Below are 57671 nucleotides of genomic sequence, written 5' to 3'. Positions count from 1 at the left end.
TTTATTCCTGTAGCTGTTTCCGGTAAATACAGATTCTCTGGAGCTCCTATCTTTGTAGGATTAGACCTGGGATATGGTATCTCTACAAAAGATGGAGTGGATGGTGGTTTCTATGCACAGCCTAAATTTGGATATCAAATGTCTAAAGGAGAGTTGTACATCGGATATCAGTCAATCAGTAACAGACGTGACTATGGTTGGTACAGAGATAGCTGGAATGTAGGAGCTGTTAACATTGGTTATAATTTCTTTTTGAAATAAGAAAGCAATTGCATATTAAAAACTCCGGCCGAAGGCCGGAGTTTTTTTGATATAATATAAGCAGACTTACAGACCTTTTATCAGAAATTTTTGAAATAATGGCCCTACAGCGATTAGGAAAGATAAAAACAACTTCATATTATAAACAAATGTTTAATTTTTAAGAGTTAATAACTTAAAAGTTAATATTTTAGGTTAACTTATTTTGGCATTTTTCCAGAATTCATGGGGTTTTAGAAAAAAAACGAAAATTTAAAAAAGTAAACATATTCACCTCTCGTTAGTAAAATGGAGTTTTTTTATTCATAATATTGTGAAAAACTCAATAACTTCTCTTAACTATGATTTATTTTTACAATACTCTAAAATTTAACAATGATATTAATCACATTAACAAATTTTAATATTAATGAGGACCACTGTAAATTTGCCCTCAGAAAGTATTAAAATTTTTTAAAATGAAAAAAATATTATTAGCGGGTGCTGTTGCACTTTTTGGTTTATCAAACGCTCAAATTGCTAAAGGAACTACATATTTATCAGGATCTGTTGGTTATTCTCAAGAAGAATCTAACAACGGAAACATTAAAAAAGAAAACTTCAACGTATTACCTACAGTTGGATATTTCGTAAACACTAACTTAGCAGTTGGATTAGGAATTGGTTACCAAACTGAAAAGAACACTGTAACTAATACAGCAACTTTAGGAAACACTACAATTGTAAACGAAAGCATCGTTAAAACTCCAGCTTTTGTTGTTGCTCCATTCGTAAGAAAATACTGGACTTTATCTGACAAGTTATATTTCTTCGGACAATTAGCAGTGCCAATGCAGTTTGGAAAAACTGAAACTGAAACTAACTCTGTAGCTACTTCTGGAAATTCAGTTGTTACAAACTCTACTTCTACTGAAGCTAAATACACTAAAATCGGTGTTACTGTGAAGCCAGGTTTAGATTATTTCTTAAACAAGAACTGGTCTATCGAAGCTACTATCGGTGAGTTCGGTTATAGCAACTACAAGCCAAAAGATGGTGATGCTACAAACAACTATAACTTCGGATTGAATTTATCTTCTGTAACTTTCGGAGTTAAATATGTATTTGCAAAATAATAAACAAAGCATATAGCAAGAAAGCCCTGAGAAATTCTTAGGGCTTTTTTTTATAAAACTAATATAATAATCATGAAAAAAATCGTATTGATGGGCGCTGTTGCGCTTTTTGGTTTATCAAACGCACAGATTGCTAAAGGAACTTCTTATCTTTCAGGACAGGTAGGGTTTTATCACAAGGAAACCAATGAATTTGGTGGGAACAGAAAGGACAATGTAATCAGGATTCTTCCTACAGCAGGTTATTTCGTTAATACAAATTTAGCGGTGGGACTAGGAGTAGGATACAAAAGTGCTGTTACCAAATACAAAGTAAATGCAAGTGAATTCAGTAATCCGGTTGAAATAAAAAATACGGATAACGCATTTGTGGTAGCTCCATTCATAAGAAAATACTGGACTTTATCTGATAAATTATACATTTTCGGACAATTGCAGGTTCCATTGGAGTTTGGCAAGGAAGAGTTGGATTTTAACAGTGATGGTAATGGTGGAGATCCTATACTTTCCGCTCCGTTTATGCAAAAAAATAACTATACTAACATTGGAGTGAATATTAAGCCGGGTCTGGATTATTTCATAACGAAGAACTGGTCAATTGAAGCAACAATAGGAGAGTTCGGGTACAATACTTACAAAAGAGATATTGACGGTGCCAAAAGAGCTGATGACTACAAATTTGGGATCAGTTTAACTTCCGTGACTTTTGGAGTTAAATATGTATTTGCAAAATAATAAATAAAATAGATGAATTAGTCCTGAGATTGCTATCTTAGGACTTCTTTACTATAAAACTATTTAATAATCATGAAAAAAATCTTATTAGCGTCTGCAATCGCTTTATTTGCAGGTTTAAATGCGCAAACCACATTCGGGTTAAAAGCAGGATATGCTTTATCAAAATTGAATACTAATGAAGGTGATTTTGAATTTGGTGGAATTGAAGGCGGCATGAAATCTAAATCCGGATTTTATGTTGGGGGTTTGGTTGAACACAAATTCAATAACAAATTTGCTATTCAGGGAGAGCTTGAATATGCTAATCTTGGAGGAAAAGCAGAAGTTTCATTGCCAGGTATTACAGTAACTGAAAAGATGAACCTTAACAGAATTGTAATTCCTGTGTCTGCAAGATATTATGTAACTCCGGAACTAGGTATTTATGCAGGTCCGTATGTGAGTTTTAAGACCAATAACAAGGTGAAATTTGAGATGAGCGGTCCGAATGCAGGAATGGTAGATCCTTCAGGAATCCGAGAAGGAGAGCGTTATGTAGAAAGGTATCTGAATGATACATTGAAATCCACAGATTTTGGTATTTTCTTAGGAGCTGATTACAACATCCATAAAGGATTATTTGTAGATGCACGCTATAGCTTTGGTCTTACCAATATGATCAAGAACCCTGTAGATGGTGAAACATTAAAAATGAATTTCTTCCAGCTGGGGCTAGGGTATAAATTTAAATAAACCCATATTCAGATAAAATAAAAACTCTCAGAAATTCTGAGAGTTTTTTTATGAATGATTTTGTCTTGTTATTTTCCCATTCCGCCCATTCCCGGCATATTTGGCATCTTGCTCATCATCTGCATCATCTGCTTTCCTTGAGGGCCCTGCATCATCTTCATCATTTTACCCATTTGGTCGAATTGTTTCATCAGTTGATTTACATCTTCGATTTTTCTTCCAGCACCTTTAGCAATTCTTCCTTTTCTCTGAGTATTGATGATAGAAGGTCTTCTTCTTTCCTCAGGAGTCATAGAGTAGATAATCGCTTCAATGTGCTTGAATGCATCATCACTGATTTCTACATCTTTGATCGCTTTTCCAACACCAGGAATCATGCCCATTAAGTCCTTCATGTTACCCATCTTCTTGATCTGATTGATCTGTTTTAGGAAATCATCAAAACCAAACTCGTTTTTAGCGATTTTTTTGTGAAGTTTTTTAGCTTCTTCTTCGTCAAACTGCTCCTGAGCTCTTTCTACCAAGGAAACAACGTCTCCCATTCCCAGGATTCTGTCTGCCATCCTTTCCGGGTAGAAAAGGTCTAAAGCTTCCATTTTTTCTCCTGTAGAAATGAATTTGATTGGTTTTTCAACAACAGAACGAATCGTCAAAGCAGCTCCACCACGGGTGTCACCATCTAATTTAGTTAAAACAACTCCGTCAAAATTCAAAGCATCGTTGAATGCTTTTGCCGTATTCACAGCATCCTGACCTGTCATTGAGTCAACAACGAATAGTGTTTCATCTGGTTTAATGAAGTAATGAACTGACTTAATCTCGTTCATCATCTGTTCATCAATTGCCAAACGACCTGCCGTATCCACGATCACAACATCATGACCGTTTGATTTTGCAAAATTAATTGCGTTTTCAGCAATCGTAGAAGGATTTGTAGAACCTTCTTCTGTGAAAACTGGAACCCCGATTTGTCCACCTAAAACTTTTAGCTGGTCAATCGCAGCAGGACGGTAAACGTCACATGCCACCAATAAAGGTTTTTTATTTCTTTTTGTTTGTAAATAATTAGCAAGCTTTCCTGAGAATGTAGTCTTACCAGAACCCTGAAGACCTGCAATAAGGATTACAGATGGTTTTCCTGAAAGATTGATTCCTTCCTGAGAACCTCCCATAAGGTCTACCAATTCATCATGGACGATTTTCGTCATCAGCTGTCCAGGCGTAAGGGAAGTAAGAACGTTCTCTCCTAATGCTTTATCCTGAACTCTTTTAGTAAGATCTTTTGCAACTTTATAGTTAACGTCGGCATCTACCAATGCTCTACGGATCTCCTTTACGGTTTCCGCTACATTGATTTCGGTAATTTTTCCTCTACCGGAAATATTATGTAATGCCTTGTCTAATTTATCCTGTAAACTATTAAACATATTTATTGTAAATTATAGGTTTGCAAAAATAAGGAATTTTTAGCATATCTAAAGTGTCCGGACGTAATATTATATAGATAAGAAAAAATGATATATATCAAATCTTATCATAATACGATAGAAAAAGTCTATTTTTGCGGTCTATTAAAATTTAGAATGAAAATCAATCCCAATATTCTTGTTGTCATTTTATTCTTTCTGACGTTCCTGGTGCATTTTTCTCTTTGGAAATTTGTTTTTCACCTGGATGAAATTGTGATCATTAAGTTTTATGTTTTCTTGAGCGTCATGTTTATGATGATGATTACTCTTATTATCTTAATCAATAGAGTAGCACCGGAATTTTTAGGATTGTCTGTCATTGGTTTGATTCTTTTAAAATTTGGTTTGATGTACTTAATCAGAAAAAAACTGAACTTTGAAGTGATTCCAGGCTATAAATTCCATTTTATCATCCCTTATTTTGTCCTGACAGCACTGCTTACATACTATGCGATCAAGCTGATTAATCATGATAAAAAACAGTAAAATAATTTATTGAAACTAGAAAAAATATCATATTTTTGCACAACGAAAAAAACCTATCAATGTTTAAGAAATTCGCAGTTTTATTCTACAGTATTTTTGTATTAAACTTAGTGTCTGCACAGCACGGTGAGGCTACTGCCGGGGCAGCTCCTGCTCAAGAGCTTTCAGAGAAAGACAAAGTAAGCAAAGAAAACAAAGAGTTCATCGATCATCACTTGTTGGATGCACATGATTTCACATTGATGGTTGATAAAGACGGTCACCACATCGGTTTCCCTCTTCCTGTTATTGTATATGATAATGGTTTTCACTCTTTCATGAGTAATAAAGAAGGGTTTATGCATGGAGAGCCTACTGAAGTAGACGGTTCTTTTTATGTATTGCACCATGAGAAAATCTATAAGACTGATGCAGCTGGAACTATAACTCTTGATGATCACGGTCACCCAACTAACGTAAAACCATTAGATCTTTCAATTACAAAAAGTGTACTGATCATTTTATTAGTATCAATCTTTATGTTAGTGTTGTTCGGTGGTATGGCTAAGTCTTATAAAAAATCAGTGGTTCCTACCGGTGCTGCAAGATTTTTAGAGCCATTAATTATTTTCGTAAGAGATGAAGTTGCTATTCCAAACATCGGACATAAGTATAAGAGATTTATGGGTTATTTATTAACGGTATTCTTCTTTATTCTTTTCCTTAACGTTTTAGGATTAATGCCTTTCGGAATTAATGTTACAGGTAATATTACAATGACATTCTTCCTTGCAATCCTTACTTATTTGATTACAACATTCTCAGCTAACAAAGATTACTGGAAACACATCTTCTGGATGCCGGGAGTACCAGTTCCAATGAAGCTGATCATGCTTCCTATCGAACTATTAGGAACAATCACTAAACCATTCGCATTGATGATCCGACTTTTTGCAAACATGACTGCAGGTCACATCGTAGTAATGAGTTTGATCGGATTGATCTATGTATTTAAGAATTTTATCGCAGGTGTTGCATTCCCTTTCCTTACATTGGTAATTTATTTACTAGAGGTATTGGTGGCATTCCTACAGGCTTATATCTTTACAATGTTATCAGCTCTGTTTATCGGAATGGCAGTACAAGAGCACGAGCATGAACATCATGCAGCTCACTAATTGAAATTATAAATTAAAGTAAAACAAATTTTTTAAAATTATATATTATGGAAATCCCTAAAATTGTAGGTGCTGGTATCGTAGTACTAGGTGTAGGTATCGGTCTTGGTAAAATCGGAGCTGCTGCTCTTGAAGCTATCGCTAGACAACCTGAGCAATCTGGAAAAATCCAAACAGCTATGCTTATCGCAGCTGCACTTGTAGAAGGTGTTGCGTTTGCTGCTCTATTCGCAGTAAACTAATTGAAATCAGACCATTATCTGTGACGGTTGGTTACAGATAATGGTTCTTTAAAAAAAGTAATAATTATTTATACATTTATATAATGGAATTAATTCATCAGTTTTCGTCAGGATTATTTATTATCCAGTCTGTTATTTTTCTAGCATTATTATTTTTGTTAGGTAAATTCGCTTGGAAACCTATTTTAACGTCTATCAATGACAGAGAAACATCTATTGTTGACGCTCTTAATCAAGCTAAATTAGCTAGAAAAGAAATGGAAACTTTAAAAGAGGATAACGAAAGAATCATTCGTGAAGCTAAAATCGAAAGAGACGCTATCCTTAAAGAAGCTAGAGAAATTAAAGACAGAATCGTAGGGGAAGCTAAAGATGTTGCTAAAACTGAAGGAGACAGAATGATCGAAGCTGCTAAACAAACTATCAATGCTGAGAAAAATGCTGCTATGGCAGACATCAAAACTCAAATTGGTACTTTATCTGTAAACATTGCTGAGTCTATCTTGAAACAAAAATTAGACAACAGCGAAGCTCAAAACGAATTAGTTCAAAATTATTTAAACAAATCAAACCTTAACTAAGAATGCTTACATCTAAAGTAGCTAAAAGATACGCACAAGGTTTACTTGATTTTACAAATGAATCAGGTCAAACGGCTACTGTATTTTCTGAAATGAAAGATGTAGTAAAGATCATGAAAGAGTCTGCGGACTTAAACAAATTCTTCATGACTCCTTATATCGATTCTAAAAAGAAAATAGAAGTAGCAAATGAAATTTTCAAAGGTTTATCTGTCTCTTCTCAAAATCTGATCAGATTGGTGATTAAACACGGACGTGAAACCCAATTGAAAAATATCGCTCAGGAATTCATCAACAAAGTAGAAGACCTTAGCGGTGTACAGAGAGTAACACTTACTACAGCAACTCCGCTTTCAAAAGAGAACCTAGATCAGATTTTAAGATCTACAACTCTTGTAAACGCTGATTCAAACTTTGATCTGAAAGTGAATGTAAAGCCTGAAATTCTTGGAGGATATGTTCTAAGAGTAGGTGATCAGCAGGTAGACGCGTCTGTGAAGACAAAATTGAACCAAGTTAAAAAAGATTTCCAATTAAATTAAGAAAAACAACCATACAATGGCAGAAATAAATCCGGCAGAAGTATCTGCGATCTTAAAACAGCAATTGGCCAACTTCGACACTCAATCAAACGTTGAGGAAGTAGGTACAGTTTTAACCATCGGTGATGGTATTGCTCGTGTATACGGGTTAGAAAACGTACAATACGGAGAGTTGGTGAAATTTTCTAGTGATGTAGAAGGTATTGTACTTAACCTTGAAGAAGACAACGTAGGTGTTGCTTTACTTGGTGAAAGTAAATTAGTAAAAGAAGGTGATACAGTAAGAAGAACAAACAGAATCTCTTCTATTAAAGTAGGAGAAGGTATGTTAGGAAGAGTAGTAGATACTCTTGGTAACCCTATCGATGGTAAAGGTCCTATTACTGGGGATTTATACGAAATGCCATTGGAAAGAAAAGCTCCTGGAGTTATCTTCAGACAGCCGGTAACTGAGCCTTTACAGTCAGGTATCGTTGCAATTGACGCGATGATTCCTGTAGGAAGAGGTCAGAGAGAGCTTATCATTGGTGACAGACAGACAGGTAAAACTACTGTTGCAATTGATACAATCATCAACCAAAGAGAATTTTTTGATGCAGGTAACCCTGTATATTGTATATATGTTGCAATCGGTCAGAAAGCTTCTACTGTTGCACAAATCGTTAAAACTCTTTCTGATAAAGGAGCTTTGGCTTATACTGTAATTGTTGCGGCTAACGCATCAGATCCAGTTCCAATGCAGGTATATTCTGCAATGGCAGGTGCTTCTATTGGTGAGTTCTTCAGAGACACTGGTAGACCAGCACTTATCGTTTATGATGATTTATCTAAACAAGCTGTTGCTTACCGTGAGCTTTCTCTACTATTGAGAAGACCACCGGGCCGTGAAGCTTATCCTGGAGACGTTTTCTATCTTCACTCAAGACTATTGGAAAGAGCGGCAAAAGTAATTGCTGATGATAATATTGCTAAGCAAATGAACGATTTGCCAGAATCTCTTAGACCAATTGTAAAAGGTGGTGGTTCTTTAACGGCACTTCCAATTATTGAAACTCAGGCTGGTGACGTTTCTGCATATATCCCTACCAACGTAATCTCTATTACAGACGGACAGATCTTCTTGGAGTCTGATCTATTCAACTCAGGGGTTCGTCCTGCGATCAACGTAGGTATCTCTGTATCGAGAGTAGGAGGTAATGCTCAGATCAAATCAATGAAAAAAGTTTCTGGTACTCTTAAGTTAGATCAGGCTCAATATAAAGAACTAGAGGCGTTTGCTAAATTCGGTTCTGACCTTGATGCTTCTACTTTGGCAGTTATCTCTAAAGGAGAAAGAAACGTAGAAATCCTTAAGCAGCCGGTAAATGCACCACTTCCTGTAGACAGTCAGGTAGCGATCGTATACGCTGGAACAGAAAACTTAATGAGAAACGTTCCTATCAGAAAAATTAAAGAATTCCAACACGAATATATCGAGTTCCTAAGATCTAAGCACCCTGATACAATGGCTGCTATTAAGGCTGGAAAAATCGATAACGATATTACAAGTGTTCTTAAGCAGGCTGCTAATGATTTAGCTTCTAAATACAACTAAAAAATTCAATGTTTAAGGTTTAAAATATAACGTTTTAAGCCTTAAACTTTAGACCTTAAACTTTGAACCCAAATTAATGGCAAACTTAAAAGAAATACGAGGCAGAATTACGTCAATTTCATCTACGATGCAGATTACCCGTGCTATGAAAATGGTTTCCGCTGCGAAACTTAAAAAAGCACAGGATGCAATTGTAATGCTAAGACCATATTCTGAAAAACTACAGGAACTTATCCAGAATGTAAATTCTAGTTCAGATCCTGATCAGATTTCTGTATATGCTCAGAAAAGAGAGGTTAAAAGAATACTTTTCATCGCTGTTACTTCAAACAGAGGTCTTGCGGGAGCTTTTAACTCTTCAATTGTAAAAGAGCTTAACCTTCAGTTCCAGAACAATTCTCAATATGAGATTGAAGTTCTTCCTGTAGGTAAAAAAGCATTTGATGCTGTAAGAAGAAGCCGTTCAGTATATGCTAATGGAAGTTCTGTTTATGATAATCTGAACTTTGATGCTGTTGCTCATATCACTGAAGGAGTAATGGCAAGCTTCAGAGAAGGTAAATTTGACGAAGTATATGTTATTTATAATAAATTCGTTAATGCAGCAACTCAGGAAGTAACAACAGAACAACTTCTTCCAATCTCAATGCCTGAAAATACAGAATCACAGGTAGAAACAGATTATATCTTTGAACCGAACAGGGCTGAGATTCTGGATAACCTGATTCCTAAGTCTATTAAAACGCAGGTTTTCAAATCAATCCTTGATTCAGTAGCATCTGAGCACGGAGCGAGAATGACAGCAATGCACAAAGCTACAGATAATGCAGAAGCTTTGAGAAATGATCTTAAGATCTTCTACAACAAAGCAAGACAGGCAGCAATTACCAACGAAATCTTGGAAATTGTTTCCGGAGCAGAAGCTTTGAAAAATTCATAAAGAATTATTTTAACATACCATTAAAGCACCGAATTTATCGGTGCTTTTTATTTTTATAAGACTAAAACTGCTATTTACCGTTCAAAAACCGTCTTTTTATATAGAAATGAGAGGATGTATTCAATTATTTTTTTTAATAAAAAATAGCGACATCTTATCGCTTCATATTTTCTTTCAAAAAATCCTCAATCAAAATAATCTATCCCGGATTCAGGTTATTTTTATTTTGCATATCTTTGTACCTAATAAAATTTATACAACCTCTAAATGGACTCGGACATAGTCAGGCTTTTGCTGGCCTTATTTCTTGTTTTACTAAATGGCTTCTTCGTAGCCGCAGAATTTTCAATTGTTAAAGTTCGTTACTCACAAATTCAGTTAAAAGCCGCAGAAGGTAATTCTATGGCTAAACAGGCAGAACATATCATCAAGCATCTTGATGAATATCTTTCCGCTACACAATTAGGAATTACATTGGCATCCCTTGCTCTTGGTTGGGTAGGAGAAAGTGCCTTGCATCATATGGTTGAAAATATCTTCGCATCTCTGAGTATTGATCTTACTCAGACAACGATTACTACAATCTCTGTAGTGACCAGTTTTGTGTTGATTACCATTATGCACATTGTATTTGGTGAGCTTATCCCAAAATCAATTGCGATCAGAAAATCTGAAGCCACTACAATGGCAACAGCTGTTCCGCTAAGGGTTTTTTACACAATTTTTAAACCGTTTATCTGGTTGATGAACTCAATGTCAAATGGTTTCCTTAGATTGGTGAAAATTCACCCGGCTTCCGAACAGGAAATTCACTCTACAGAAGAGCTTCAGCTTTTGGTAAAACAAAGTGCTGACAGCGGAGAGATTGAAGAAGAAAACTATGAGATCATCAAAAATGCATTTGACTTTACTGATCATTCTGCTAAACAGATCATGGTTCCAAGACAGAATATTACTTCCATAGATTTTGAAGAAGATGTTACAGATATCATCAATAAGATTATGGACAGCGGGTATTCACGTATTCCAGTATATATTGACTCTATTGATAATATCATCGGAATTTTCTATACAAAAGAAATCATCAGGGAATTTGTTAAAAGAAAAGGAAATCTGGATCATGAAGACCTTAAAGATTTAATGCGGGATGCTTTTTTCGTTGTGGAAAGTAAAAAAGTTTCAGATTTGCTGAAAACGTTCCAGCTTAAAAAACAACATATCGCTGTTGTTATTGACGAATTTGGTGGGACTGAAGGAATTATTACATTAGAAGATATTCTGGAAGAACTGGTAGGGGAAATTCAGGATGAAGAAGACGATGAAGAAAAAATCGTTGATAAAATATCAGATAATACCTATTGGGTACAGGCTACGCAGCCTTTGGACGAAATCAATGAGTTTCTGCCTAAAAGACTTCCGCTTTCAGAAGAAAGTGAGTACAATTCATTAGCCGGATTCATTCTTTATGAGTTGGAAGATATCCCTGAAGAAAACCAGGAATTTGATCTTGAGGACTACCACTTTAAAATTCTGAAAATGAATAATAAAAGTGTAGAACTTGTAGAACTGGTCTATGAGGAACCTAATGCTATAGATCATTTAGCAGATAAAATTGGAGAAGTTTAAAACAGTTAGAATGAATTTTTATAATATCATAAAAGATTATGAAGATCCAAAGCGCCAGTATGAAGAAGATGTCCTCGTTCTGGATGATACGGATGAAGTTTATAAACTGGTACTGCATAATGACGATATTCATACATTTGATTATGTAATAGACTGTCTTATCGAAATATGCAAACATACCCTGGAGCAAGCAGAACAATGTACGATGCTTGTTCACTACAAAGGCAAATGTACCGTAAAAACAGGCTCAATGGATGTTTTGAAGCCTATGCATGAAAAATTAATTTCGCGCGAATTAACAAGCGAAATCGTATAAAATAAAAACCGGCAATAAATTTGCCGGTTTTTTTATTGAATCCGAAGGGGAAAGTTGAGTAATGGCAATAAATGACAAAGAGTAGAAGGCTTCAGGAAAATCTTTTAATCTTTAAATGCTTTAATCTTTTAATTTCTCAATACTCTTACATTGTCATATTTTATCTAAAATAGTATATTTGTACCAACTATAAAGAAACAAAAAAATAATGCTTGTAATAGGAATTGCCGGTGGTACTGGATCCGGCAAAACTACAGTTGTTGACAAGATACTTCAGCAGCTTGATATTGAGGGAATGAATATCCTTTCTCAGGATAATTATTATCACGACAACCAAGGTCTTACATTGACAGAAAGAGAAGCTCTGAATTATGACCATCCCAAGTCGATAGATTTTGAATTATTGATAAAACATGTGAAAGCTTTAAAGAATAATGAGCCTATTGAACAGCCCATTTACAGCTTTGTCACTCATTCCAGAACAGGAGATCATGTCACTGTAGAACCTAAAAACGTATTGGTAGTAGAAGGAATTTTGGTTCTTACCAACAAAGAATTACTGAAAGAATTTGATTTGAAAGTATTTGTTCATGCAGATTCTGACGAAAGGCTGATCAGGAGGATCAGGAGAGATACCCAGGAAAGAGGAAGAGATCTGAGCGAAGTATTACACCGTTATCAGACTACATTGAAACCAATGCACCAGGAATTCATAGAGCCTTCTAAAAATGATGCCGATCTTATTATCCCAAATATGAAGCAGAATTCCGTAGCGATTGATTTTTTAACTACTGTTATTAAAAACTCGTTGAAAAAACATTAAAAAAATGGAAGAAAACAACCTTATCAAAGACATTCAGCCGAAATCTGAAACATTCAAACTTATACAGAAATATGTTTTGAACAAGTATACCATTACGATCTGTCTGTTTTTGGTATGGATGATTTTTTTCGATAAAACCTCATTTCTTGTAATCAATGAACTGAATGGTGAGATCAGGAAATATGAAGAGCAGCTGGACTTCTACAAAAAAGAATACGAAAAAAATGATGCTTTTTATAAAAAACTGATGAACAACAAGTCTGAGAAGGAAAAATACGCAAGAGAAAATTATTTTATGAAAAAGCCGAATGAAGAAATCTTCATTTTGGTGGTAGACAGCACAAAAGTTGCCAAAAAATAATAAAGTTGAATAGAATTAAGTCAATAATGAAATGTATTTTTAGTTTTTAAAAATTCACTATTGACAATTCACAAATAAAAAAACTAATGTCAAATACAGATATATTTTCAAACTGGGAAAGTTTAGTCAAAAAACAACTTAAAACAGAGGATATTTACCCTATTTTAGAAAAACAAAATTTGGAAGGAATAGAGGTGAAGCCTTTTTACACAGAAGTTCAGAAGCCTTTGGTAAATCTGCCTAGAGTTGAAGAAAGTACCCATTTGGTAGCAAAATATCATGAAAGTTTAGAAGAAGAAGTATTTGCATTTATCCTTGATCATAATGTAGAAAATCTTGATCAGAAAACTCTTTTTGTCAACAACAAAGAACTTGCAGGACACATCAGCCCTAAAGAAGAAGATCAGTATTTTTCATTGATTGACATTTTTAATGAAAAAGAAGGAAATATAGACGATCAGCTGGCTAAAGAATTACTGGCCAAAGACTTTAAGAGAAATATCTGTGTTGATATTTCACTGCATCAGAATGCCGGAGCAGCCATTTATCAGCAGCTTGGTATTGCGCTGGCAAAAACTAAGGAACTGGTAGAAGCTTATGGTGCTGAAATTTTGAATAAGCTAATCTTCAGAATAGCAGTAGGAGGAAATTATTTCTTTGAAATGGCAAAACTGAGAGCCTTTAAAATTGTTTTCAACCAGCTTTCTAAGGAATATGGTATGGATGAAATTCCTTACATCTTTGCGGAGACTTCACTGCGAAATAAAGCCGTTTCTGACAATGAAAACAACCTGATCCGCTCTACATTAGAACTTGCTTCCGCAATGATCGGAGGAGCTGACGCTGTTTTTACCAATAATTATCTTGTAAACAGAAGTACAGATAATTCGGAAGAAATTTCTTTCAAACAGCAGATTGTGCTCGCTTACGAAAGTATCATCAATGTATTTGAAGATGCTGTGAACGGAAGTTATTATATTGAAGATATTACGAAGCAGTTTGCAGAGAAATCATGGGCTTTATTTGTTGAAATCGAGGAGGCTGGAGGGTATCTTGAACTGTTGAAACAGGGAGTTGTTCAGAAAAAGATCTATGATCATGCTGTTGAAGAGCAGCAATGGATTGAAGAAGGAAAAATAAAGCTGATAGGGGTAAATTTATACCCTAAATTAGACGTTAAAAAGTCTATCGGAGATCTGTATAACGAAAAGGAGATAAAAGCGGTTCGCTGGGCTGAAATGTTTGAATAATGAAAGAAAAACTGGTAGACTTATTTGAATACACCTATCATTTCAATGTTGAGATGATTAAAGTTATTTCTGAAAACAGAGAACTTGTTGATGATAAAACCATCAGTCTGATTAATCATACTCTTAATGCACAACAGATCTGGAATGCCCGGATTCTGGGAGAAACTACTTTTGAAGTCTGGCAGATCAATCCTTTTGAATCTCTTGAGGAAATTAACCATAGAAATTTTCTTAAAAGCATTGATATTATAAGAAATTTTGATCTGGACAAAAGAGTAGAATATCAGAATTCAAGAGGAACAAAATTTGAAAACAGTATTTTTGAAATGCTTTTTCATGCAGTCAATCACTCTACCTATCACAGAGGACAAATCAATTCTTTGCTTAAGCAGAATGGAATAACTCCGGTATTGACGGATTATATTTTTTACAAAAGATAATTTTAATATAATAATGTTTTGACTCTGCTTAGCATGATATTTCTAATACTTGTTTTTTGTAGTCGAAGCATTGATAACATATTATCATTTACAATCTGGTAAAATCTGTGGGAAATAAATTAATAAACAAAGAGATTCAAAACTATATCAATGCAAATCTGAATGCAGATTTACATACATTACTGCTGAAAAAATCACCCTTTCCGGAAGTTTCTATGCAGGAAATTGTACAGCAGATCAAAGGAAAACAGGTTGCTGAAAGAAAGTTTCCTTTTCTCTTGAAAGAAGGGATTATTTTTCCGCCACAGCTTAATCTCGAGCAGTCATCATCAGAAAAAACAGCTCTTTATAAATCCAACATCTTGAAAGGGAGTACATTTATTGATCTCACGAGCGGTTTTGGTATTGATGCCTATTATCTGTCTCAAAACTTCGATCATATCACTTTGGTAGAGCAGAATACAGAGCTTTTAGAAATTGTTGAGCATAACTGGAATACTTTAGGACGTCAGGCAAATTTTATCAACAAAAAGCTTGAAGATTTCCTGAACGGGAATCAGGAACATTTTGATGTCATTTATCTTGATCCGGCCAGAAGAGATCAGCAAAAAAACAAGGTTTTTCTTTTAGAAGACCTGTCTCCTGATATTCTCGAAATCCAGGAGAAATTGTTGTCTATTTCCAATCAGGTCGTCATTAAACTCTCTCCACTTATTGATCTTAAGTATCTTGTGTCAATGTTGCCGGGTATTTCAAGGATAGAAATTATTGCCCTGAAAAATGATGTAAAAGAAGTTGTCATTTTTTTATCCAAGGAAAATACGGACGAGATTATCTGCAGCTGTGTGAACCTTGAGAGTGGCGAATCTGCCTTTACTTTCAGATTTGGGGAAGAAGAAAATGCCGAGTCTGAATATTCCGAGCCTGAAAAATACATTTACATTCCCAATAACTCTATTTTGAAAGCAGGAGTTTTTAATTTGATTTCACAGAAATTCGGATTAAAAAAGCTTAATCCTAACAGTCATTTCTATACCTCCAGTGAAAAGAAAGGAGACTTTCCCGGGAGAATTATGGAAGTGGAACTGATTGACTCTAAAAGTATTAAGAAAAAAGAACAGTATAATATCATTTCAAAAAACTATCCTTTAAAACCTGAAGAAATCAAGAAAAAGTATGGTTTGAAAGATGGGGGAGATCATTACCTTATTTTTACACAATCCAAAAAAGGGAAAATAATATTAAAATCAGTATAAAAATGTTGCCGAAAAAAGCAGGATTTCTTACTTTTGGGCAATCAAAAATTTAAACATGAAATCGCCCGCTGTTTGGATAAATCAGAATAGGCTAAAATAGAGCGGTTTCATATGATCTTAAAAAAATAAATTTTACATATGAAAAAATTAGTTATATGTTTAGCAATTGCAACAGTAGCGGTAAGTTGTAAAAAAGTACCAGCTGGTGGAAATAAAGGGACTTTGAAACTGGAAGAAGGAGTAGACAGATATTCTGATGCTGCTCAGGGAGAAGGTCACGGACATGCAGCTGCTGCAGAGCATAAGGAAGAAGTTGCTGTAAAGCCAGAAGCTGCAGCTCCTAAAACAGACAGTACTGCTGCTGCAAAACCTGCTGAAGCTGAAAAGGCTCCAAAAGCTGAACACTAATTGGAAGTACAAAATATACAAATGCCCTGTTTTTGCAGGGCATTTTTTATTAAAAAAGATGGTTATAAGGCTCATTAGCATAAGATTGGTAAAATCCTGTCTTTTTGTTTGTCCCTGCCGGGCATTTTTTTTAATTTTAACAAAATAAATTTTTACAATGCAAGAGACATTAAATTACATTAACGAAAACAAACAGCGTTTCGTGGATGAATTATTTGAGTTATTGAGAATTCCTTCTATTTCTGCAGATCCGGCGTATAAAGATGACGTTTTGAAATGTGCAGATGTAGTGGCAGCGCACCTTAAAAATGCAGGAGCTGATAATGTTGAAGTTTGCCAGACCAAAGGCTATCCAATTGTTTTCGGAGAAAAGATTTTAGATAAAAGTTTACCTACAGTATTGGTATATGGACATTATGATGTTCAGCCGGCAGATCCATTGGAATTATGGACAAAGCCACCTTTTGAGCCTTATATTGAAAAAACTGAACTGCACCCTGAAGGAGCTATTTTTGCAAGAGGTTCTGCGGATGACAAAGGACAGTTTTTCATGCACCTGAAGGCATTCGAAGCAATGATGAAAACCAATGCTCTTCCTTGCAACGTTAAATTTATCTTAGAAGGAGAAGAAGAAGTAGGTTCTGTAAGCTTAGGAGACTGGGTGAATGAAAATAAAGAGAAATTAACTTGCGACTGTATCTTAATTTCTGATACTCATATTTACAGCAACGAACAGCCAACTGTTACAACAGGATTGAGAGGTTTAAGCTATGTAGAAGTAGAAGTGGAGGGTCCAAACAGAGATTTGCACTCAGGTCTTTACGGTGGAGCGGTTCCAAATCCTATTCACGTTCTTTCAAGAATGATCGCTAATCTGATTGATGAAAACGGTCATATTACCATTGACGGGTTCTATGATAACGTAGAAACGGTTTCAGATGCAGACAGAGCTGATATGAACAAATTGAAAGACAATCCTGAAGAATTCAAAAAATCAATCGGATTAAGTAATATAGAAGGAGAAAAAGGATATACAACTTTAGAAAGAACATCTATCCGTCCTACTTTAGACTGCAACGGAATCTGGGGTGGTTATACCGGAGAAGGTGCAAAAACTGTAATTCCTTCTAAAGCTTTTGCTAAAATTTCCATGCGTTTGGTTCCTTACCAGACTCCTCAGGAAATCACGGAAAAATTCACGAAATATTTTGAAAAAATCGCTCCGGATACGGTAAAAATTAAAGTAACTCCTCACCATGGAGGAATGCCTTATGTTTTACCAACCGATACCAAAGAATTTGCGGCTGCAAAACAAGCGATGGAGTCTGCATTCGGAAAAGAAGTTCTTCCCTACAGAGGTGGAGGAAGTATTCCAATTACAGCAATGTTTGAGCAGGTTTTAGGAGCTAAATCTGTATTGATGGGCTTCGGATTGGATTCTGATGCAATCCACTCTCCAAACGAGCACTATGGATTATTTAATTTCTATAAAGGAATTGAAAGTATTCCGTTGTTCTTTGAAAATTATTCAAAGTAATTCAACGAAAATAAGATATAATAAGGTATTTCTGGAAAGAGATACCTTATTTTTTTGCTCTGAATTGAACTGTTTTACCTGTATGGGAAGACGTTTTTAATAGATTTGAAAATTAAATTCACTGAGTATAAAAGCGTTATTTTTTATTTGCAATAAGTTATTTCACCATTCATGGAAAGTTTATATTTTTAATACAAAACTTGATTTCCTATGAAAAAATACTACTCAATTGCAATTTCACTATTGTCAGCATGCGTTTTTGCACAGCAGGCTGTATCCTTTGAATTCAATGAAGGGTTCAACGCTGGAAATATCCATGGCCAGGCGGGATGGATCAGTACTCCCACAGGAGGAGTTCCTGCAAACGTAACCCATCAGACTATCAGCGTAGATAAAGCCAGTGATGGAAGCAGTTCCCTCAAAATTGTCAAAGAAGCAACCTACGGAACCCAATCTGATCCTATTATCGGAGGTTTTTATAACCTACCGGCTCCGCTTGCTTACAACAATTTTTCCGTATCATTTGATATCAATATGTCGCAGCTCAACGGCTCTGATTTTGGTTTTCAGGGAGTAAATAACGTTGATGATCAGTTGGTTGTGAGATTGGATTTTGATAAAACCGGATTGCTCAAAATTCTGAATACCGTATCAGGTACACAGGATTTGATTTCCATATCTTCAGCCTGGCTGCCTAATATCTGGTACAGAGTGAAAGTCGTAGGAACTGCCACAGATGTCAGATATTACGTTAATAATGTTCTTATTTATACAGGTATAGCCGCAAGTTCAATGAATATAGATCAGCTGCGTTTTGTCCATAATAATGCGTCGGGGGCTGCTTATATTGATAATATTAAAATAAATAGTGAACTATTGGTATTGGGGATTAAGGATTCAAAGATTACTGCTAAAGAAGTATCTGTTTACCCTAATCCTGCAACTGATTTTATACAGATTAATTCTCCAGGTACAGTTAAAAGTATTGAGGTCTATGATGAATCAGGAAAGCTGATCAAAACTGAAACAAAGAGTAGCAGAATGGATGTAAAAGGTTTTCCTGCAGGCGTATATATGGTTAATATCAAAACTGAAGGAAGCAATTTTACAGAAAAAGTGATCATCAGATAAATTATTTATTGATTCTGAGAACCTGTGTTCTTTTTAGCGTGCTGTAGGATTTATGGATGATTTTTTGGAAATGATACTTTTATTTAGGTTTAATATCTTTATTTGTTTAGGTTAAAATATATTATGTTAATTTATTTTTATGTTTAAAATATTCGTTGATTTTGCTTTTTTGATTAAAATACCTATATTTGCTCAAAACTAAAAAATATCATGAAGAAACTTTACATTTTCGCAATTTCGTTGATTTCCATAACATCTTTTGCCCAGCAGACTATTTCTTTTGAAGCCAGTGAAGGATTTACAACAGGAAATATTAATGGCCAGCAGGGTTGGATTACTACAAATGATGGAGGTGTACCGCCAGTATATTTGACCACTCAATTGGTTTCAGCTGAAATGGCAACTCAAGGTTCAAATAGTCTTAAAATAACACCAGATTTACCTTATGGACCACAGCAAAGCCCTGTAATGGGTGGTTTCTATACCTTTACTACACCATTAACCTATAATAGCTTTACACAATCATTTGATGTAAGACTTACCCAAAAAAGCACATCAAGTTCGGATTTTGTATTCAGAACAGTAAGTACAACTGGAGCAGGAGGGATTGTTACTTATATTGATTTTTCTTACGACGGTGCAATTTTACTAGCTACAGCTGGTTCAGCTAACTTAGTAAATACCAATCAGACCTGGAATGCCAATACTTGGTACAGAGTGAAAATAGTGTCTACTGCTACAGGAATCCAATATTTCCTGAATGATGCGCTGATCTACACAGGACAACCATTCAGTAACAATAATATTAACAGAATGGATTTTGTGCATGATAATTATGGAGGTTCTGCCTATATTGATAATATTAAAATCAATAATGAAGCATCACTATCTACAAAAGATGCCGTTAAAAACGATGTGAAACTATCCATTTATCCAAACCCTGCTACTGAAGTGATAAAAATTACAACTCCTGGCAAGATAAAACATGTTGAAGTGTATGATATGTCAGGAAAAAGAATAGATGTAACATTGAATGGGGATCAGGTGAATGTAAGCAACCTATCTTCCGGAGCCTATTTACTGAATGTAGAAACGGAAGGAAGAAACTTTACAGAGAAATTTATAAAAAAATAATTCCTGATAAATCTTAGTATCAGTAAAACGCTCCAATTGGAGCGTTTTTGTTATTTTAGAGAATTAAAATTAGGGAATCAATGGCAGAGAATAAAACAGCTTATATAACAGGAGGAACCAAAGGTATTGGTTTCGGAATTGCTAAAATTTTACTTGAAAATGGAATCTCAGTAGCGTTTTCAGGAAGAAAAAAAGAAGATGTCATGAAGGCGGAAGAGGAACTTAAACAATACTCAGAAAATGTTTTGGGAATTGTTTCTGATGTAAGAAGCCTGGAAAGCGAGCAGGAAGCAGTAAAATATACCGTTGAAAAGTTCGGAAGACTGGATTATATCATTGCTAATGCAGGATTGGGGATATTTAAACCCGTAGACGAACTCACAGCAGAAGAATGGAATGATATGATAGAAACCAATCTCACAGGTGTTTTCTATACCTTAAAAGCTTCTGTAGAAGAACTGAAGAAGACAGAAGGTTACTATATTACCATCTCAAGTCTTGCAGGGGCCAACTTCTTTGAAAACGGAACAGGATACAATGCTTCAAAATTCGGAGTGGTAGGTTTTACCCAGGCAGCGATGATTGATTTAAGGAAATATAATATTAAGTCTACGGTTATTATGCCGGGTTCGGTGGCCACTCATTTTAACGGAAATATTCCATCAGAAAAAGACAGTTGGAAGATTCAGCCCGAAGATATGGGGAATCTCATATTGGATATTTTAAAGATGAATCCAAGAGTTTTGCCAAGTAAAATAGAGTTTAGGGCAACAAAACCAGCGAAGTAACTACATCTAATGTATTGAATAATAATTTAATAAGTATTATGCATGCATAATATATTTTTTATTTATATTAGCAAAAATTAATTCAAACAAAATCTCTGCATAAACTGTCATGATTTTATGCGTCAAAGGGAAAAAATAAAATAGTACACATGAAAATATTAGTTTGTATTAGTAGTGTTCCGGATACTACTTCCAAAATTAACTTTACAGCAGATAAATCTGCTTTCGACAAGAACGGAATTCAGTGGGTAATCAATCCGCTAGACGAATTTGCGTTGACAAAAGCGGTTAAACTTCAGGAATCTCAGGGAGCAACAGTAACAGTAATCAACGTAGGAGATGCTGGTACAGAACCTGTGATCAGAAAGGCTTTGGCAATTGGTGCTAATGATGCTGTAAGAGTAAATCTTGATCCTAAAGACAGCTATTCTACAGCAAAAGAAATTGCAGCTGTAGCTCAAAACGGAGGATATGATCTTATCCTTTGCGGAAAAGAATCTATCGACTATAACGGAGGTTCCGTGCCAGGAATGGTGGCTCAGCTATTGAACCAGCCTTTCGTAAACGCTTCAGTAGGATTAGACGTAAACGGAAACGAAGCTACTGCAGTAAGAGAAATTGAAGGAGGAAAAGAAACTATTTCTGTAAAATTACCGGCAATTATTGCAGGTCAGAAAGGATTGGTAGATGAAAAAGACCTTATCATCCCGAATATGAGAGGAATTATGTCTGCAAGAACAAAACCTCTGCAGGTAGTAGAGCCTTCTTCTTCAGAAGTAAAAGTTCAGGGTGTATCTTATGACAGTGTTCCGCCAAGAGCAGCTGTGAAAATGGTTTCTCCTGATAACCTGGATGAATTGGTAAGATTGCTTCACGAAGAAGCTAAAGTAATCTAATAAAGATAACAGGTAAGAGGTGATAGGTAGCAGTTTTTACACATACTTCTCAGACCTAATCCCTATAACCTAAACCCTACAACCTAAAAAATATAAACAATGGCAGTATTCGTATACGCAGAAAATATAAACGGAGTTTACAAAAAGGCGGCTTTTGAAGCAGTTTCTTATGCTAAAGCTGTTGCTGATAAGGCTGGAGAGACCGTTACGGCAATCTCTGTAAACCCAACAGATTCTTCAGATTTATTATACAAATATGGAGCATCAAATGTAATCAATATCAAAGACGAAGGTCTTAAAAACTTCTCAGCAAAAGCATTCGCACAGGCTGTAAGTGAAGTAGCAGACGGAAACATCATCGTTTTCCCTCATACAACTGATGCTTCTTCAATTGCTCCTATGCTTTCTGTAATGAAGAACTATTCTTTAATTACTAACGCTTTAGAAGCTCCTGAAAGCCTTTCTCCTTTCCAGGTAAAGAGAAGAGCATTCTCCGGAAAAGGTTTTATGCATGCAAAAGCTGAAGGAAACGGAGTAATCGTTACGGTTTCTCAAAACGCTTTCGGTGTTAAAGAAAATGCAGTATCAGGTTCAGAAGAAGTGAAAAACTTATCAGTAGCTAATGAAGATACTAAAGTGATTTCTCACGAGCAGAGTTCAGGTAAACTAGACCTTAAAGAAGCTGAAGTTGTTGTTTCTGCTGGTAGAGGGATGAAAGGTCCTGAAAACTGGGGAATGATTGAAGATTTAGCAAACGTGTTAGGAGCAGCTACAGCATGTTCTAAACCGGTTTCTGACATCGGATGGAGACCTCACACAGAGCACGTAGGACAAACAGGTAAGGCAATTTCTCCAAATCTTTACATTGCTGTAGGGATTTCAGGAGCTATTCAGCACCTTGCCGGAGTAAACTCTTCAAAAACTATCGTAGTAATCAACAGCGATCCTGAAGCACCATTCTTCAAGTCTGCTGATTATGGAGTAGTAGGAGATGCTTTCCAGATTATTCCTGCATTAACAGAGAAAATTAAAGCAATAAAAGGATAAGAAAGTGAATAGTCAATTCGCTTTGCTCGTCAATTTTTAATTAAATAATTCACTTGCAAAGCAAAATTCACTATTGACGTTTGACAATCATCAACAATACAGATAAAAGCTCGGCTTTCCGGGCTTTTATTTTTGCGTAAAAAAGTAAAATCACAATAAAAAATTAATCTATATTTGTAGCTATGGATTATAAACAGCTAATTATTCGCGGAATATCGTACAGCCAGACCCAGTCGGGGGCTTACGCATTGTTACTGGAGCATGAAGAAACACACATAAAATTACCTGTTGTTATAGGAAATTTCGAAGCCCAGTCTATCTCTCTCGGATTGGAAAAAGATATCCATCCACCGCGTCCTCTTACTCATGATTTATTCACAAAATTTATAGTCTCTGCCAACTATGAGCTGATCTCTGTTATTATTTATCAGATTGTAGACGGAGTATTCTTTTCAAATATCAACTTTAAAAATAAAGCGAACGACGAAGAATTGATTCTTGATGCCAGAACCTCTGATGCGGTTGCAATGGCGGTAAGATTTGATGCACCTATATTTACAACACAGCAGGTTTTGAATGAAGCAGGGATTTTATTAGAACTGGAAGATGTTGCCAAAGAAGACCAATCTTTCTCAGAAACTGTACAGACGGAAGATAATTTAAAATCTCTTTCTATGGAAGAACTTCAGAAATTACTGGAAGATGCCGTTAAAGAGGAAGATTATGATACTGCTCTTGAAATTCAGGAAGAGATCAAGAGAAGGAAAAAGACAATTGACTAAAGAGATACTTTTTATATAAACTATGAATTTAAAATTACGACTGACCATCCTCAGTTTTCTTCAATTTTTTGTTTGGGGAGCATGGCTGATTACGATGGCAAACTTCTGGTTTGGCACAAAACATTGGGAAGGAACTCAGTTTGGAGCTGTGTTCGGAACCATGGGAATAGCTTCCATCTTTATGCCAACCATTACTGGAATTATCGCTGACCGCTGGATCAATGCGGAACGCATATTTTCAGTACTACACATTCTTTATGGGGTTACTCTTTTCATATTACCTCATTCCACAGATCCAAATTCTTTCTTTTCAGTAATGCTTCTTGCGATGTGTTTTTACATGCCTACGATAGCACTTGCCAACTCAATTTCTTATACGATCCTGAAAAATAACAATCTGGATGTTGTAAAAGACTTCCCGCCGATTCGTGTATGGGGAACTATTGGTTTTATTGTTGCCATGTGGATTACAAATCTTAGCGGAAACAAAGCTACAGAAGGACAGTTTTATATTGGAGGAGCTATCGCAATATTTTTAGGAATTTATGCACTTACCTTACCAAAATGTCCGCCACAAAAGCTGATTGATAAAAATTCGCCGCTATCTGAACAATTAGGATTGAATGCATTCAAACTTTTTGGAAACTATAAAATGGCCTTGTTCTTTTTATTTTCAATGCTTTTGGGAGCTGCACTTCAGCTTACCAATGCATATGGAGATGTTTTCTTAAGTGAATTTGCCCATTTTCCTAAATATGCTGACTCATTTGTAGTACAGAGATCTACCATTATCATGTCAATTTCTCAGGTATCTGAAACCTTGTTTATTTTGGCGATTCCTTTCTTCCTGAAGAAATTCGGAATTAAAAAAGTAATGCTGATGTCTATGCTGGCTTGGGTATTAAGATTCGGATTCTTTGCATATGGCGTTCCGGACGGATTTGGACTTTCTCTGATCATCCTTTCATGTATTGTATATGGAATGGCATTTGATTTCTTTAATATTTCAGGGTCACTTTTCGTAGAAACAACTACAGATAAAAAAATACGTTCTTCAGCTCAGGGGTTATTTATGATGATGACCAACGGTTTCGGAGCTGTTTTTGGAAGTTATATTGCAGGTTGGGCTATTGATAAATTCTTTACCCATAAATTCGCAACCGTTTCAGAATTATCTACTTATCTGGAAACTACACCGGATAATCCTACTTTCCTTGAAATTCTGAAAAATAGTTTCAATGCAGCGGTTAATTCAGACGGAACCCTTTCGTCTGTAGTGATGGTAAAAGACTGGCAGCAGATATGGCTTTCATTTGCTATTTATTCGCTGGTACTGGCTATATTCTTTGCTGTATTGTTTAAACACAAGCACAATCCGGAAGATGTTTCGTCAGTAAAACATTAATTAAAACTAACATTCTTTAGATATTAAATTGCATTTTTGAAAAAAAATGCAATTTTTTTTATTTTCAGGCAACCTTTTGTACAATAAACCGTCTTATAGATAGAAACTGAAACATGAAGAATCTCGAAGAGAATTTTTTATTGGCTAAAAAACAAGACCGGAGAGGGCAGAAAGCTCTTTACGAGATGTTTGCTCCCAAAATGCTGGCCATTGCAAATTCTTATGTCAATAACCTTCATGATGCGGAAGACATCCTCCTGAATGCTTTGATGAAATGCTTTACCAGAATAGATGAATGCAGAGACTGGAAAAGTTTCCCGTTCTGGCTTAGAAAAATTATTGTTAATGATTCTATTACCTTCATCCGGAAGAATAAAAATATTCTCTACGCAGATGTGGAAATTGCCGATGATTATAGTGAAAGCTTTGATGAAGAATATCCGGAAGAAATAAATATTGAAGAAATATTTTCCCAGATGCCAATAGGATATAGATTGATTTTTAATCTCTACGTCTTTGAGGACAAAAAACACAGTGAAATTGCTGAAATTCTTAATATCTCTGAAGGAACAAGCAAAAGCCAGTTGAGCAAAGCAAAAAAATGGCTTGCTGAATTTTTAAAAGCAAAAGAAAATGAAAAAAGAAATACTGAAACAGTTAAAATCTGATTACGAAAAGCTTGAAATAAAGCCTTCTGCAGATCTTTGGGGCAGGATAGAGCAAATAGACCAGAGAGAAGAGAAAAGTGCTGATATAAGCTTTAAAAAGGCTTTTCAGAGGTGGAAATACGCTGCTGTATTAGTTCTGTTGGTTTCTGTAGGAGTATTGCTTTATTTTAATAGAAATCATCCTGCTAATACAGACAATCCAATCGTTCATACAGAACTGCCAAAAAAGGATATAAAGACGCCTTTAACGGGTCAGAAAATAGATGCTGCTCAGAACATCATAACAGAAAACAATACCAGCCAAGAGAAATTAAAAGTAATTCCAGATATTCCTAGAGTGTATCAACAGAAAGAAACTCTGCAGAAAGAAGGATTAAGTATGGGTAAAGAAGAGCAGATTATAGTTGCTGATTATGAGATCAAAGCCCCGGTATTGGATAAAAATATAATTCCTATAGCAGATAAACCTGCTCTTGTAGAGAATAAAAAAACTGAATATATCAATGCTGATGAGCTCCTGCAGGGAAGAGAGTTCCAGAAAAAACGGGAAGAGAACAGAACGGATATCAGAAAATTCGGAGCGCTTGATATGACCAAAATTAAGGTGAAAAGTCCCAATTCTCTTAAGATATTTGGAGTAACTGTCTACACAGACTCACTGGAAAGCAAATAAACAATCATCTTTTGTATTACAGAAACTGCCCCGGAACAGGGACAGCAATCAAATATTGTCTAAAAATTAATAAAATATGAAACCAAAGTTACTATTGATGGCTGCTGTAATAGCTTTTAGCTATGGATTTGGCCAGGAAACTCCGGAGAATAACCTGACTGTCTATTCAAAAAAGATTGACAGCATAGTGATGTCTGAAAAAGGCAAAATGAATGTAGAACTGGATCAGATTGATAAGAGCTTTAAAGAAAAGAAAATTACCACCGATGAAAAGCAAAAACAACGTACAGTAATTGCTTCAAAATACGAGCAGATTATTAATGAAAAAATAGATTCCCAAAAGCAGGATCTTGAAATGGCAACCAAAGAACTCGTTAAAGACGCTGTTTTTAAATCTGAAGATTCTGTAAAAAATGGAAAAAATCAACTTTGGCTGGGACTCAATGGATTTAATATGAAACTCAATGAGAGGAAAAAAAGTAACAACCCGAAAAATTATCTCGAAACCTTAGAACTTTCCGTGAGTATGGGCGGAGCAGGATTAACTTCAAAGAACAAGCCTTTTGATTTTTACAGTAAGAATTCTGATATTAAAAACAGTGTTATCAACTCCTGGCAGCTGACATTATGGTACGGTAATCAGATCGGAAGTTACACCAGCCCTTTTTTCTATCGTTTCGGATTGGGAGTACGATCAGACCAGCTTACACCCAAATATGGGCAGGCATTCAAACAGGATAAATATAACTTATTCGTTGGTGATTTTGACCGTGGAACCCTTAAAAAAAGTATGCTTTATAATACATATATAACTGTTCCTGCAGATCTGAAATTTGTTTTAAATCCAAAATATAAAGACTATGAAGGTGTTAAATACCTGGATAATAATAAGAATCAGCTGTGCATTATTCTGGGTGTTTATGGGGGCATTAAAATAGGGAGTGTGAATTATTCCAAGTATTCCAATGAATTTTCCGATAGAATTGTTGAAAGAGAAAAAGTAATGCATGGAGTCAACGATATTGTTTTCGGAGGAAAATTGGGAATCAGTTATGCCGGATTCAATCTGTTTGTGCAGAAAGACTTTACACCCGCTTTTAATGACAATGCTTTGTTGAAGAAAAAATATGGACTTCAGATCGGGATAGAGATCGCAAATGTTAATTTTTAATTTGATAACAAATAGCTTCCTTCTTTGTGTAATAAACAAAAATATTAAAGCTTTTTTGTAACTAACAAGCGTTCGGGTCATGAAATCCTATTTTTAAAACACACTATTTAAAAGTGTGTTTTTTTTTGTATTTTGGCACTTTAGTAAATATGAAAAATATTCAGTTATTAGGGTTACTGTTAGTCGTAATAGGCAGTTTTTTACCCTTGGTACATGTGCCTGTCATTGGGAACTGGAACTATTGGAAGCTTGATCATTATCTGGCGATCGCATGCTGGATATTGGCTGCATGTGCCGTTTTTGGAATTGTCAATAACAGCGTGAAAATCGTAAGGTTTTTTGGTATTCTGCTTATCCTTTTATTTGCATTTACCTTATTCGCTGTGAAGATGCAGTCTTTGCAATACTTTAGTTTTTTACCATTCAAATCCTGGCAGGAAACTTTTGCCGGAATTGTTAAACTGAAATGGGGCTGGGCTGTAGAATTTTTAGGAGCTTTCCTTTTGGTTTTTGCAGGAGGAAACAAAAAAATAAATAATCGCACACAACTATAAAAATGAACTTCTTAAAAATATTTTCCGCTGGAATTTTGTTGGTGGCAGCCGCACAGGCTAACGCGCAGACAGCAAATCAGAAAAAACCGGATAATCCGGCTAAATGTGCCAATATAAAAGAAGGTAAATTTGTAAGACCCAATTACCCGGAAGGAATATGGCATATGACCATTAAAGATAATGTTCAGACTGAATATTTCAATAATGGAAAAGACTATATCAAATCAACATTGGTTTTTGTGGATGACTGCAATTACAAAGCAATCATTATGGAGAAATCCGATAAAAACAATCCCATACAGATAGGAGATGTCTTCAATAATAAAATTTTAGCAACTCAGGATAACCTTCTGAAAGTTAATACTAAAATTGAAGGATCTCAGTTTGATGTGGTCTATGTAAAAGTAAAATAAATTCAACCTATACAACGGAACTTTTGTTCCGTTTCGTTAAAAATAAAAATTATATACATGAAAGAAGTATTCATCGTTTCCGCAGTAAGAACACCTATGGGGAGTTTTATGGGAAGCTTGTCAACAGTTCCGGCTACAAAACTGGGAGCAGCTGCTGTAAAAGGAGCATTAGATAAAATCGGTTTAGATCCTAATGCTGTTCAGGAAATTTATATGGGGAATGTTCTTCAGGCAGGAGAAGGCCAGGCGCCGGCTCGTCAGGTAGCTTTAGGAGCAGGTCTTTCAATCAATACACCTTCTACTACAGTTAATAAAGTATGTGCTTCAGGAATGAAGGCTGTGACAATGGCTGCTCAGGCGATCAAAGCTGGTGATGCAGAAGTAATTGTTGCAGGAGGTATGGAGAATATGTCTTTAGTTCCTCATTATTACAATGCAAGAGTGGCTACAAAATTAGGCGATATCAAAATGCTTGATGGAATGGTGCTTGACGGTCTTACAGACGTATACAACAAAGTACATATGGGAGTATGTGCAGAAAAATGTGCAGTAGATTATAATATCACAAGAGAAGATCAGGATAACTTCGCTGTAGAATCTTATAAAAGATCTGCTAAAGCTTGGAGCGAAGGGAAGTTCAGTGAAGAAATTGTACCGGTTTCTATTCCTCAGAGAAAAGGAGAGCCTGTAATCTTTGCTGAAGATGAAGAATACAAAGCAGTAAACTTCGACAGAATTTCAACCCTTCCTACCGTATTCAAAAAAGAAGAAGGTACAGTAACTGCAGCTAATGCATCTACTTTGAATGATGGTGCTTCTGCATTGATCCTTGTTTCAAAAGAAAAAATGGAAGAACTGGGATTGAAGCCTCTTGCAAAAATCGTTTCTTATGCTGATGCAGCGCATGAGCCTGAAAACTTTACAACGGCTCCGGCAAAAGCGTTACCTATCGCTCTTAAAAAAGCAGGATTAGAAGTTTCTGATATCGATTTCTTCGAATTCAATGAAGCTTTTTCAGTAGTGGGATTGGCCAACAACAAAATCTTAGGGTTAGATGCTGCTAAAGTAAACGTAAACGGTGGTGCTGTAGCACTGGGACATCCACTGGGAAGTTCTGGTTCAAGAATCATCGTTACTTTGATTAACGTATTGAAGCAAAATAATGCAAAATACGGTGCCGCAGCAATCTGCAACGGTGGTGGAGGTGCTTCCGCTATCGTGATTGAAAATATCTAATATTCTGTTTACGAATACATTACCATTAAGGAATTGATAATTTTTTTAAAAACTTATCCATTTCTTAATGGTTTTTCTATTTTTGTGCTACTAATATATATTTGAAATGTCTGAAACTGAGAATCGACAGCCTAAAAACATAAAGAATAATCCGAAGATTATGAAAGCCTGGGCTGTATATGACTGGGCAAACTCCGTGTATTCCCTGGTTATTACCTCTACTATTTTCCCTATTTATTACTCTATCCTTACCACAGCGTACGAGAAAAAGGAATATATAGCAGAAACCAAAACATGGATTGATGTTCCCGTAAGGCATACGATCAAAATTTTTGGAGAAGGATATCAGCCAGATGCTGTGTATGGATATTCACTTACCATATCATTCTTTATTGTAGTATTGTTGTCTCCATTTTTATCTTCATTAGCAGATACTATCGGAAACAAAAAGTCTTTCCTGCAGTTTTTCTGCTATCTGGGAGCAACATCATGTATGGGATTAGCCATGTTTACAGGGATGCACAACGTATTTCTGGGACTTCTCTTCAGTATTACGGCCAGTGTCGGCTTCTGGGGAAGTTTGGTGTTTTACAACTCCTTTCTTCCGGATATTGCCACACCGGACAGGCAGGATGCGCTTTCTGCAAGAGGATATGTCTACGGATATATTGGCTCTGTAGTTTTAGTCGTACTATGCTTAATTCTTATTCAGGTTTTTGCAAAAGGAGCGGCTCAGCAGTTATTATTTACAAGAATCAGTTTCCTGTTAACGGGAGCATGGTGGTTTGGGTTCTCTCAATATACATTCAAACACCTTCCTCAGTTTGGGGATGTGAAAGATAAGCTTCCTAAAGATCTTGTATTACTGAATTATAAGAATATCTTCAAGAAACATGAAGAACAGGGAGGTTTCTTTGAAGTATTTAAAGATAACCTTAGCTTCTATAAAGATATTGCAAAGGAAAGTTTCCATGAACTGTTTAAAGTAGGAGGGGAACTTTTCAAAGACAAAAATCTTAAATTCTTTCTGTCGAGTTTCTTCTTTTACAGTGTAGGAATGCAGACGATTTTCCTTATGGCAACCCTGTTTGGGAAAAGTGAGATCAACCTTGCTCAGGATAAACTGATCGGAACCCTTTTGGTAATCCAGATTGAAGCGATCATTGGAGCTGTTATTTTCTCAAGGTTATCTAAGAAAATCGGGAACAAAAACGTTATTTCAATTGCGATCATCCTATGGATCGTTGCTTGTCTTTGGGCTTATTTCCTGAACAAAGAAAATCCAACAGTAGAATACCAGTTTTATGGGGTAGCTGCAGTGGTAGGATTGGTGATGGGTGGCCTTCAGGCGATGTCCAGATCTACCTATTCAAAGCTGCTTCCTGAAAACTCGATGGAAAACACAACCTACTTCAGTTTCTATGACGTATTGGAGAAAATTGCGATTATCATCGGGACATTCATCTTTGCAACATTAATTGAGCATTTCAATAATATGCGTATCGCAGCATTATCAATGACCATATTCTTTGCGGCAGGATTAGTTTTAATCAGATTCCTGAAGGTCAAAATGAGAACCGACAGAGAAACTTTATAAAAATTAAAAGACGTTATTTTTAACGTCTTTTTTTATTTTAACGAATAAAAAACATTCATTTAGTTATTTGGTTTAATTTATTTATAGGGTTGCTACAAATATTAGAATGTAGTAGCTATTTTTCACTGTATGTTGATTTTTTTTGTTTATTTGTGAAAATATAAATTATTAAATCATGAAAAAAATTCTATTAATTTGTTTTTTGGGATGTTTTATTTTTGTTTTTTCCCAGAAATTAAAACCAATTTCTCAAAAAGTCTCGGAATATCGTAATGGAAAAATAGACCTTAAAAGTTATGATCTGTTTGAGATCAATAAAAATCCTGATAAACTGGCTGAATACAAAAGGGCAGCAACAGATATTACTGTTATGTCTTTGAAGCCAGCAGAATTGAAAAGATTAATCAGAGAAAAACCTGATTTTCTTGAAGTATCTTTTCCTTTTGACGGTGGGAAGCAGATCACTGTTGAAATGTACAGACATCAGATCTTAACCAACGATTTTAAAGTTGTAACAGAAAAAGGAAAAGCAGTAGAGTATACTCCAGGCGTTTATTATCAGGGAATTGTAAAAGGAGATAATGCCTCTATTGTAGCTTTTAGCTTTTTTAATAACGATATCGTAGGAGTTGCTTCTACTCCCGAATTAGGAAATATAGTACTTGGAAAAGCTAAAAATTCTGAAGATTTTGTAAACTATTCAGATTCTAAGTTAACAGGCCCCAATCCATTTGCCTGTGAGATAGACGGACTAAAAGAAAATCAGACCCAAAGACCTGCTTTTAACCCTAACAATACCCATAATAAAAAAACGGATAATTGCGTAAGAATTTACTACGAAGCAGGCTTTGGTCCTTATACCCAAAATGGAAGCAATACGACTACCACCACCAATTGGGTGACTGCTATGCACAATAATGTTACAACATTGTACGCCAATGAGAATGTTAATGTAGCTTTAAGTGAAGTTTTTGTTTGGACAACCACCGATCCTTATGCAGGCTCACCAAGTGCAATTCTGAACCAGTTTAGAACCACCAGAACCACTTTTAATGGCGATTTGGCACAATTATTAAGAAATCCTGCTACAACAAGTATCGCATACGTAAATTCATTGTGTACCGATTACAGATATTCTTATTGTGGTATGAATTTTAATTATCAAAATGTACCCACTTATTCATGGAATATAGAAGCTATGACGCATGAGCTTGGGCATAATTTAGGTTCACCACATACTCACGCTTGTTTCTGGAACGGTAATAATACAGCTATTGACGGGTGCGGACCTGCTTCAGGAAATAACGAAGGATGTACTGCAGCTCTTCCTCCTGCAGGCGGTGGTACTATTATGAGTTACTGTCATTTGGTAAGCAGTGTAGGAATTAATTTTGCAAATGGCTTTGGGATACAGCCAGGAACACTGATCAAAAATACGGTAGATTCAAAAGGATGTCTAGGTACGAACTGCACAGCGTCTTGTCCTACATCCATCACAAATTTTAACATTAACAATATCACGCAGACTTCTGCAAATGCCACTTTTACAGATGCTGCTTCAACATCATGGAAATATAAACTGGCGACAGGTAGCGGAACGGCAGTATCTTCCGGAAATGCCAGTACACAATCTTTTAATTTTACAAACCTTCAACCGGCATCTTATTATAGACTAAGTGTAGGAACAGATTGCAGCGGGCCTAATGCCTTCCAGCTATCAAAGCTTTTTCTGACTGATGGAGCATGGTGTCATGGAACTCAGTTTTTAGATACAGGCGGTTCCACAGGTCAGTATGGAGATAATGAAGACCTTGTAAAAACATTTTATCCTACTCCCGGCTCATCTATGACAATGACATTTACAACATTCGATCTTGAACAGGGCTATGATTTTATGTATGTGTATAATGGCTCTTCTACAGCTTCACCATTATTCGCCAATGGAAATAATCTGAGTGGAAGCACAGTTCCCGGTCCTTTTACATCAACAGATCCTTCAGGTGCTATAACCGTAAGATTTGTTTCAGATGGAGGAGTTACAGGAAATGGCTGGAAGGTGAATTTCTCTTGCGGTGTCTTAGCAGTAGAAGATATCACCACCAAAAATAATTCAATAGATATTTATCCGAATCCTGCCAAAAATATGATAACCCTCTCTTCAAAAGAAAGATTAAAAGGGTATAAAATTTATGATGAAGCAGGAAGATTGGTCGCTTCTGATTCTTCCTTGAAAGGTAATAAACAGGAAATAAATCTTTCCTCAATTCAGACAGGAAACTATGTAATTACCGTAGAAACAGAGAAGCAGACAGTTAATAAGAAGCTCATCAAACAGTAATTTTTAAATATATCTTTGCAAAAGCCTGATAATATCAGGCTTTTTTATTATCTTTAATATAGAAAAAATTCGGCCTGAGTTTTGCTTATATTCAGCGGAATAATTTTTAACTTTGCAAAAAGATTTATTGTCAATATGACCAACCCTCTATTTTATGCAAAAATAATCCTGTTTGGAGAATATGGAATGATTGAAGATTCCCAGGGGCTTGTAGTACCTTACAGCTTCTACAAAGGAACTTTGAAATTTTCAGATCTGAGTTCTGAATTTGAACTTAATTCCAACAGACATCTGCAGAAATATTCTGAATATCTTACAGCACTTGATCTTTCTGACGATTTTAAGTTGGATATCGGGAGTTTCAAAAATGATATTTCTAACGGACTTTTCTTTGATTCCAATATTCCTCAGGGATACGGAGTTGGAAGTTCGGGAGCTTTGGTAGCAGCTATTTTTGAAAAATATTCAATCAGTAAGCTGAATCCAGAGAACATTTCAAAAAATAATCTTAAAAAATTAAAAGCTGTTTTCGGTGAAATGGAAAGTTATTTCCATGGGAAAAGTTCGGGAATGGATCCTTTGATCTGTTACATGAATCTTCCAATCCTTATCGAAAATAAAGAAAATTTAGACAGGGTAAATATTCCCGAAGGAGAAGAAGGAAAAGGGGCTATTTTCCTGATCGATTCCGGGATAACAGGGGAAACAGGTCCTATGATTCAGATTTTCTTTGAAAAAATGAAAACAGAAGGTTTCCGTAAAACCCTGAAAGAAGAATTTATCCGTTATAACAACGCATGTATTGAATCTTTCCTTAAAAAAGATATGAATCCTTTCTTTAGAAACCTGAAAAAACTTTCTCACTGGGCCTATGAACATTTCCGGCCTATGATTCCTGAAAGTATTTTTAATATCTGGAAAAAAGGTCTGGATTCTAACGCTTATTATCTTAAACTCTGCGGAAGCGGTGGAGGCGGCTACATCTTAGGATTTACCAAAGACTATGCAAAAGCAGAAAAAATGCTTGAAGGCTTCCAAAAAGAAGTGATTTACAGATTTTAAACAGGTTGGAATGAATTCTGAAAAAGAAACTTTCCAATCTAAAAATTATATATCAAAATCTTTACTGTACAGATTTTCACAATTTGTGGGCTTTCTGCTCGGAGCACGGTTTTTTGTAGCAGCTCTGCTGACATTTGCCCTCTATGTTTCCACTTTTTTCCTGTTTAATCAGGATGAATCTTTCAGAAAATTCGTCTTTGATTTCAAAGTACATGGTATTATTTTCTGTACCGTTCTTACTATTCTCGCCGGTGGCATCATCAATCAGTTCTATGATCTGGAGAAAGACCACGTCGTAAAACCTTTCAGAACCAGAGTTCAGAGTTTTATCAAGCAGAAATATTTTCTATACGCGTATCTCGCACTCAGTGCTATCTCTTTGGGAGTAGCCTGGATGATTTCCCATAATGTCTTTGTTTTTTTTGTGATTTATCAGTTCTTTATGTGGTTTTACAGCCACAAATTGAGCAGAATACTCATTGTAAACAACCTTACTTTCGTCAGTCTTACTTTGTATCCGTTCTTTGGAATGATGGTGTACTATGAAACCTTTTCAAAAAAGGTATTTCTGATGGCTGTTTTTCTTTTTCTTATTTTACTGTGCATTGATATAGTGAAAGATACCCTTACCAGAAGTGTAGACAAAACGTTCGGATATACCACAATTCCTAATTATTTTAAAAGCAGAAATACAAAATTGATCCTGACTTCTTTACTCATGGTTACCATGGTAGTTTCTATGAAACTCATTACCAAAACCGGTGTTACAGGATTCATGGCCTATTATTTTGCCGGAGGACTTTTTATCATGATAGTATGTATTTATCTTCTTATCAATGATTCCCGGAGAAGTAACTTCTTTACATTGAATATATTACGATTCTGGGTTTTCGTAGGAATTATTGCAATGCTTTTAAACGGAATAGAGCATAAATTATAAAAAAAATCTTTAAATAAACTGAGGTTATTATTACCTTTGCATAACTAAATTTAATAAATAGGAATGCCCATTTTTAATGATACTAAAGTTGCATTTGCAGACAAGTCTGATGCACAATTGAGAAAGGCTTACTGGATGTTTAAAATGATTGAACAGCCCGCTCTTACAAGCCTTGGAACTTCTGTTCTGAATTTTACAGTACACAACAATTTTCCTTTCGTTAACGGAATTGTAAAAAATACCTTATTTGAGCAATTCTGTGGCGGTGAAACCCGTGAAGAAAGTATGAAGGCTGTGAAACAGCTGTTTAAAAGAGGAGTTGGAAGTATTTTCGATTATTCTATTGAAGGTAAAGAAGATGAAGAAACTTTTGATGCGGTTTGCAAAGAAATTAAAGATATTGTTAGATTCTCAGTGGGAAATCCGGCCATTCCTTTTATTGTATTCAAACCTACTGCTTTCGGAAGAATTGATCTTTATGAAGCCGTTGGAAAAGGAGCGGAGCTTACTACCAGCCAGAAAGAAGAATGGGCAAGAGTGGTAAAAAGATTTGATGAAGTATGCAGTCTTTGTCACGAGAATGATAAAAAAGTAATGGTAGATGCTGAAGAAACCTGGATGCAGGATGCGGCAGACCATCTTTGTGAAGAAATGATGGAGAAATATAACCAGCAAAAACCTATCGTTTGGAATACCATCCAGATGTACAGAACAGGAAGACTGGAATATATGGAAGCCAATCTTCAAAGAGCAAGAGAGAAAAACTACTTCATCGGTTACAAAATTGTTCGTGGTGCTTATATGGAAAAAGAAAGAGCCAGAGCAGCAGAGAAAGGATATGCAGATCCTATCCAGCCAAGTAAAGATGCTTCAGATAAAAACTACAATGCAGGAATCGACTTTGTGATGAATCATCTGGATAAAGTTTCTGCCTTCTTTGGAACCCATAACGAAATCTCTTCAGAGCTGATTATGGATAAAATGAAAGCAAAATCTTTGGATACTGACAATCCACACGTTTATTTTGGGCAGCTTTACGGAATGAGTGATAATATTACGTTCTATTTGTCTGATAAAGGCTATAATGTGGCTAAATATCTTCCATATGGACCTGTAAAGGATGTTGTGCCATATCTTACAAGAAGAGCCAGAGAAAACACTTCTGTAGCCGGACAAACCGGAAGAGAGCTGGGACTTATCAAAAAAGAACTGGAAAGAAGAAAAAAATAACAATATTGTTCTTACTATACCTAACAGGCCTGCAGATTTGCGGGCCTTTTTATTGCAATCAACTTCAATACAGAAGCTCCATTATTTCTGAAGAAGCAGACTTTAGATTGTAAAATGAAATTAACAATAATCAACGCAATTATTATTTACATTAATTATATTTTAAAATAATACGATTTTTATTGTTGATTTAACTTTAAATATTTATATTTGATAGAGCCATAAAAAACCAATGTATGAAAATATTTTCATTTACCCTTTAGGGTAGTGCCTGTGACAGAATTTTTCCAAATACATAGACACCTTAACACTCTTATAAATAGCCGAAATTATAAAAAGCATATTATGGGATAGATGGTCATCATGAGATAAAAATTTCATCAGCTGGATATCCTATTCAATTTTAAAAAACAAAATAAAGCAATAGCTTTAGTTTTCTTCTTCAAATATTTTTTAACCTGATCATTTTCTTTGATCAGGTTTTTTATTTTTTAAGGCTCAAAACTTTCAAATTTTCCGTTTTCATAGAACAAAACAATACGCTTTATCTTATGAGTCTGATTACCAATTATTTGCCCTAACAGTTGATCTCCTGGATTTTCTAATCGCTGAGAATCTGATATTTTTTCAGGAGCTTTATCTTGGGCCGGTATAAACGATTCTCCAGGGCTTGATTTTGGAGATTCCATTTCAGTTTCAGCACTCCCGAATTCATCATCATCGTTCATCATGGTAAACAAGTCGGGGAGAGGCGTTGTTTTTATTTTTTCCTCTTCAGTATATTCCTCAGGAATTTCCGTTTCAGGCAGCTGGGATTTCAGCATCTCTCCTTCACCGGTAACCAGCCAATCCCACAGAAGCTCCGGGAAACGGGATTTTATTTTTATGATAAATTCAAGAGACGGTTTGTTTCTTCCTGATGTGATATGCGAAATGGATGAACGCTGTACATCAATCTCATCAGCAAACTCAGAAGGAGTAAGATTGGAATACTCTATGATTTTGGAAATTCTTTCATTTAAACTCATAAAAATAAGCCTTTAATTATTTTACAAATGTAACTCATATAATTTACAAATGCAAAATACAAATGTAAATAATTGAAATAACTTCCAATATACATTTGTAACATAATAGTAATGTATTTTAATCCAGTCTATTACAAATAAGTTACAATTGTATTTAATGATTATATTAATCTATTATAGAACTTATCAAGATTCATTCAGGTTACAATATTATAGTTTATAAATGTAAATTCATACGTTTTTAGAGGGTATTTTGTCCCTTAAATCTCTTGATATTTACTATTTACATTAATCAACCTAAACCTTTTTCCAGGGATATGAATACGGATAAATGCCTGTATTAAGCGATATAATAGATATTTTATAGATACTACAAGTGTAAATTACTAATGTAAAACACCCTGTTTTCAATCAATATAGCTCTTGATTAAGGAGAAGTAGTATTTCTATTAAACAACTATTTTTATCGCCAGCTAAATTGTTTCAAAAAACCATAGATTGATTAAAATTAAGAAGAGAATTTTGATTTTAAGGCCTTTTACATTTGTATAATATGATAAGAAACAAAGTTTTCCACAATTTTCATGTTTGATAAAATAACCCTCAAATGGCCAAAAACAGCCTTTTCTACACTTCAAGTATTCTTATAAATACAGTTTAGATGGATTACATAAAGTATTGACTTTTAGTATTTTAAATATATTGTATTAAATTATTCGCAATCCACAATTTTACCAACAGACAATATGTCATCTGCTACTGTTTAACAATGTTACAATTGTTAACTTATTTTTTTAAGCCGAATGCTACCAAGGTTTAAACTTTGTAAATTATTTTTAAACCATGAAACAAATGTAAATCATTGTGTTTTGACAATATTCACAAATGTTAATTTAAGTTTTTGCCTAAAAATGGCTAAATTTGTTTTTTGTAAACTATTCCCGAAATGAATTTTGAACAGATCTATTCTCAAACCTCCGATTTCTCAAATCGCTATATTTCCCCTGAAAAATTATTTTCTTACCTACAGACCAATCTCAGCAATTATATTCAGGAGATCGGAACATCCTATTTAGATAAGCCTATTTACCAGCTAACTATAGGAACCGGAAAGATTCAGGTATTGGCCTGGTCACAAATGCACGGAAACGAATCCAATGCGACTCATGCCATGCTGGACCTTTTAGTAAGTCTTGATAAAGCTCCCGAAATGAAAGAGGATTTGTTCAGTAAAATACAACTTGATTTTATATTCATGCTGAATCCGGACGGATCTGAAAGATGGACGAGACTAAATGCAGCCGATATTGATCTGAACAGAGATTTTCATAATGAAGCCAGTAAAGAGATTAAGTTTCTGAAAAATGCAGCAGCTTCAAAGAAATATGATTATGCATTAAACCTTCATGAGCAGAGAACGATCTTTACTACTGACGGTATTCATCCTGCTACGCTTTCCTTTTTGGCTCCTTCCGAAAATGTAGAACGTACGGTTACTGAAAACAGAAAAAAATGTATGGCAGTGATCGGAAATATATATAACCATTTGAAGGAAATGATCCCGAACCAGATCGGAAGATATTCTGACGAATTTTATCCTACTTCCACAGGAGATAATTTTATCAAAGCCGGAATGCCTACTATCTTATTTGAAGGTGGACACTTTATAGATGATTACACCAGAAAAGGAACGAGAAAATATTATACTATTGCTCTTTATTATGCATTGAAGGCAATAAGCGAACTGAATTCTGATATTACAGGTTGGGAAACTTACCTTGAAATTCCTGAAAATCAGGAAACCCATTATGATATTATTTATAGAAATGTAAAACTAAACACAGAACACGTCTGTATTCTGGATATAGCGGTTCAATACAGGGAGATCAAAGAAGAAGGGAAGGATGATATCTCTTTTATTCCTTTTGTGATGGAGGCCGGAGATGTAAAGAAAAGAAAAGGCTGGCTGGAAATAGACTGTACCGGAAAGAAATTTATTTCTGCGGCTAAATATCCGAAACTGGATTCCGTGGTGGATTTTAAAATTGAAGATTAAAAAATCGGCTGTCCCGCAGGACAGCCGATTTTGCTTTTTTGATATTCAATAGGAATGGGCTTTAACCCATTTTAGTTTCATAAATATTCATCCGGCTTTAGCCAAACTAAACCTTAGAAATTTTTAGAATTAAGATTTTTATTCAATGATTAAAGCTTAGTTCACAACTTTAATTCCATTGGCTACAAACCTGATCTCTTCTTTTGGCTGTGTAATTGCATCAATTTCAGCTTGTGGCTTCTTAGCATCTTCTGCATAATGTTTCTGCTCGTTCACAGAAGTTACTTTTCTTTCTGCATTACCTTCCAATACTACATTTTTACCTTTTAAAGCGGTAGGTACAAAGAAAGCATAGTCTTTCATTTTTACAAAAAACTTAGAATTGTCCTCCGTCTGAATCGTAAGCCAGCATCCTTTTTTATCACAAACATCAGTTACTTTTCCCTTAACAGCTACATTTTCAACTTTTTTGTTGTCTTTTTTAAGCTGTTTATTCAGATTATCTACTGTGATTGCTTTAGATTCGGCAGATGAAGTTACCTGGCCTCCATAAGTATCACCTACCAAAGCTTTTCCTGCCGGTGGACCGGATTCCTGTGCAAATGCTAAAGTAGAAACACTTACAGCGGCTGCAAATAATATAGCTTTAAATTTCATTTTTAATATTTTTCCCAAAAATACTAATTAATATTGAATCATAACCGATTTAAAAATGATAAAAAACAACTGTTTCAAGGATTTTTCAATAAAATTCAAAATGAAAGACAGATTTGATTATATTTGACCCCTATACTTGACTATGCAAAAAAAACTGAAACTATGGGACGCCATTATGCTGGTGATGGGTTCTATGATTGGAAGCGGGATCTTTATTGTAAGTGCTGATATGACGCGAAACCTGGGATCAGGTTTTTGGCTGATTGTGGTATGGGTTATCACAGGAGTGATGACCGTGGCAGCGGCAATAAGCTATGGAGAGCTTTCTGCACTGTTTCCGAAAGCCGGCGGACAATATACCTACCTGAAAGAGATTTTCGGTAAAAGGATGGGATTTCTTTATGGCTGGGGATTGTTTACCGTAATACAAACCGGAACGATTGCTGCCGTAGCAATGGCTTTTGGTAAATTTACAGCCTATCTGATCCCTTCACTTAATGATGCTGCCCCAATTTTTCAAAGTGGTGAATTCAAAATCACCTGGATACAGATTCTGGCGATTGCAGTTATTGTTTTGCTTACTTATATCAATACCAGAGGGGTAGAGAGTGGTAAAATCCTTCAGAACATCTTTACAGGTTCCAAAATCATTGCATTATTGGGCTTGATAGCTGCCGGTTTTATATTGGTAGATATTTCTCACCTATCAGAAAACTTCAGCTGGGGAACAGATTCTTTTAGTAATCTTAAAAAAGATTTGAGTGGTAATTTCATTAAAGAAGGCTGGGAACCAATTGGAGGAATGACTTTGCTGGGAGGAATTGCCGCCGCAATGGTAGGTTCTGTTTTCAGCTCTGTTGCCTGGGAAAGTGTAACTTTTGTTTCCGGTGAGATTGAAAACCCTAAAAAGAACGTTGTAAAGTCGATGATTTATGGGACTTCTGCTGTAATGATTCTTTATATTGCAGTAAACTATGTATACTTAAATGCATTAGACAGAGACGGAATTGCATTTGCGGCCAACGACAGGGTGGCGGTAGCGGCTTCACAGAATATTTTTGGAAGTGCAGGAACTATCATCATTGCTTTATTGGTAATGATCTCTACATTTGGATGTAATAACGGATTGATTCTGGCAGGAGCGAGAGTTTTTCAGACCATGGCAAAAGACGGAATGTTTTTTAAGTCAGCGGTAAGAAATAATAAAAATGAAGTTCCGGAAAATGCTTTATGGATGCAGGGAGTCTGGGCTTCTATTTTGTGTCTGAGCGGACAGTACGGGAATTTATTGGATATGATCTCTTTCGTGATTGTTCTGTTCTATATGATTACGGTTTTTGGAGTTATTTACTTAAGAATGAAACAGCCAGACTTGGAAAGACCTTATAAAACATGGCTTTATCCGGTGACCCCTGTTATTTACCTTATCATAGGAACATGTTTCTGTATTTTACTGTTAATTTACAAACAGCAATATACGTGGCCGGGCTTTGTATTGGTATTGCTGGGACTTCCGGTATATTATTTTATCAATCGAAAAAAGGCGGATGCTTAAATAAAATAAATATATTATAGATTAAGGGCTTTCAATTCAGTTTGAAGGCCCTTCTTTTGAATAATATTTTAATGTATTGTAACAATTATTTGGTGAAAATGCGTACTTTGGTATTCCGTTTTTAAATAAGCGGAACCATGAAGTAAAAACTATAAGTTATGGATACACCAAATTACAGAATGCCTTTCGTACCGTCTACTTTAATGACCGAAGGCGGAAGTATCGATACCTGCGATATGGGAGAAAGTATTGCTCACAATATTATGCTGCTGATCACCACCAAAAAAGGGGAGAACAGATATGATGAAAACTATGGAAACGATGTTTGGAATCTTGAATTCGATAACGGAGTAACAAGCGCCATCTGGGAAAACGTTTTTGTGAAAAGCTTAAGAAGACAAATCCAGGAATATGAACCAAGAATTGTAAGCCCGCAGATCGATGCCCATATACAATTTGTAGAGCACAGCTACGATACTAAAGAACACACCGAAATTAAAAAGAAAGTAAGAATTGCCATCAATGCAAAAATGGAGGAAACAGGAGAACGTTTCAGTTTTTCAACCGAATTGTTTCTAAGCCCGATGTCTATTGATTAATATTTTTAACAGCGAAAGAAAATTATGAATTTAGATCAGAATATTTATTCCAAAGAATCTGTAAAAGCAAGAATGCTTCAGAATGCAACTAAAGTTTGGGGACTCAGAAGCCCGCAGTCTTTAGATCCTTTTGTAAAACTGTTGATAGATGCATTCAGTACAGAAGTTTTTAAAGCGAATAATGAAATACAGACGGTGAATGCCCGTATATTGGAAAAGCTTGCAAAACTGCTGACACCGTCCATCTATACACATCCTATCCCGGCGCATTCCGTGGCTTTTACACAGCCTTATGATTCATCGGAAGTTTTATTGGAACATACGGAGTTTTTCTTCCGTAAACAGATGACTTCCACAGTAAAGTCAGAATCCGATAAACAGCTGAATATCCCTTTTACTCCGGTAGGAAATGTAAGAATCAATAAAGTTCATACCTCTATCATGTTTGTAGGAAATACCTGCTATAGCATAGATGACAGATTTAATAAAATTCCTATTGCAAGGTTCCAGGGAAGACCCGAAGATTATAGAAAAATCACAATAGGAGTAGATGTCAGCAAGTATATCAGTGAAAGTTTTCCTAAATATCTAAGTATATTCTGTTCCAATCCGGCTTTTGAACACCTTGATTTTGTCTATAAATTATTGCCGTACATTTCAGTGTCCAGCAATGGAAACCCTTTATTCGTAAGAGAAGGATTAAGCTATCTTGCAGAAAGCCAGACTGACGGTTACGAACAGATGTTCAAAGAGCAGTCCATTAGAAATAAGGTGATTGACGATATTAAAAGCATTTACCGCCATAAATTTATTGAAGTAACAGGAATTTCCCGAAGCTTGTTCTCAGAACCCGGACAACTTCCTCAGAATCTTGATTTCTTAGAAGGAAAGGAAGAAATTACAAAGTTTCTGGATAATAAAAGTTTCTTGTGGCTTACCTTTGAATTTCCACCGCAGTTTTCAGCAGAAATCCTTGATAACTTCTCGTTTGTACTGAATGCTTTCCCAATCTACAACAGAGGATGGAAAAAAACAGAATACAGTCTTGATATCATGGGAAATAATATTCCTCTGGTAACCGATGAAGGAGAACATTTCCTTTATGTAGATGAGGTACAGGACGGTGACGGAAGAAAGTACACCGAAATCCCTTTTACACCGGCAGATGATCTTAAAAAAGGTTTATATACCGTAAGAAAAGGAGGAATGGAACGCTTCACAAGCAGAAATGCAGTTGACATGATTGCTAATGTTCTTGAATTGACAAGAGACGAAATTGCAGCATTTTCCCTTTTGAACAGAGACAACGTAAAAGGAGTTCTCAGTGAAATGTCCGATAAAATGAAAACTATGGTGCAGAAAGTAAACAATGCCAAAAGGAATATCAGACAGGAACTGAATTATGTTATCATGGAACCGGTAGAAAAAACCGACCATACCTATGCTTCTTTCTGGGTTACCCATTGTACTTTGGCCAATCATATGCGTCCGGGAACAGAACTTTCCAATCAGTTGAAGTCACAAACTGTTGTATTGCTTAGCGAAACGTTAGGTGGTGCCGAAGAACAGAAAGGAACAGACAGTATTCAGGCTTATAAATATGCACTCACGACAAGAGATAAAATTATTTCATTGGAAGATGTCAAAAACTATTGCCGCATGATTCTGAAAGACGAGGTAAGAGAAGTGAGAGTAAGAAGAGGAACCATGATCAGCAATAAACCCAAAGAAGGTTTTGTAAGAACTGTTGAGGTAGAAATTATTCCGCAGAACTATTCTTTCTATGGAAGAGCTTATTGGGAGAATATGGCCAATATTATCAGAAATCAGATCATCGCCAAAGCCATTGACGGGATTGAATATGTAGTAAGAATAAACAATGAAGATGTCGATTTTCAGGATATGTAACCTTTAAATAAAATTAAAATCAGTTTAAAATATAAATGCCGTAGTTGATACGGCATTTCTTATTTCATTAAATTGAAAGATCTGCGGGATCAGCCAAATCAGCGTGAGGCACAATATTCAATAAAAGCGGGCTTTAGCCCGTTTAACAAAAAAATATATTCATCCGGCTTTAGCCAAAACCTGTATGACCACCCTGCAGCATTACTTTACAAACCTCTATGAATTTATGAAATTTTTATACCTTTTATATTCAAAAAAAGTCTATAAAATTTCGTATTTTTGCACGTTGTGATTTTCAGGCAAAATCATCCCGAATTATGAGCAAATCAACAGAATATATAGAAGTTTACGGAGCACGTGAACACAACCTTAAAAATATTAATGTTAAAATTCCACGCAACGAATTGGTCGTTATTACAGGCCTTTCCGGGAGTGGAAAATCCTCATTGGCTTTTGACACCATTTTTGCAGAAGGCCAGCGCCGTTATATCGAAACATTCTCTGCCTACGCACGTCAGTTTCTGGGTGGATTGGAACGTCCTGATGTAGATAAAATTGAAGGACTTTCACCCGTTATCGCCATCGAGCAGAAAACAACCAATAAAAACCCTCGTTCTACCGTAGGAACTGTAACCGAGCTGTACGATTTTCTTCGTCTTTTGTATGCAAGAGTTTCGGATGCGTACTCTTTGTCTACCGGGCAAAAGCTGGTAAGCTATACGGAAGATCAGATTCTGGAAACCATCAAAGAAAACTATAAAAAAGAGAAAATTATGCTTTTGGCGCCGGTAGTGCGTTCCAGAAAAGGGCACTATCATGAACTTTTTATACAGATGGCTAAAAAAGGCTACGGACAGGCAAGAATTGATGGTGAATTGCAGGATATTGAATACGATTTAAAGCTTGACCGTTATAAAACCCACGATATTGATATTGTTATCGACCGTTGGATTATAGGGGAGAGTGCCTCAGAAGGCAGAATGGAAAAATCATTGCGTACCGCGATGGAAATGGGAGAAGGAATTATCGGAATTCAGAAATTGGGAAGTAAAGACATCGAATACTTTTCCAAAAACTTGATGGATGCGGAAACAGGACATTCTTTGGCTTTGCCGGAACCGAATACTTTCTCATTCAACTCTCCGAAAGGAAGCTGCCCGAACTGTAAAGGGTTGGGAACAATCAAAAAGATAAATACGGATTATTTCATAGACAATCCAAAACTATCAATCAATCAGGGAGGATTATTACCATTGGAAGATATCAAATCAAACAAATGGATTCTTTCACAGATCAAAAATATTCTTGAGATTTTCGGACTAGGGTTAACAACGCCTTTGCAGGATATTCCTGAAGAGGCACTGGATTACATCTATAACGGATGTCATAAAGAATTTAATAAAGATCTTAAATACGCGGGAATTACCAAGAAAATAAAGATTGGTTTTGACGGGCTGATTGCTTTCATGGAGGAAATGATTGATGAAAGAGAATCTTATGAAGCTATTTTGCTGGAAAGACACTTCACTACAGAAGAAACATGTCCGGAATGTCATGGGACACGTCTTCAGCCTTCAAGTTTAAGTTTTAAAATTGACGGAAAGAATATTGCTGAGGTTAATGGTTTAAGTTTAGCAGATTTAAAAGATTGGTTAGCTGATGTTAAAGATAAATTCTCAGAAAAAAATAAAATCATTGCTCACGAGATTTTAAAAGAGATCGAAACCAGACTTCAGTTTTTGCTGGATGTAGGGTTGGATTATTTAAGCTTGAGCAGAAGTTCAAAAACCCTTTCGGGAGGAGAATCACAGAGAATCCGTCTGGCAACACAGATCGGATCTCAATTGGTGAATGTCTTATATATTCTTGATGAACCAAGTATCGGGCTTCACCAGAGAGATAATGAAAGATTGATTCATTCCCTGAAAAACCTTAGAGACATCGGGAACTCTGTATTGGTGGTAGAACACGATAAAGACATGATTCTTGAAGCCGATGAGGTATTGGATATTGGCCCAAGAGCCGGAAAATTCGGTGGAGAAATTCTTTGGCAGGGAAAACCAAAAGATTTGTTGAAAGCAGATACCATCACTGCTCAATATATCAATGGTAAAAGAAAAATTGCAATTCCTGAAGAAAGAAGAGCGGGAAGCGGTAAGAATATTGTTTTAAAAGGAGCTACAGGAAACAACCTTAAAAATGTAACCCTGGATGTTCCTCTTGGAAAACTGGTAGTAGTAACCGGAATCTCAGGAAGTGGAAAATCTTCTTTGATTAATGGTACTTTATATCCAATCCTTAACAAACATTTCTACAGAGCAGTTCAGGAACCTTTACCTTACAAAAAGATTGAAGGGCTGGAGAATATTGATAAAATTGTAGATGTAGACCAAACTCCAATCGGAAGAACACCACGTTCTAATCCTGCTACCTATACCGGAATGTTTACCGATATCAGAAACCTTTTTGCTGAGCTTCCGGAAAGTAAAATCCGTGGGTATAAGCCGGGAAGATTTTCTTTCAATGTAAAAGGCGGAAGATGCGAAACCTGTCAGGGTGGAGGATTGAAAGTGATCGAAATGAATTTCCTTCCGGATGTATACGTTCATTGTGAAACCTGTAACGGAAAACGTTTCAACAGAGAAACCCTTGAAGTTCGTTACAAGGGAAAATCAATCTCTGATGTTTTGGATATGACTATTGATGAAGCGGTAGATTTCTTCCAACCGATTCCTAAGATTTTTGCAAAAGTAAAAACGTTACAGGATGTAGGATTAGGGTATATTACCCTGGGACAGCAATCAACAACTCTTTCAGGAGGTGAAGCCCAGCGTATCAAGTTAGCAACCGAACTGTCAAAAAGACAAACCGGAAATACCCTTTATATTCTTGATGAACCAACGACAGGACTACATTTTGAAGACGTAAAAATCCTGATGGATGCTATCAACCAATTGGTAGAACTTGGAAACTCGTTCATTATTATTGAACATAATATGGATGTAATCAAATTAGCAGACCATATTATTGATGTGGGACCAGAAGGAGGTAAGTACGGTGGACAGATTGTTGCACAGGGAACTCCAGAGGAAATTGTGAAGTCTAAGAAGAGCTTGACAGGGAAGTTTTTGAAGAGGGAACTGGAGTAAATATTTATAAAAATTATACAGTATGTCATTCCGAAGGAATCTAAATAGTTTCCGTTGCAATGTTGAAATACTTTTAAAATAAAATTCCCATAATATTGGCTAAACTCATCGGGTTTAGCCTTTTTCATGCTTAAAATCGTCTCCCAATATTAAATTTTCAATTATTTTTAAAATTTATTATACTGAAAATCAATTAATTAAACCACAATGTTAACTAAATGTTAACTGAATGTAAAATTAATATGAATTATTTTTAATAACTTTGGGTAAGAGATACAAAAAAAGGTTAGTATAATATTTAAAACCAATTAGTTATGAAAAATAGAATTCAAATATTGTTTGCTTCACTTTTCGTTTGTGGATTTGCTGCCGTTTTGAACACTGCCAAAGCCCAAACTACCAATCATAATACCATTGAACCTATTCAGCTGAATAGAAGTGAGACTTTTACAGATATAAGAAATAAACTGGAAGCTAATTTTGACCTTACCAATCCTGATTACAAGCAGGGAACAGTAAACTCAGTAGTGAAATTTGATATTGCAAAAAATGGTAAAATTGTAAATGTTCACTCCACAGGAGACTGCAAAACCGTAAGCAAAGAAATTGAAACAGTATTAAGTGATCTTGATTATAAAGTAGATCGCAATAAACTGACTGAAAATATGGTTGCCTACACTTACGTAATGCCTGTAACAGTAGAAATTCACAGCAGATAGTATTTACAGCATATTATTCAAAAAAGTGTGAATAATGAAAACTTATCAGATTAAGTTGTAATAAACAATACACAGCAAGGTTTTAATTTTGGGCTACCATAAAATTAAAACTATATGAAAAATTTAAAGAAACTGACGAAGTCAGATTTGAAGTCAGTGTACGGAGGAGAACCTAAAAAATACTGTACGTTTTGCGAATGGGCAAATAAAGTAATTTGCAGTGATGTTCCAATCGTGCAGTGTCCATAAAAAAATAAAGCCGCTTTTATAAGCGGCTTTTCTATTATTTTGTACTTTGAACAAATTCTGTTAATCTTGCTTTAAGATCTTTAGAATTCCCTATCTTATCAAAAGTAACATTATCTATTCTCCATCCTTTCTCTGTATTGATCAGATGTACGGTATCCATCCAGGTTTCTTTAGGAATAGAGGAATTGTATTCAAACGCTATCAGTACTTCAGCAGTTTTATCCTGTATCTTGACAGATTTGATTTTATAACCTGTAAACCCTTCATAAAGACTGGAAAAAATAGCCCCTTCAAAGATTAATGGCTTTTCATCAGGATGATCACTCTTTTTTACCTTTTCAATATCCGCTTTTGATGCATGTATTGCCTCGTCTAAAACTTTTTTTAAACCCGGGGAAAACAAACTATCCGGAATCGGTTGATTATAAATAGCTTCATTGGATTTGCCATACTGAGTATAAAACTCATTTACTTTCTCATGAATAACTGTATCTTGGGATAAAGCAGACTGAACTTTATTCTTTTTACAGGATACAAGGAATAGGAAAATTCCTAAAAAGAGAAATAATTTTTTCATTTGATATAATTTTTTGCGGTATTTATCAGAATCCCAGGCTCAAAATGTATACCAAAATCTGTCAATAAAATATTTTTTAAGAATCACAAAAATCAATACATTTGAGTAGATAAAAAAATTGTGGATCCTATTCTTAACGTTGCTGTCCGTTCCCTCTGCGTTTACCTGTTCATGGTAATTGCTATCCGTTTATTTGGTAAAAATCAGCTTTCCCAGCTCAATGCGGGAGATGTTGTGTTGCTGCTGTTGATTTCAAATGCTGTCCAGAATGCGATGGTAGGTCCTGATACCTCTCTTCAGGGAGGAATTATTGCGGCATTGGTTTTGTTTGTTGCTAATTTTATTTTAAAGAGGATCATGTTTTCCAGCCGTTCCTTTCAGACCTTTATGGAAGATGAGCCGGTAATTCTTATCAGAGATGGAATTGCTAATCTGGCAGCCCTGAATCGTGTGAAAATTACAGAAAGTGAACTGGAAGAAGCTATAAGGGAACATGGGATTGAAAACATACAGAATGTAAAACTTTCCGTTTTGGAAGTTGATGGCAACATCAGTGTTGTTTCTGAAGATGAAAAGAGCAAGCAGACCCATTATTCAAGGATTAAAAGAAAAATGAAAAGAAAATACCATTAAATACGATGAATTACGAATTAAGAGAAATGCTTCCCAGTGACGAAAGCCGTGTGCTTGAAATTTTCCGACAAGGAGTAGATGGTGGAATCGCCACTTTAGAAACAGAAGTTCCTACAGCTGAAGCCTGGAGTATGGAATATTTCAATGACTGCCGGTGGGTGCTGGAAAATGAAAATAATGATGTGGTAGGATGGTGCGCTTTGAAGCCAGTGAGCAAAAGGGAGTCTTTTAAAGGAGTTGCAGAAGTAAGCATTTATTTTGATAACGAATACCAGGGTAAGGGATTGGGTTCCGTGTTGCTTAAAAAGATAATTTTGGATAGCGAAGACCACGGATTCTGGACATTACAAACCAATATCTTCTCCGAAAATGAGATGGCCGTCAAGTCTCATCAGAAAAATGGGTTCAGAGTGGTAGGTGTCCGAAAAAAAATCGGAAAGCTCAACGGCGAGTGGAAAGATCTTGTTTTGATGGAAAAAAGAAGCGAAATCATTTAAAAAATTATAAATGATGAGTTATGAATTAGGGATAGCTTCACTATAACTCGATATCTTTAAACCTTAAACCTTAAACCTTAAACCTTACGTTTTGAACTTTTCAATTTGGCATTACCCTTGTAATAATAAAGTTGAAAAAATAGAAATAATGAAAAATATAATTAAAATTACCGGAGTACTTATTGTGGCATTTATGCTTTCATCCTGCGTAGTTCATGACAATGGACATCGTGGTAAGACACTTCCGCCGGGACAGGCTAAAAAAGTGTATGGTGGAAGCGCAAAAGATTATGCCCCTGGGCAGGTGAAAAAGAGAAGTGGTTACTAACTTATAAAATAAGAACACCAGCATTCAGTTTTAACATACATTAGCCTAATTTCAATTTCTTTTGGCATTAACATTGATATATTTCGCTATCGAGATTGAAAAAGTGAAAATAATGAAAAGTATGTTTAAAATTGTTGGGGTAGGAGTGGTCCTATTAATGCTGTCCTCTTGCATAGTGCATGAGCCTCATGGAAGAAGAATGCCGCCGGGTCATGCAAAAAGATATTATGGTGGAAGTGCAAGATACTATGCACCTGGCCAGGTTAAGAAAGTGTATATTTATGACGATCGTGGCCATCATCACAGAGGCCGTGGTCATGGACATCACAGATAAAAAAGAAAAGCACTGATTTTTTCAGTGCTTTTTTATTATAAATTATAATCTCGACTTTTTTGGATTCAGAAAAGTATTAAAAATCATAACTTCCTGTCCAAATTTTTTCTCAATTCTTTCAGAAATATTCAGAAGTTCACTTTGAATGAAGTCTTCCCTCAGTTGATCATTATCAAAGATTAACAGAAGATTGTAGTTTTTACCTTCCTCAATAAAGTCACTGTGTACTTCAGAAAGAATATATTTGTCTACATCCATCAGGTTTTCAGTCATTAAAACCAGTGTTTCATCAATATAATTTTCCCATTCTTCTAGGTTGTCTTTCGTACAGTGGAAAGTTATACTTAATACGCTCATATTTTTATGAATTTTTAAGATTTTTTTGGATAAATTCTACAGCAAAAATCGGCATTTTTTTCGTAAATTAGCCCGTTAATAAAAATTGGAAATAAATAATTTTCAGACTTACAGCTAAGAGTTTGAATATCATTACAATAAAATTTGTTTATGCAAAAAGAAGGAGAAAGACTGATTCCTATCAACATTGTTGATGAAATGAAGTCGTCTTATATCGATTATTCGATGTCCGTTATCGTTTCAAGAGCGTTGCCGGATGTAAGAGACGGCTTAAAACCTGTTCATAGAAGAGTACTTTATGGTATGTATGGATTAGGGGTGTTTTCTAATAGAAAATATTTAAAATCTGCGAGAATTGTTGGGGATGTTTTGGGTAAATATCACCCCCACGGAGATTCCTCTGTATATGATGCTATGGTAAGAATGGCCCAGGACTGGAGCTTACGTTATCCTCAGGTTGACGGCCAGGGTAACTTTGGTTCAATGGACGGTGACCCGCCTGCAGCAATGCGTTACACTGAGGCAAGATTGAAAAAAATCTCTGATGAGGTGCTTTCAGACTTAGACAAAGAAACAGTTGATTTCCAGAATAACTTCGATGACAGTTTACAGGAACCGACAGTAATGCCAACTAAAATTCCGAACCTTTTGGTAAACGGTACTTCTGGTATTGCAGTGGGAATGGCAACTAATATGGCGCCACACAACTTATCTGAGTCTGTAGATGCTATCTGCGCTTATATTGATAATAAGGAAATTACAATAGACGAGCTGATGCAGCACATCATTGCACCGGATTTCCCTACAGGAGGTATTATCTACGGTTATGATGGAGTAAGAGATGCATTCCACACAGGAAGAGGTAGAGTTGTTTTAAGAGCTAAGGTTAGCTTTGATGAAATTGGAAACAGAAACGCTATTATTGTTAGCGAGATTCCTTATCAGGTTAACAAAGCGGAAATGATCGCCAGAACAGCAGAGCTTGTCAAAGATGAGAAAATCCCTGGTATCCACGAGATCAGAGACGAATCGGACAGAAAAGGACTTCGTGTTGTTTATGAATTGAAAAACGATGCTATCCCGAATGTTGTTCTTAACCTATTATATAAATATACATCACTTCAGACTTCTTTCAGTGTAAACAATATTGCATTGGTACACGGAAGACCGGAGCAGCTGAATCTTAAAGATATCATTCATCACTTTGTAGAGCACAGACACGAGGTAATCGTAAGGAGAACTCAGTTTGAACTTAAGAAAGCAAAAGAAAGAGCACATATCCTTGAAGGGTTCATGAAAGTAATCGGAACTCAGGATTCTTTAGACAGAGCGATTTCTATTATCCGTCACAGTGCAAACCCTCAGGCTGCAAAAGAAGGCCTTATTGAGGCATTTGAACTTTCAGACATTCAGGCTCAGGCGATCCTTGATCTTAGATTGGCTCGTTTAACAGGAATGGAGCTTGATAAAATCCGTGATGAATATGACGCAATCATGAAAGAGATTGAAAATCTGGAAGATATCTTAGCCAATGAGCCAAGAAGATTCCAGATCATTAAAGATGAATTGATCGAAGTCAAAGAAAAATACGGAGACGAAAGAAGAACAGAAATTGATTACTCAGGAGGAGAAATGTCTATCGAAGATATTATCCCGAACGAAGCTGTAGTTCTTACCATTTCTCACGCAGGATATGTCAAGAGAACTTCCCTTTCAGAATATAAAATTCAAAGTAGAGGAGGTGTAGGAAATAAAGCAGCAACAACAAGAGACTCCGATTTCCTTGAATATATCGTTTCTGCCACCAACCACCAGTATATGTTATTCTTTACAGAAAAAGGAAGATGCTACTGGTTAAGAGTATTTGAAATTCCGGAAGGCTCCAGAACAGCAAAAGGAAGAGCGGTACAAAACCTTATCAATATTGAACCGGATGATAAGATCAAAGCTTATATCAGAACCAACAACCTGAAGGATTCAGAATATGTAAATCAGATGAGTGTTGTGATGGTTACCAAAAACGGTACTATCAAGAAAACATCATTAGAAGCTTATTCAAGACCAAGAGTAAACGGGGTAAATGCTATCGAGATTAGGGATAATGACCAGTTATTAGGTGCTTACCTTACCAATGGAACATCTCAGATCATGATTGCTACCAAAAATGGTAAATGTATCCGCTTCCCTGAAGAAAAGGTAAGAGAGGTAGGTAGAGGATCTATCGGGGTAAGAGGTATTGCGATGGAAGACAATGATGAAGCTATTGGTATGATTGTTGTGAACGATGTAGAAAACGAAACAGTACTTGTAGTATCTGAAAAAGGATATGGAAAGAGAACTGCAGTAGAAGACTACAGAATTACCAACAGAGGAGGAAAAGGAGTTATCACCCTGAACATTACCGAAAAAACAGGAAACCTGATTGCTATCCAAAATGTAACAGACGAAGATGGATTGATGATTATCAATAAATCCGGTGTTGCGATCAGAATGGGAATGGATGAAATGAGAGTAATGGGTAGAAATACTCAGGGAGTAAAACTGATCAATCTTAAGAAAAATGACGAAATTGCAGCCATCGCAAAAGTAGCAATGGACAAAGATGTAGAAGAAGATTCTGAAGAAATTGAAGAAGGAACAGACATTGTAGCTGATAACCAGGAAGACAATACAATACCTCAGGCTGAAAATGAAACTCCAGCAGAGGAAAATGAGAATTCTGATTCTGAAGAATAAATTGTACAATATAAATATAAAATAGTTATTATGAAGAAACTAATTTTAGGAATGGCTATCGTAGCGTCTGCTTTTGCTTTTGGGCAGAAAAAAGATGCAGCTGCATTGAATGCCCAGCTTCAGGAAGCTAATAAGGTTGCTATGGATGCATATAATGCAAAAAACTATGCAGCTGCAGCACCTAAGTTTATAGAAGTTTATGACTTGTTGAAATCTAGTGGTCAGGACAACAAAATATATATGTATTATGCAGGACTTAGCCATGCGTTAGCAAATAACAGTGACCAGTCTATCAAAATATATACAGACCTTGTTAATTCCGGATTTACAGGAGTAGAAACAACTTATACTGCAAAAGAAAAGAAAACAGGACAGGTAGTGAATCTTGATAAAGCGACTTGGGAGCTTATGAAGAAGAATGCTGACTATACTGATTTCAAAACAGAGCAGACTAAAAGTATAGAGGGAGATTTATATGAAACTCTGGCTTCATTACTTCTTAATGCGAAAAAAGGACCTGAAGCTCTTGCTGTTATCGAAAAAGGATTAGTTAAATTTCCAAACAGTGCTAAACTTAAAGAAGCTCAGACTACAGCATATCTTCAGTCTGGAAATACAGATAAATTCGTTTCCGGATTGAAAGAACAACTAGCTAAGAACCCTAACGATCCAACAAATTGGTATAATCTTGGGGTAATGCAGGCTAAAAATCCTGCTACTGTTAATGATGCTTTAGAAGCATTTAAAAAAGCAATTGAACTTAAACCTGATTTCTCTGATGCTTATCAGAACTTAGTGTATACAACTATTGGTGATGATGCTAAAGTAGTAGGAGAGATCAATGCATTGAGAAAAGACAAGCCGGATGAAGCTTCTAAATTGATCGACGCAAGAAGAGAAAGATTTGGAAAAGCATTACCATACGCAGAAGGATGGTATAAAGCAAATCCAAAGAGTATTGACGCTGTTTCTGCATTGAAGGAAATTTATGTAGTAACTAAAAACATTGAAAAAGTTAAAGAAATGAAAGCTAAAGAAGCTGAGCTTAGTGCAGCTGCTAAGTAATCATTTGATAACTTAACTATAAAAAGCCGGAACAGCAATGTTCCGGCTTTTATTTTTTAAGAAAACAGAGTCCGTTGCCCATTCTGAAAAACACATTCTTACTCAATATCTACAAGCAGAAATTTTTCATTCAAAATTTCTCTTCTTTATTGAAATGATGGGTGAATTTCACACAGAGAATTTCTCTGTAATTCCGTATCTTTGAGAAAAATTTTTATAAGATGATCGAGTGGAAAACCGCCAAGGAATACGAAGATATTACCTATAAAAAATCTAACGGAGTAGCAAGAATTGCTTTCAACAGACCGGAAGTACGTAATGCGTTCAGGCCAAAGACAACTTCAGAATTATATGATGCTTTTTATGACGCTTCTGAAGACCCCTCAATAGGTGTTGTTTTACTTTCAGGAGAAGGACCAAGTCCAAAAGACGGAGGTTGGGCTTTCTGTAGTGGAGGAGATCAAAAAGCAAGAGGAGATCAGGGATATGTTGGAGAAGATGGAAGACACCGTTTAAATATTCTTGAAGTTCAGCGTTTGATCCGTTTCATGCCGAAAGTGGTTATCGCAGTGGTTCCGGGATGGGCAGTTGGTGGAGGACACTCACTTCATGTAGTATGTGATTTAACTTTAGCAAGTGAAGAACATGCAATCTTCAAGCAGACAGATGCTGATGTGACAAGCTTTGATGGTGGTTATGGTTCTGCTTACCTTGCTAAAATGGTAGGTCAGAAAAAAGCCCGTGAAATCTTCTTTTTAGGAAGAAACTATTCCGCTCAGGAAGCTTTTGAAATGGGAATGGTAAATAAAGTAGTTCCGCATGCAGAATTAGAAGATACAGCTTACGAATGGGCACAAGAAATTTTAGGAAAATCTCCGATGTCTATCAGAATGCTGAAATTCGCCATGAATCTTACAGACGATGGCATGGTAGGACAGCAGGTATTTGCAGGAGAGGCAACCCGTTTAGCATACATGACTGAAGAAGCTAAAGAAGGAAGAAATGCATTCCTTGAAAAAAGAAAACCGAACTTCGGAGAAGATCAATGGATATCTTAAAAATATAATTGATAATTGATAAATGATCGCTCAATCATCATTTATCAATTATCAATTATCAATTATAATTATATGACTGATTGGATAAAAGCCGCAAGGCTAAGAACTTTACCGCTTTCCTTAAGCGGAATTATTATGGGAGCTTTCATTGCAAAATGGAGACTTTACGGAGAAGGTGGAATCTGGGACTGGAAAATTTTTGCTCTGGCCCTTTTGGTAACACTTTTATACCAGATTTTATCAAATTATGCCAATGACTATGGTGATGGAGTAAAAGGTACCGACGCCAAAAGAATCAATGAAGCTGAAGCGAGAGCTGTAGCATCAGGAAAAATTACGGCTAAACAGATGAAAAATGCAGTGATCCTTTTCGCAGCATTATCTTTCATTGCTACTATTGCTTTATTGTATGTGGCTTTCATTCCAAACTACATAAATGAATTCTATATTTTCATAGGATTGGGAGTAGCAAGTATTCTGGCAGCAATTGGATATACAGTAGGTAAAAAACCATATGGATACATGGGGCTGGGAGATATCTTCGTGTTTATCTTCTTCGGACTTGTTTCTGTATGTGGAAGTTACTTTTTATTCACGAAAACTTTCAGCTGGGATATGCTATTACCTGGAACAGCTGTTGGGATGATGAGTATGGCAGTTCTTAACCTGAACAATATGAGAGATATTGAAAGTGATAAACTTTCAGGAAAAAACAGCCTTGCTTTAAGAATGGGATTCAGAAATGCAATGATCTATGAAATGGTCCTGTTACAGCTTCCTTTATTGCTGATTCTTGCGTTTTTAGGAATAAACGGATTTATGCAGCAGCAAAACTATTACGTTTTCATCGTAATGATTCTGTTGATCCCACTATCAAAACTGAGAAGAAAGATTTTATCGGTAAAAGAGCCAAAAGAATTAGACCAGTATTTAAAGCAGGTAGGCATCATGACGTTTGTAATGGCAATTCTTACAGCAGCCGGACTTAATTTATTTAACTAAATCTAAAATATTATACCATGAGTTCTAATGTCTATGTTGAAGCTCAAATGCTTATCAGGAAACCGGTTGAAGATGTTTTTGAAGCATTTATCAATCCTGAAATAACAACTCATTTCTGGTTCACAAAATCTACCGGAAAATTAGAAGAAGGTAAAACAGTTATCTGGGAATGGGAAATGTACGGAGTAAAAAACGTAGTAAATGTACATCAGGTCATCCCATACC

General features: G+C 35.7%; 59 protein-coding genes (2 of these 59 only partly in view). 54 read left to right on the top strand and 5 right to left on the bottom strand.

The genetic code is table 11. The features are described from left to right. The 4 genes from CHRYMOREF3P_RS03500 to CHRYMOREF3P_RS03485 form a co-directional block, all read left to right on the top strand. Positions 1 to 261 carry the 3' portion of a hypothetical protein gene (locus CHRYMOREF3P_RS03500; protein WP_047385284.1) on the top strand. It extends 237 nt beyond the left edge of the window, so 261 of the gene's 498 nt are visible here — the last part of the coding sequence; its start codon lies off the left edge, out of view; the stop codon is at positions 259 to 261. 458 nt (positions 262 to 719) lie between these two features. Beyond that, the gene (locus CHRYMOREF3P_RS03495) at positions 720 to 1376 is read left to right on the top strand and encodes an outer membrane beta-barrel protein (RefSeq protein ID WP_077416940.1); all 657 of its coding nucleotides are present in this window, start codon (positions 720 to 722) and stop codon (positions 1374 to 1376) included. A gap of 72 nt (positions 1377 to 1448) precedes the next feature. Then, the gene (locus CHRYMOREF3P_RS03490; protein WP_180563865.1) at positions 1449 to 2111 is read left to right on the top strand and encodes an outer membrane beta-barrel protein; all 663 of its coding nucleotides are present in this window, start codon (positions 1449 to 1451) and stop codon (positions 2109 to 2111) included. 72 nt (positions 2112 to 2183) lie between these two features. After that, the gene (locus tag CHRYMOREF3P_RS03485) at positions 2184 to 2846 is read left to right on the top strand and encodes a porin family protein (protein WP_077416945.1); all 663 of its coding nucleotides are present in this window, start codon (positions 2184 to 2186) and stop codon (positions 2844 to 2846) included. A 68-nt stretch (positions 2847 to 2914) separates the two neighbouring features. On the opposite strand, the gene ffh is transcribed toward CHRYMOREF3P_RS03485, so the two are convergent. Further along, on the bottom strand, positions 2915 to 4273 hold the full coding sequence (gene ffh / locus CHRYMOREF3P_RS03480; RefSeq protein WP_077416947.1) for a signal recognition particle protein: 1359 nt from the start codon (positions 4271 to 4273) through the stop codon (positions 2915 to 2917). A gap of 156 nt (positions 4274 to 4429) precedes the next feature. Here ffh and CHRYMOREF3P_RS03475 point away from each other — a divergent pair, with 156 nt between their 5' ends. The 34 genes from CHRYMOREF3P_RS03475 to CHRYMOREF3P_RS03310 all read left to right on the top strand — a co-directional run bounded on the left by CHRYMOREF3P_RS03475 (position 4430) and on the right by CHRYMOREF3P_RS03310 (position 36939). Further along, entirely contained in the window at positions 4430 to 4801 is a 372-nt protein-coding gene (locus tag CHRYMOREF3P_RS03475; RefSeq protein ID WP_180563864.1) for a hypothetical protein, read from the top strand. Between the two features lie 59 nt (positions 4802 to 4860). After that, entirely contained in the window at positions 4861 to 5958 is a 1098-nt protein-coding gene (gene atpB / locus CHRYMOREF3P_RS03470; RefSeq protein ID WP_077416949.1) for a F0F1 ATP synthase subunit A, read from the top strand. A gap of 47 nt (positions 5959 to 6005) precedes the next feature. Further along, a complete protein-coding gene (gene atpE, locus CHRYMOREF3P_RS03465) occupies positions 6006 to 6200 on the top strand; it encodes an ATP synthase F0 subunit C (RefSeq protein ID WP_002979108.1) in 195 nt (64 codons plus the stop codon). Between the two features lie 83 nt (positions 6201 to 6283). After that, a complete protein-coding gene (locus tag CHRYMOREF3P_RS03460; RefSeq protein WP_077416951.1) occupies positions 6284 to 6781 on the top strand; it encodes a F0F1 ATP synthase subunit B in 498 nt (165 codons plus the stop codon). Between the two features lie 2 nt (positions 6782 to 6783). After that, positions 6784 to 7323 carry an ATP synthase F1 subunit delta gene (gene atpH, locus CHRYMOREF3P_RS03455; RefSeq protein ID WP_077416953.1) on the top strand — a complete coding sequence of 180 codons (540 nt, stop codon included), beginning with the start codon at positions 6784 to 6786 and terminating at the stop codon, positions 7321 to 7323. Positions 7324 to 7339: 16 nt separating this feature from the next. Beyond that, entirely contained in the window at positions 7340 to 8917 is a 1578-nt protein-coding gene (atpA, locus tag CHRYMOREF3P_RS03450; protein WP_047385277.1) for a F0F1 ATP synthase subunit alpha, read from the top strand. 76 nt (positions 8918 to 8993) lie between these two features. Then, positions 8994 to 9857: an ATP synthase F1 subunit gamma gene (atpG, locus tag CHRYMOREF3P_RS03445; protein WP_077416955.1), complete on the top strand. Its 864-nt coding sequence runs from the start codon at positions 8994 to 8996 to the stop codon at positions 9855 to 9857. 267 nt (positions 9858 to 10124) lie between these two features. Continuing rightward, on the top strand, positions 10125 to 11483 hold the full coding sequence (locus tag CHRYMOREF3P_RS03440) for a hemolysin family protein (protein WP_077416958.1): 1359 nt from the start codon (positions 10125 to 10127) through the stop codon (positions 11481 to 11483). A 10-nt stretch (positions 11484 to 11493) separates the two neighbouring features. Continuing rightward, positions 11494 to 11799, top strand: coding sequence for an ATP-dependent Clp protease adaptor ClpS (locus CHRYMOREF3P_RS03435; RefSeq protein ID WP_077416960.1), 306 nt, complete (start codon positions 11494 to 11496; stop codon positions 11797 to 11799). A 208-nt stretch (positions 11800 to 12007) separates the two neighbouring features. Further along, a complete protein-coding gene (gene udk, locus CHRYMOREF3P_RS03430) occupies positions 12008 to 12622 on the top strand; it encodes a uridine kinase (protein WP_045497309.1) in 615 nt (204 codons plus the stop codon). Between the two features lie 4 nt (positions 12623 to 12626). Further along, on the top strand, positions 12627 to 12983 hold the full coding sequence (locus CHRYMOREF3P_RS03425; RefSeq protein WP_047374422.1) for an FtsB family cell division protein: 357 nt from the start codon (positions 12627 to 12629) through the stop codon (positions 12981 to 12983). A gap of 86 nt (positions 12984 to 13069) precedes the next feature. After that, positions 13070 to 14233 (top strand): methylmalonyl-CoA mutase family protein, encoded by a 1164-nt coding sequence (locus tag CHRYMOREF3P_RS03420; RefSeq protein WP_180563863.1) that lies wholly within the window; start codon positions 13070 to 13072, stop codon positions 14231 to 14233. Continuing rightward, positions 14233 to 14673 carry a DinB family protein gene (locus CHRYMOREF3P_RS03415; protein WP_077416964.1) on the top strand — a complete coding sequence of 147 codons (441 nt, stop codon included), beginning with the start codon at positions 14233 to 14235 and terminating at the stop codon, positions 14671 to 14673. Before CHRYMOREF3P_RS03420 ends, CHRYMOREF3P_RS03415 begins: the two co-directional genes overlap by 1 nt. Before the next feature lie 107 nt (positions 14674 to 14780). Beyond that, positions 14781 to 15929 carry a class I SAM-dependent methyltransferase gene (locus tag CHRYMOREF3P_RS03410; RefSeq protein WP_180563862.1) on the top strand — a complete coding sequence of 383 codons (1149 nt, stop codon included), beginning with the start codon at positions 14781 to 14783 and terminating at the stop codon, positions 15927 to 15929. 138 nt (positions 15930 to 16067) lie between these two features. Then, entirely contained in the window at positions 16068 to 16337 is a 270-nt protein-coding gene (locus CHRYMOREF3P_RS03405; RefSeq protein WP_077416969.1) for a hypothetical protein, read from the top strand. A 157-nt stretch (positions 16338 to 16494) separates the two neighbouring features. Continuing rightward, positions 16495 to 17874, top strand: a complete 1380-nt coding sequence (locus CHRYMOREF3P_RS03400) for a dipeptidase (protein ID WP_077416971.1) — start codon at positions 16495 to 16497, stop codon at positions 17872 to 17874. Positions 17875 to 18084: 210 nt separating this feature from the next. After that, the gene (locus CHRYMOREF3P_RS03395) at positions 18085 to 19005 is read left to right on the top strand and encodes a T9SS type A sorting domain-containing protein (RefSeq protein WP_180563861.1); all 921 of its coding nucleotides are present in this window, start codon (positions 18085 to 18087) and stop codon (positions 19003 to 19005) included. Between the two features lie 210 nt (positions 19006 to 19215). Then, positions 19216 to 20139: a T9SS type A sorting domain-containing protein gene (locus CHRYMOREF3P_RS03390; protein WP_180563860.1), complete on the top strand. Its 924-nt coding sequence runs from the start codon at positions 19216 to 19218 to the stop codon at positions 20137 to 20139. Between the two features lie 80 nt (positions 20140 to 20219). Next, on the top strand, positions 20220 to 20927 hold the full coding sequence (locus CHRYMOREF3P_RS03385; protein ID WP_077416977.1) for an SDR family oxidoreductase: 708 nt from the start codon (positions 20220 to 20222) through the stop codon (positions 20925 to 20927). A 149-nt stretch (positions 20928 to 21076) separates the two neighbouring features. Next, the gene (locus CHRYMOREF3P_RS03380; RefSeq protein ID WP_077416979.1) at positions 21077 to 21823 is read left to right on the top strand and encodes an electron transfer flavoprotein subunit beta/FixA family protein; all 747 of its coding nucleotides are present in this window, start codon (positions 21077 to 21079) and stop codon (positions 21821 to 21823) included. A gap of 99 nt (positions 21824 to 21922) precedes the next feature. Next, positions 21923 to 22870: an electron transfer flavoprotein subunit alpha/FixB family protein gene (locus CHRYMOREF3P_RS03375; RefSeq protein WP_180563859.1), complete on the top strand. Its 948-nt coding sequence runs from the start codon at positions 21923 to 21925 to the stop codon at positions 22868 to 22870. 182 nt (positions 22871 to 23052) lie between these two features. Next, complete coding sequence (locus CHRYMOREF3P_RS03370; protein WP_047385267.1) at positions 23053 to 23652, top strand: bifunctional nuclease family protein; 600 nt, start codon at positions 23053 to 23055, stop codon at positions 23650 to 23652. A 22-nt stretch (positions 23653 to 23674) separates the two neighbouring features. Continuing rightward, positions 23675 to 25057, top strand: a complete 1383-nt coding sequence (locus tag CHRYMOREF3P_RS03365) for a nucleoside permease (protein ID WP_180563858.1) — start codon at positions 23675 to 23677, stop codon at positions 25055 to 25057. 113 nt (positions 25058 to 25170) lie between these two features. Further along, positions 25171 to 25725 carry an RNA polymerase sigma factor gene (locus CHRYMOREF3P_RS03360; RefSeq protein WP_077416985.1) on the top strand — a complete coding sequence of 185 codons (555 nt, stop codon included), beginning with the start codon at positions 25171 to 25173 and terminating at the stop codon, positions 25723 to 25725. Further along, positions 25691 to 26398 carry a hypothetical protein gene (locus CHRYMOREF3P_RS03355; protein WP_077416986.1) on the top strand — a complete coding sequence of 236 codons (708 nt, stop codon included), beginning with the start codon at positions 25691 to 25693 and terminating at the stop codon, positions 26396 to 26398. The genes CHRYMOREF3P_RS03360 and CHRYMOREF3P_RS03355 overlap by 35 nt, the downstream gene beginning before the upstream one ends. A gap of 76 nt (positions 26399 to 26474) precedes the next feature. Beyond that, positions 26475 to 27569, top strand: a complete 1095-nt coding sequence (locus tag CHRYMOREF3P_RS03350; protein ID WP_180563857.1) for a hypothetical protein — start codon at positions 26475 to 26477, stop codon at positions 27567 to 27569. A gap of 149 nt (positions 27570 to 27718) precedes the next feature. After that, positions 27719 to 28123: a hypothetical protein gene (locus CHRYMOREF3P_RS03345; protein ID WP_180563856.1), complete on the top strand. Its 405-nt coding sequence runs from the start codon at positions 27719 to 27721 to the stop codon at positions 28121 to 28123. 2 nt (positions 28124 to 28125) lie between these two features. Further along, positions 28126 to 28536, top strand: coding sequence for a hypothetical protein (locus CHRYMOREF3P_RS03340; protein ID WP_077416991.1), 411 nt, complete (start codon positions 28126 to 28128; stop codon positions 28534 to 28536). Between the two features lie 57 nt (positions 28537 to 28593). After that, positions 28594 to 29772 carry an acetyl-CoA C-acyltransferase gene (locus tag CHRYMOREF3P_RS03335; protein WP_077416993.1) on the top strand — a complete coding sequence of 393 codons (1179 nt, stop codon included), beginning with the start codon at positions 28594 to 28596 and terminating at the stop codon, positions 29770 to 29772. 106 nt (positions 29773 to 29878) lie between these two features. Then, positions 29879 to 31369 carry an MFS transporter gene (locus CHRYMOREF3P_RS03330; RefSeq protein WP_077416995.1) on the top strand — a complete coding sequence of 497 codons (1491 nt, stop codon included), beginning with the start codon at positions 29879 to 29881 and terminating at the stop codon, positions 31367 to 31369. Between the two features lie 175 nt (positions 31370 to 31544). After that, a complete protein-coding gene (locus CHRYMOREF3P_RS03325; protein ID WP_232538964.1) occupies positions 31545 to 33707 on the top strand; it encodes a M12 family metallo-peptidase in 2163 nt (720 codons plus the stop codon). 135 nt (positions 33708 to 33842) lie between these two features. Further along, on the top strand, positions 33843 to 34769 hold the full coding sequence (locus CHRYMOREF3P_RS03320; protein WP_047385257.1) for a mevalonate kinase: 927 nt from the start codon (positions 33843 to 33845) through the stop codon (positions 34767 to 34769). A gap of 10 nt (positions 34770 to 34779) precedes the next feature. Beyond that, positions 34780 to 35709: a UbiA family prenyltransferase gene (locus CHRYMOREF3P_RS03315; RefSeq protein WP_180563855.1), complete on the top strand. Its 930-nt coding sequence runs from the start codon at positions 34780 to 34782 to the stop codon at positions 35707 to 35709. A gap of 63 nt (positions 35710 to 35772) precedes the next feature. Then, on the top strand, positions 35773 to 36939 hold the full coding sequence (locus CHRYMOREF3P_RS03310; protein ID WP_077417002.1) for a proline dehydrogenase family protein: 1167 nt from the start codon (positions 35773 to 35775) through the stop codon (positions 36937 to 36939). Positions 36940 to 37430: 491 nt separating this feature from the next. On the opposite strand, the gene CHRYMOREF3P_RS03305 is transcribed toward CHRYMOREF3P_RS03310, so the two are convergent. Further along, entirely contained in the window at positions 37431 to 37967 is a 537-nt protein-coding gene (locus CHRYMOREF3P_RS03305) for a helix-turn-helix transcriptional regulator (protein WP_180563854.1), read from the bottom strand. Between the two features lie 946 nt (positions 37968 to 38913). On the opposite strand from CHRYMOREF3P_RS03305, the gene CHRYMOREF3P_RS03300 reads away from it, so the two are divergent. After that, a complete protein-coding gene (locus tag CHRYMOREF3P_RS03300; protein WP_180563853.1) occupies positions 38914 to 40023 on the top strand; it encodes a M14 family zinc carboxypeptidase in 1110 nt (369 codons plus the stop codon). Between the two features lie 156 nt (positions 40024 to 40179). Here CHRYMOREF3P_RS03300 and CHRYMOREF3P_RS03295 read toward each other — a convergent pair whose 3' ends face one another. Beyond that, a complete protein-coding gene (locus tag CHRYMOREF3P_RS03295) occupies positions 40180 to 40680 on the bottom strand; it encodes a DUF4920 domain-containing protein (protein WP_077417008.1) in 501 nt (166 codons plus the stop codon). 142 nt (positions 40681 to 40822) lie between these two features. On the opposite strand from CHRYMOREF3P_RS03295, the gene CHRYMOREF3P_RS03290 reads away from it, so the two are divergent. From CHRYMOREF3P_RS03290 to CHRYMOREF3P_RS24380, 6 genes are all read left to right on the top strand, one after another. After that, positions 40823 to 42235 carry an APC family permease gene (locus CHRYMOREF3P_RS03290; RefSeq protein ID WP_077417010.1) on the top strand — a complete coding sequence of 471 codons (1413 nt, stop codon included), beginning with the start codon at positions 40823 to 40825 and terminating at the stop codon, positions 42233 to 42235. A 158-nt stretch (positions 42236 to 42393) separates the two neighbouring features. Next, positions 42394 to 42834, top strand: coding sequence for a GPW/gp25 family protein (locus CHRYMOREF3P_RS03285; RefSeq protein WP_047374475.1), 441 nt, complete (start codon positions 42394 to 42396; stop codon positions 42832 to 42834). A gap of 24 nt (positions 42835 to 42858) precedes the next feature. Further along, positions 42859 to 44742: a type VI secretion system baseplate subunit TssF gene (locus tag CHRYMOREF3P_RS03280; RefSeq protein ID WP_077417012.1), complete on the top strand. Its 1884-nt coding sequence runs from the start codon at positions 42859 to 42861 to the stop codon at positions 44740 to 44742. Between the two features lie 317 nt (positions 44743 to 45059). Then, positions 45060 to 47891 (top strand): excinuclease ABC subunit UvrA, encoded by a 2832-nt coding sequence (uvrA, locus tag CHRYMOREF3P_RS03275; RefSeq protein WP_077417014.1) that lies wholly within the window; start codon positions 45060 to 45062, stop codon positions 47889 to 47891. Positions 47892 to 48205: 314 nt separating this feature from the next. After that, on the top strand, positions 48206 to 48610 hold the full coding sequence (locus tag CHRYMOREF3P_RS03270) for a hypothetical protein (protein WP_077417016.1): 405 nt from the start codon (positions 48206 to 48208) through the stop codon (positions 48608 to 48610). Positions 48611 to 48724: 114 nt separating this feature from the next. Then, positions 48725 to 48859 carry a bacteriocin-like protein gene (locus CHRYMOREF3P_RS24380; protein WP_077417018.1) on the top strand — a complete coding sequence of 45 codons (135 nt, stop codon included), beginning with the start codon at positions 48725 to 48727 and terminating at the stop codon, positions 48857 to 48859. Between the two features lie 34 nt (positions 48860 to 48893). Here CHRYMOREF3P_RS24380 and CHRYMOREF3P_RS03265 read toward each other — a convergent pair whose 3' ends face one another. Then, a complete protein-coding gene (locus CHRYMOREF3P_RS03265) occupies positions 48894 to 49436 on the bottom strand; it encodes a DUF3828 domain-containing protein (protein ID WP_180563852.1) in 543 nt (180 codons plus the stop codon). Between the two features lie 120 nt (positions 49437 to 49556). On the opposite strand from CHRYMOREF3P_RS03265, the gene CHRYMOREF3P_RS03260 reads away from it, so the two are divergent. The 4 genes from CHRYMOREF3P_RS03260 (at position 49557) to CHRYMOREF3P_RS03245 (ending at position 51228) form a co-directional block, all read left to right on the top strand. Beyond that, positions 49557 to 50069: a DUF421 domain-containing protein gene (locus tag CHRYMOREF3P_RS03260; protein WP_077417022.1), complete on the top strand. Its 513-nt coding sequence runs from the start codon at positions 49557 to 49559 to the stop codon at positions 50067 to 50069. A 5-nt stretch (positions 50070 to 50074) separates the two neighbouring features. Continuing rightward, complete coding sequence (locus CHRYMOREF3P_RS03255) at positions 50075 to 50566, top strand: GNAT family N-acetyltransferase (RefSeq protein ID WP_180563851.1); 492 nt, start codon at positions 50075 to 50077, stop codon at positions 50564 to 50566. Positions 50567 to 50714: 148 nt separating this feature from the next. Further along, a complete protein-coding gene (locus CHRYMOREF3P_RS03250; RefSeq protein WP_077417025.1) occupies positions 50715 to 50894 on the top strand; it encodes a quinol oxidase subunit 4 in 180 nt (59 codons plus the stop codon). A 112-nt stretch (positions 50895 to 51006) separates the two neighbouring features. Beyond that, positions 51007 to 51228, top strand: a complete 222-nt coding sequence (locus CHRYMOREF3P_RS03245; protein ID WP_175627249.1) for a hypothetical protein — start codon at positions 51007 to 51009, stop codon at positions 51226 to 51228. A gap of 42 nt (positions 51229 to 51270) precedes the next feature. Here the strand turns inward: CHRYMOREF3P_RS03245 and CHRYMOREF3P_RS03240 are convergent, their stop codons facing one another. Continuing rightward, positions 51271 to 51585: a DUF4286 family protein gene (locus tag CHRYMOREF3P_RS03240; protein WP_047385794.1), complete on the bottom strand. Its 315-nt coding sequence runs from the start codon at positions 51583 to 51585 to the stop codon at positions 51271 to 51273. 150 nt (positions 51586 to 51735) lie between these two features. Between CHRYMOREF3P_RS03240 and gyrA the strand changes: the two genes are divergently transcribed. The 5 genes from gyrA to CHRYMOREF3P_RS03215 all read left to right on the top strand — a co-directional run. Continuing rightward, positions 51736 to 54321, top strand: coding sequence for a DNA gyrase subunit A (gene gyrA / locus CHRYMOREF3P_RS03235; protein WP_077417027.1), 2586 nt, complete (start codon positions 51736 to 51738; stop codon positions 54319 to 54321). A gap of 30 nt (positions 54322 to 54351) precedes the next feature. Then, entirely contained in the window at positions 54352 to 55386 is a 1035-nt protein-coding gene (locus CHRYMOREF3P_RS03230; RefSeq protein WP_180563850.1) for a tetratricopeptide repeat protein, read from the top strand. 221 nt (positions 55387 to 55607) lie between these two features. Continuing rightward, complete coding sequence (locus CHRYMOREF3P_RS03225) at positions 55608 to 56444, top strand: 1,4-dihydroxy-2-naphthoyl-CoA synthase (protein ID WP_077417031.1); 837 nt, start codon at positions 55608 to 55610, stop codon at positions 56442 to 56444. Positions 56445 to 56516: 72 nt separating this feature from the next. Then, positions 56517 to 57446 (top strand): 1,4-dihydroxy-2-naphthoate octaprenyltransferase, encoded by a 930-nt coding sequence (gene menA, locus CHRYMOREF3P_RS03220; RefSeq protein ID WP_180563849.1) that lies wholly within the window; start codon positions 56517 to 56519, stop codon positions 57444 to 57446. 17 nt (positions 57447 to 57463) lie between these two features. Continuing rightward, on the top strand, positions 57464 to 57671 hold the 5' end (the start) of the coding sequence (locus tag CHRYMOREF3P_RS03215; RefSeq protein WP_180563848.1) for an SRPBCC family protein. Its footprint extends 239 nt past the window's final position; the window shows 208 of its 447 coding nt (coding positions 1–208); its start codon is at positions 57464 to 57466; the stop codon falls past the right edge of the window.

The organism is Chryseobacterium sp. JV274 (assembly GCF_903969135.1).
In the GTDB taxonomy this organism is placed as follows: domain Bacteria; phylum Bacteroidota; class Bacteroidia; order Flavobacteriales; family Weeksellaceae; genus Chryseobacterium.
This window is presented reverse-complemented; position numbering and strand designations above follow the sequence as displayed.

What these genes read in the sequence shown, in the direction of transcription:
- CHRYMOREF3P_RS03350 (WP_180563857.1), top strand. Translation starts at nt 26,475, where the DNA reads ATGAAACCAAAGTTACTATTGATGGCTGCTGTAATAGCTTTTAGCTAT.
- atpG (WP_077416955.1), top strand. Translation starts at nt 8,994, where the DNA reads ATGGCAAACTTAAAAGAAATACGAGGCAGAATTACGTCAATTTCATCT.
- CHRYMOREF3P_RS03255 (WP_180563851.1), top strand. Translation starts at nt 50,075, where the DNA reads ATGAATTACGAATTAAGAGAAATGCTTCCCAGTGACGAAAGCCGTGTG.
- CHRYMOREF3P_RS03390 (WP_180563860.1), top strand. Translation starts at nt 19,216, where the DNA reads ATGAAGAAACTTTACATTTTCGCAATTTCGTTGATTTCCATAACATCT.
- CHRYMOREF3P_RS03435 (WP_077416960.1), top strand. Translation starts at nt 11,494, where the DNA reads ATGAATTTTTATAATATCATAAAAGATTATGAAGATCCAAAGCGCCAG.
- CHRYMOREF3P_RS03280 (WP_077417012.1), top strand. Translation starts at nt 42,859, where the DNA reads ATGAATTTAGATCAGAATATTTATTCCAAAGAATCTGTAAAAGCAAGA.
- udk (WP_045497309.1), top strand. Translation starts at nt 12,008, where the DNA reads ATGCTTGTAATAGGAATTGCCGGTGGTACTGGATCCGGCAAAACTACA.
- CHRYMOREF3P_RS03460 (WP_077416951.1), top strand. Translation starts at nt 6,284, where the DNA reads ATGGAATTAATTCATCAGTTTTCGTCAGGATTATTTATTATCCAGTCT.
- CHRYMOREF3P_RS03305 (WP_180563854.1), bottom strand. Translation starts at nt 37,967, where the DNA reads ATGAGTTTAAATGAAAGAATTTCCAAAATCATAGAGTATTCCAATCTT.
- CHRYMOREF3P_RS03380 (WP_077416979.1), top strand. Translation starts at nt 21,077, where the DNA reads ATGAAAATATTAGTTTGTATTAGTAGTGTTCCGGATACTACTTCCAAA.
- CHRYMOREF3P_RS03300 (WP_180563853.1), top strand. Translation starts at nt 38,914, where the DNA reads ATGAATTTTGAACAGATCTATTCTCAAACCTCCGATTTCTCAAATCGC.
- CHRYMOREF3P_RS03225 (WP_077417031.1), top strand. Translation starts at nt 55,608, where the DNA reads ATGATCGAGTGGAAAACCGCCAAGGAATACGAAGATATTACCTATAAA.
- CHRYMOREF3P_RS03240 (WP_047385794.1), bottom strand. Translation starts at nt 51,585, where the DNA reads ATGAGCGTATTAAGTATAACTTTCCACTGTACGAAAGACAACCTAGAA.
- CHRYMOREF3P_RS03490 (WP_180563865.1), top strand. Translation starts at nt 1,449, where the DNA reads ATGAAAAAAATCGTATTGATGGGCGCTGTTGCGCTTTTTGGTTTATCA.
- CHRYMOREF3P_RS03315 (WP_180563855.1), top strand. Translation starts at nt 34,780, where the DNA reads ATGAATTCTGAAAAAGAAACTTTCCAATCTAAAAATTATATATCAAAA.
- CHRYMOREF3P_RS03245 (WP_175627249.1), top strand. Translation starts at nt 51,007, where the DNA reads ATGAAAAGTATGTTTAAAATTGTTGGGGTAGGAGTGGTCCTATTAATG.
- CHRYMOREF3P_RS03320 (WP_047385257.1), top strand. Translation starts at nt 33,843, where the DNA reads ATGACCAACCCTCTATTTTATGCAAAAATAATCCTGTTTGGAGAATAT.
- atpE (WP_002979108.1), top strand. Translation starts at nt 6,006, where the DNA reads ATGGAAATCCCTAAAATTGTAGGTGCTGGTATCGTAGTACTAGGTGTA.
- CHRYMOREF3P_RS24380 (WP_077417018.1), top strand. Translation starts at nt 48,725, where the DNA reads ATGAAAAATTTAAAGAAACTGACGAAGTCAGATTTGAAGTCAGTGTAC.
- menA (WP_180563849.1), top strand. Translation starts at nt 56,517, where the DNA reads ATGACTGATTGGATAAAAGCCGCAAGGCTAAGAACTTTACCGCTTTCC.
- atpB (WP_077416949.1), top strand. Translation starts at nt 4,861, where the DNA reads ATGTTTAAGAAATTCGCAGTTTTATTCTACAGTATTTTTGTATTAAAC.
- CHRYMOREF3P_RS03365 (WP_180563858.1), top strand. Translation starts at nt 23,675, where the DNA reads ATGAATTTAAAATTACGACTGACCATCCTCAGTTTTCTTCAATTTTTT.
- CHRYMOREF3P_RS03335 (WP_077416993.1), top strand. Translation starts at nt 28,594, where the DNA reads ATGAAAGAAGTATTCATCGTTTCCGCAGTAAGAACACCTATGGGGAGT.
- CHRYMOREF3P_RS03270 (WP_077417016.1), top strand. Translation starts at nt 48,206, where the DNA reads ATGAAAAATAGAATTCAAATATTGTTTGCTTCACTTTTCGTTTGTGGA.
- CHRYMOREF3P_RS03370 (WP_047385267.1), top strand. Translation starts at nt 23,053, where the DNA reads ATGGATTATAAACAGCTAATTATTCGCGGAATATCGTACAGCCAGACC.
- CHRYMOREF3P_RS03400 (WP_077416971.1), top strand. Translation starts at nt 16,495, where the DNA reads ATGCAAGAGACATTAAATTACATTAACGAAAACAAACAGCGTTTCGTG.
- CHRYMOREF3P_RS03385 (WP_077416977.1), top strand. Translation starts at nt 20,220, where the DNA reads ATGGCAGAGAATAAAACAGCTTATATAACAGGAGGAACCAAAGGTATT.
- CHRYMOREF3P_RS03440 (WP_077416958.1), top strand. Translation starts at nt 10,125, where the DNA reads ATGGACTCGGACATAGTCAGGCTTTTGCTGGCCTTATTTCTTGTTTTA.
- CHRYMOREF3P_RS03375 (WP_180563859.1), top strand. Translation starts at nt 21,923, where the DNA reads ATGGCAGTATTCGTATACGCAGAAAATATAAACGGAGTTTACAAAAAG.
- CHRYMOREF3P_RS03355 (WP_077416986.1), top strand. Translation starts at nt 25,691, where the DNA reads ATGAAAAAAGAAATACTGAAACAGTTAAAATCTGATTACGAAAAGCTT.
- CHRYMOREF3P_RS03265 (WP_180563852.1), bottom strand. Translation starts at nt 49,436, where the DNA reads ATGAAAAAATTATTTCTCTTTTTAGGAATTTTCCTATTCCTTGTATCC.
- uvrA (WP_077417014.1), top strand. Translation starts at nt 45,060, where the DNA reads ATGAGCAAATCAACAGAATATATAGAAGTTTACGGAGCACGTGAACAC.
- ffh (WP_077416947.1), bottom strand. Translation starts at nt 4,273, where the DNA reads ATGTTTAATAGTTTACAGGATAAATTAGACAAGGCATTACATAATATT.
- CHRYMOREF3P_RS03360 (WP_077416985.1), top strand. Translation starts at nt 25,171, where the DNA reads ATGAAGAATCTCGAAGAGAATTTTTTATTGGCTAAAAAACAAGACCGG.
- CHRYMOREF3P_RS03250 (WP_077417025.1), top strand. Translation starts at nt 50,715, where the DNA reads ATGAAAAATATAATTAAAATTACCGGAGTACTTATTGTGGCATTTATG.
- CHRYMOREF3P_RS03475 (WP_180563864.1), top strand. Translation starts at nt 4,430, where the DNA reads ATGAAAATCAATCCCAATATTCTTGTTGTCATTTTATTCTTTCTGACG.
- CHRYMOREF3P_RS03340 (WP_077416991.1), top strand. Translation starts at nt 28,126, where the DNA reads ATGAACTTCTTAAAAATATTTTCCGCTGGAATTTTGTTGGTGGCAGCC.
- CHRYMOREF3P_RS03405 (WP_077416969.1), top strand. Translation starts at nt 16,068, where the DNA reads ATGAAAAAATTAGTTATATGTTTAGCAATTGCAACAGTAGCGGTAAGT.
- CHRYMOREF3P_RS03325 (WP_232538964.1), top strand. Translation starts at nt 31,545, where the DNA reads ATGAAAAAAATTCTATTAATTTGTTTTTTGGGATGTTTTATTTTTGTT.
- CHRYMOREF3P_RS03230 (WP_180563850.1), top strand. Translation starts at nt 54,352, where the DNA reads ATGAAGAAACTAATTTTAGGAATGGCTATCGTAGCGTCTGCTTTTGCT.
- CHRYMOREF3P_RS03330 (WP_077416995.1), top strand. Translation starts at nt 29,879, where the DNA reads ATGTCTGAAACTGAGAATCGACAGCCTAAAAACATAAAGAATAATCCG.
- CHRYMOREF3P_RS03415 (WP_077416964.1), top strand. Translation starts at nt 14,233, where the DNA reads ATGAAAGAAAAACTGGTAGACTTATTTGAATACACCTATCATTTCAAT.
- CHRYMOREF3P_RS03495 (WP_077416940.1), top strand. Translation starts at nt 720, where the DNA reads ATGAAAAAAATATTATTAGCGGGTGCTGTTGCACTTTTTGGTTTATCA.
- atpA (WP_047385277.1), top strand. Translation starts at nt 7,340, where the DNA reads ATGGCAGAAATAAATCCGGCAGAAGTATCTGCGATCTTAAAACAGCAA.
- CHRYMOREF3P_RS03285 (WP_047374475.1), top strand. Translation starts at nt 42,394, where the DNA reads ATGGATACACCAAATTACAGAATGCCTTTCGTACCGTCTACTTTAATG.
- CHRYMOREF3P_RS03425 (WP_047374422.1), top strand. Translation starts at nt 12,627, where the DNA reads ATGGAAGAAAACAACCTTATCAAAGACATTCAGCCGAAATCTGAAACA.
- CHRYMOREF3P_RS03395 (WP_180563861.1), top strand. Translation starts at nt 18,085, where the DNA reads ATGAAAAAATACTACTCAATTGCAATTTCACTATTGTCAGCATGCGTT.
- CHRYMOREF3P_RS03420 (WP_180563863.1), top strand. Translation starts at nt 13,070, where the DNA reads ATGTCAAATACAGATATATTTTCAAACTGGGAAAGTTTAGTCAAAAAA.
- CHRYMOREF3P_RS03290 (WP_077417010.1), top strand. Translation starts at nt 40,823, where the DNA reads ATGCAAAAAAAACTGAAACTATGGGACGCCATTATGCTGGTGATGGGT.
- gyrA (WP_077417027.1), top strand. Translation starts at nt 51,736, where the DNA reads ATGCAAAAAGAAGGAGAAAGACTGATTCCTATCAACATTGTTGATGAA.
- CHRYMOREF3P_RS03295 (WP_077417008.1), bottom strand. Translation starts at nt 40,680, where the DNA reads ATGAAATTTAAAGCTATATTATTTGCAGCCGCTGTAAGTGTTTCTACT.
- CHRYMOREF3P_RS03345 (WP_180563856.1), top strand. Translation starts at nt 27,719, where the DNA reads ATGAAAAATATTCAGTTATTAGGGTTACTGTTAGTCGTAATAGGCAGT.
- atpH (WP_077416953.1), top strand. Translation starts at nt 6,784, where the DNA reads ATGCTTACATCTAAAGTAGCTAAAAGATACGCACAAGGTTTACTTGAT.
- CHRYMOREF3P_RS03310 (WP_077417002.1), top strand. Translation starts at nt 35,773, where the DNA reads ATGCCCATTTTTAATGATACTAAAGTTGCATTTGCAGACAAGTCTGAT.
- CHRYMOREF3P_RS03485 (WP_077416945.1), top strand. Translation starts at nt 2,184, where the DNA reads ATGAAAAAAATCTTATTAGCGTCTGCAATCGCTTTATTTGCAGGTTTA.